Raw genomic sequence first — 54,960 nt, 5'->3', positions numbered from 1 at the left:
ATTGCGCTGGCTTGCCGAAGGGGCGTTGGAATCATAAAGAGAGAATGGCTCGATCGGGCGTTGGAAGCCGAGGCATCAGCACAGGCGGCAAGCGCCCCGATCGACAAGGTGCAAGGCTCAAAGCACATGGCAGCAACACCGATTGTTTTAATCCGGAATCAAAAGCTTTAATCCGCCACCGGTAGCGCTGCATGCCACTGCAAGGCTCAACCTTGCCGATCGAGCTGCCGATTCGGGCCGCCTTCGCGAACCCAGAACAGCGTGGCACCGGCTACCGCCGCCGGCATGATCAACAGGTTCAACACCGGCACCAGCAAGGCCGCATAGGTCACTGCACCAAAACTCAGGCTCTGCCAGCGGCGCTGGCGCAGCCAGCCCATCATGTCCGACCAGCTCAGCTTGTTGTTATCCGCCGGGTAGTCGATGTATTGCACCGCCATCATCCACACGCCGAACAGCAGCCATAGCGGCGCGGCAGCAAGATTAAGCACGGGGATGAACGAGAGCACCAGCAACGCCAGGGCACGCGGCGCGAAGTAGGCCAGTTTGCGTAGTTCGCGACCAATCGTGCGCGGCAGCATCGCCAGCAGCTCGGCCCAGCTGAACGGCGGCGCAGCATCTTCGCCGCGTACCACCACCTCGACCTTCTCCGCCAGAAAGCCGTTGAATGGCGCCGCAATGATGTTGGCCAGCATGGTGAAGGTGAAGAACACCATCAGCACGACCAGCGCGACGAACAATGGCCAGAGAATGTATTCCAGGAAGGCGAGCCAACTCGGCAGGTTGGGCATGAAGGTGTCGACCCAGCCGCTGAATTGGCCGACTGCAAACCAGATCAGGCCGAAGAACAGCAGCACGTTGACCGTCAGCGGAAGGATTACGAACACACGCAGCCCAGGGCTGAGTACCAGCCGCAGGCCTTCGCGCAGATACTGCGGGCCGGAGAGGGCGGATACGGACATTGACGTCTCCTGTAAGCGAGTGAGTGGTCGACGGGATGGCGCGGCGGGATAGTCGATGACTATGGGACGTATGCAGAACCTGAATTATCCGCAGCGGCGGCGGATGGCTAAGGTGGCGCTCAATGGTTTTCGGGTCATCCGCTCCTTTCAGCCTTCCCCAAGTGCTTGGGATGACCCTTTTTATCCCCAGAAGCCGGGCCATGCCCGGCTCTGTCCCGCAGAGCAATAGAGCGCTATTGCTTGCGTGTGATCGGCTGCGAATCGAAATGCACGCCGGGTAGGCCGGTTTCCATCAGCGAGCGGATGTTGCGGTGATCGCTGCCGTTCGGATTGGCCAGTACCGCTTGATAATGCTCGCCGAACGCCAGCAGCGCTTCTTCGGTGGTGAATCCTTCTAGCTGCGATAGACCGAGGGTCTTGCAAGAGCCTTCGTTCTCGCCAGCCGCGTTTTCCAGCGTGCCGTTGACGAAGCGGCTCGGCTGATAGTCGTAAGCGCTCTCGATGAAGGCGAGGGTTTCGCTGAATGCATGGTTGCTATTGCGCAGGCTGGCGCGGAAGTCCTTCAGGTCTTTCATTCTTTCTGTGCCTTGTCGAAAGTGGCCTGCTGCTCGGCAGTCGCTTCCTTTTGATAACGTTTCTTCCATTCGCTGTATGGCATGCCATACACCTCCTCGCGGGCTTGGTCGATGCTGACTTCGACCTCCAGATCATCCGCAGCGGCCTTGTACCACTTCGACAGGCAATTGCGGCAGAAGCCGGCGAGGTTCATCAGGTCGATATTCTGGGCATCGGGGCGGGTGCGCAGGTGCTGGACCAGGCGACGGAAGGCGGCGGCTTCCAGTTCGGTGCGTTCTTGATCGTTCATCTCGTGGGTCTCGGCGTTGGCTGAGGTCGGCCGGATCATAACCTTGGCTCGCCCGGCCGGCCAGCCTTGCGCAGGGTCAATCTCGATGGGCTGCCAGCGTGATCGATACCGACTCGGCAAAGCGCAGCGCATGGGGTTTGTCGACTTCCACCTCGGCGTAGCACACCTGCGGATAGCGCATGACCAAGTCGAGAATCTCCTGGGTCAGCCGCTCGAGCAGGGCGAAGCGATTGTCTTCGACGTGCTGGATGATCGCCTTGGTGATGGTGCGGTAGTTCAATGCCTGTTCAATGTCGTTTTCGCGCACGGCCTCCGCGGCCGGGTAGAGCATCGTCAGGTTGATCAGCACGTCCTGGCGATTGAGGATTTCCTCCTCCTTGATGCCGATATAGGTGCGCAGCCGCAGGTCCTTGACGCGGATGCGCGCCATTGCGGGTTCCAGTCTGGGCATGGGATCTCCTTGCAGTCTTCAGATCAGGTGGCGGCCGCCGTTCACGGTCAGTGTGGTGCCGGTGACGTAGGGGTTATCGAGCAGGTAGCGCAGGCTCTGGTAGATCACTTCGGCGCCGGGTTCGATGCCCAGTGCGGATTTGGCCAGCGCCTTGCTGCGGTATTCGGGGTCGTCGTCCGGGTTGAACTGGATCAGCGCGGGCGCGATGCCGTTGACCTTGATGGCCGGCGCCAAGCTAGCGGCAAAGGACAGTGTGAGGTTATCCAGGCCCGCCTTGCTCGCCGCGTAGGCGATGTGCTTCTTGCTGCCTTTGCGGGTGACATCATCGCCGATGTGCACGATGTCCGCCGGCCCGCCGTGACGCAGCAGATCGGCGCAGTGCAGGTTGATCAGGTAAGGGGCGAGCATGTGCACCTGGAACAGTTGGCGGAACGCCTCTGCCTCCTCCCCGGGCGTATCAGGGCGCCATTCGGAGGCGTTGTGCACGATCGCCCGCAGGCAGTCGGTCCGCTGCTTTAGAGCATTGATGAAGGTCATGATGCCGGCTTCGTCGCTGAAATCCGCCTGCAACGCCTGGGCACCAAGGGCGCGAAGCCGGTCGATGCTGTCGCGTTCGCGGCGGTAGGTGACGATAACCGGGAGGCCGTCTTCCAGCAGCCGTTCGGCACAGTGCAGGCCGATTCGCTGGCTGGCTCCGGTGATGAGAATCGGGGCCTGATGCATGTAAATCCACTGCCTGAAATGGGCGGACGGCCTGCGCTCTGAGGCTGTCGCTACAGGCGTGGCAGCTTACACCAGATCGGCTGGCAGCTCAGGCTGCAAATCGGGATGCAGGCGTTGGTGCTGGCGGTAGAGAAAGGAGCGGATGCGTTCGGCGTCCTTTTCCTGGGTGTATTCCACTTCGTAGGCCGCCAGCCCGCCCTTCAGCTCGCGAACGCGATGGGCGTCGATTTCCAGCGGCGTGTCATCTGGCAGGGCTAGACGCAGGTGGAAATGCTTGGGCGGTTTGTGATGTTTGCCAGCATCAACCAGCAGGCCGTGGGGCGATAGCTCATGCACGCTGAGCGAGCTTTCGCCGCCATCGTTTTCCAACAGGGGAAGCGGCTCGTCCAGATGCAGGCGCCAGGCGCGGGTGGTCGGGCCGCGCTCGTAGATCACCGGTGGCGCCAGTTGCAGATCGAGGCTGTGCAGCTCATCTTCGCGGAGTTGGATCGGAAACGACATGCGGAATTCTTCGAATTCTGCATGTAACGACAGGTTGGCTCTTGCGGCCAGCTGCATCAGCAGCTCATTGGAATGCGCACCGCCATCCACCCGGAAGCCGGCTGCGCGCTCCGGCGCGTTGCCGCCGTTGCGCTGCATCAGCTTGCGTATGAAGGACAGTTCGTCTTTGCTGAGTATCGTATCTTCCGCCATGCGGACACCCTCGGAGGGAAAGTCCCCTCCACTTGGCGCTGCGGCAGAACCGCGTTGCGCTTGCGGCCGGAATGGCAGCGGTGGGGCAATCGGCCCTATGACAAGCCTGCGCGGCCGCAGTTCCGTGCGCGCCTGTTTTTCTGGACGTGCGGCATCGGCCGAAGGGCTGGAAGCCTCGGATGGCGGGATTGCGGCATAATGTGCGGCTTTGATTGCCCTGGAGCGCACATGAAAGTCGCCATTCTTTCCGCAAGCGTCTACGGCACTGCCGAAGATGTCGCCCGTCACGCCGAACACCAGCTGAAGACTGCCGGTTTCGATACCTGGCACGATCCTCGTGCGCAGCTGCAGCAGATTCTCGACTTTGCGCCAGAAGCGTTGCTGGTGGTGAGCTCCACCACCGGCATGGGGGAGCTGCCAGATAGCTTCATGCCGCTGTACTCGACCATTCGCGATCAATTCCCTGCCTGGAGCGGGCTGCCTGGCGGCGTCATCGCGCTGGGCGACGCCAGTTACGGCGACACGTTCTGTGGTGGTGGAGAACTGATTCGCGAGCTCTACGCCGAGCTGGGCGTACGTGAGGTGACTGAGATGCTGCGTCTGGACGCCAGCGAGACGGTCACCCCGGAAACCGATGCGGAGCCATGGCTGGAGGCCTTCGCCGCCGCCTTGCGCGCCTGACAGTGGCTCGCCAGGTCAGCGGCCTGGCTGCAAGGGCAACTGTCGGCGAGGGCAGCTCTGGCTAGAATCCCAGGCATCGTCACGACAATAAGAAGAGGTGCCTGATGACTGCGCTGCATACCTTGCCTTCACTGGAATCCCAGGTCAGCCCTGCCGAATGGCAGGCGCGGGTCGATCTGGCGGCCTGCTACAGGCTGGTCGCTCTGCATGGTTGGGATGATCTGATCTTCACGCATATCTCGGCCAAGATCCCCGACACCGATCATTTTCTGATCAATCCTTACGGGCTGATGTTTCACGAAATCACCGCTTCGAGCTTGGTCAAGGTCGACCTGGCCGGCAACAAGGTGATGGACAGCCCGTACGAGATCAATCCGGCTGGCTACACCATCCACAGTGCGGTGCATGAGGTACGGCACGACGTGGCCTGTGTCATGCACACCCATACCGCGGCTGGGGTGGCGGTCTCGGCGCAGCGGCAGGGCGTGTTGCCGATCAGCCAGCAGTCATTGTTCGTGCTGGCCAGCCTTTCGACTCATGGATATGAAGGTGTCGCGCTGAATCACGACGAGAAGGCGCGGCTACAGGTCGATCTGGGCGAAACCGGCTTCATGCTGTTGCACAACCATGGTCTGCTGACCTGCGGTGGCAGCGTCGCCGACACTTTTCTGATGATGTTCATCTTTCAGCGCGCCTGCGAAATTCAGGTCATGGCCCAGAGTGGCGGCGCCGAACTCATCGCGATTCCTGAGCAGATCCTGGCCGGTGCCAAGGCCATGGCGGCGGGCGTGACCCGCACCCGTTCGGGCATGGGCGGCGCGTTGGCGTGGCCAGGCCTGCTGCGCAAGCTGGATGCACAAAGTCCGGGCTATGCCCAGTAGAACGATGCGCTCGAGCTACATCGCCGACTTGGCGAAGCGTTGAAGCTGCGGATAGAAAAGACGGAAATCCTCAAGCAGCGGGTCGTAAAGCTGCTCCAGCTCTCCCAGCCCGCCGGCCAGGCCGTCCGGTCGGCTGAGGCGGTGGCTCATGTTCGCCAACACCGTGCCCAGTACTTCGAAATCCCGGTAGCTGCCCAACCAGTCGTGAGTTGCCATGTGCGGCGCGATAACGGCGAGCTTGCCAGGCAGCTCGGGTTCTTCGATCAGCGCCCGGTAGGCCCGTTGGGTAAACAGGTCCAGCGGTTCGCCGGAGTAGTCCGACCAGTGTGCCGCCAGGCAATGATCGAAGAACAGGTCGAGCAAGATCCCGGCATAGCGACGCCGTTCACTGGGGAAGCGGGCCTTGGCCTCCAGTACCAGCGGATGGCTGTCGGTGAAGGCGTCGATCTGTCGATGCAGGCGAATGCCGGCCTCGATCTGCGCCGGCCAGCGACCCTGCAGCGGACCTTTGACGAAATCGCCGTAAAGGCTGCCGAGCATGTCCGCCGGGTCAGGGCCGCCAAGATGAAGATGCGCGAGATAGTTCATGGGCGAAGCTTAGCGCAGCGTCGCTACCAGGTCGCTATGCAGCCTCTCTCGTTGGCTCTTGCGACTGGCTAAACAATACCTGCTCAATGGCCTGCTGCGCTTGCTCGGCAAGGGCTTTGCGGCTCAGCGAGGCGACAGGGATCGGGGCCAGCAGGTGGATATCCACTTCCGCCACGTTACTGGCCAGCAGCCTGCGTACGTGCATTGGTAGCTCGTCGTCACCGATGAAGGGGGCCAGGGTGTCGGGCTTGCCGTCACGCAGATAGCGGATCGCAACGGGTTGAATGGCGCAACCGGCTTCTATCGCGCAGGCGAACAGTCGAGGGTGGAAGGTTCGCATGCTGCTGCCATCAGTCGAGGTGCCCTCGGGGAAAATCAGCAGATGGCGGCCCCGCTGCAGGTGTCCGGCCAGTTCCTGGTTGATCAGCGCGGCATTGCCGCCACCGCGACGGATAAACAGTGTGCCAGCCTGTCGCGCGAGCCAGCCCAGTACGGGCCAGGCGCTGACTTCGGATTTGGCTAGAAATGACAGCGGTCGCAGCACGCCCAGCAGGGGGATGTCGCACCAGGAAACATGGTTGGCGACCCAGAGCATCGGTTGTGACGGCAACTCGCCAATCACTCGCACGCGAAAGGGCAACGCGGCGGCAAGGCGCGCCATGAGCCAGCGGGTCAGCCATTGTTTGCGCTCGAAAGACACATGCAGCGCGCAGCGCTCGCCGAGACCCAGTGCGGTTGCCACTAGCAGCCCCGCCAGGACGACCGCGCCCAGGCGCAGCAGGCGCCAGTACAGGCGCAACCGCATCATCTATACCGCAGCCTTGAAGTGACGGGCATAGCGCGGGCAAAGCTCCTCACGCTTGAGCAGGATGAAGACGTCGGCGACCTGGAAGTCGCGGTCCCAGCAGGGTTCGCCGCAGATCTTCGCGCCAAGGCGCATGTACGCCTTGAGCAGGGGCGGCAGTTGAGCCGTGACGTTGTCGGGAAGATCCAGTTCGGGCAGGGGTGTGCGCGGCTCCGCGTGCAGTAGCTCGGTACACAGATGGCTGTCGCGCAGGCGCTGCATGATCGCTCGAGCCTGGATGCCGCCGTCGCGCATGGAGATGCTGGCGCAACCCATCAGGTACCGATAACGGCCCTGGTTGAGCACTTCGGCCAATTCGCTCCATAGCACGGCGATCGTCGCGCCATTGCGATAGGCCGGCGCAACGCAGGTACGTCCTATCTCGAGCACGGGCTCGTCGATGTTCGCCAACCCGTGCAGGGCGAACTCCCCTTCGCTGTAGAAGCGGCCCAGCTGTCGTGCTGTCAGGTGGTCCAGCAGGCGTGTGGTGGCGACCAGCTCGCCGCTGGCCAGGTCGCGTACACCAATGTGCCGGCAGTGAATGTCGAAGTCATCCATGTCCAGTCCGAGCTCTGCACCTTGCAGCTGGGCGTCGAACTCACTGCTAAATACCCGATAGCGCAAAGCCTGGGCTTCGCGCAGGGCCGGTTCGCCTTCCAGGCGTTCGGCTCGTAGTTGACGCGTGCTGCGTGGATCGACGATGGCATTCATGCTCTGTCTCCTTGTCCGCCGTGGCTGTGGCGGGTTGGCGATGCAACACGAGCGTCTGGTTGTTATCGTTGGGCTCGAGTGTTTGGCTGGATCAGGCTAGGAGTAGGGCATGTCGCCGCTGTTACGATCGGATGATGGTTGGATGACGGTGGGCCTGCCGCCTGTGTTCGTGGAGCTCTGCAGATGAACATGCCGTGGAAACGACTGATCGGCCCGTTGCGCCCGGTCGCAGCGGAGTCGGGCCTGGCTGCCTGGTACGCAGGGGTGTGCGAGGGCGCCGGCACGAACGATCCCTTTTGCCTGGCTGTATATGGCGGTCGGCTGGCGGTAACCCCTGGGTTGGCTTTTCTCGGCGGCTATCAGGCCGCGTTGCGCGCCCTCTGGCCGGACGCCCCGCCAGGGCTCGGTGCGCTCTGCACGACCGAGCGGCGCAAATTGCGACCTGCGGACATGGCAACACGCTGGGATGACGGCAATCTGAGCGGCAGCAAGGATTTCGTTACGGCTGGCGAAGCGGTGCAGTGGTTGCTGGTGTCGGCGAGGGAAGAGGGCGCCGGGGAGTCACCGCGGCTCGGGCTGTTCGCCGTCGAGCCGGCCGCAAGGGGCGTTTCACTCACGGCTGGTCCCCAGTTGCCGATCGTGCCGGATATCGCCCATGGACGCTTGTGTCTCGAGCGGGCCTTGGGCGAACGCCTGCCCGGCGACGGTTGGAGCGACTACGTCAAACCCTTCCGCACCCACGAAGATCTTTACGTGCTGGCGGCGCTGACCGCCTGGCTCCATGGCGTAGCCCTGCAGGAACGCGGGCCGCGTAGCCTGATGCTGCGCCTATTGGGCATCCTCAGCGGGGCAGCCGAGGTAGCGCGACTGTCGGCGGACGAGCCCGCTGCTCACCTTTTGCTGGCGGCGTTGCTTGAGCAATTCGCGGCCCTGCAGCCCGACGTCGAAAGTGCATTGGCGGCTGGTGACGGCACCCACGCTGCGCTGTGGCAACGAGATCGTGCTGTGCTGGGGCTTGCCCGCGAAGCCCAGGCGCGGCGTTTGCAGCATGCCATCGCAGCGCTCGGGTTTGGCGATACGGCATGAATGCCGTCGAACCTGGCGCGAGGGCTTGGGAACTCTACCGTGCCGCGCCTGGCCTTATAGGGGCGCTGTTCGCGCGGCGTATAGCCGCTAGCTAAGACGTGCGCCGCTGCCTTGCCTTGCTGACGGGGCTGGGTAAGCTACCGCGGCGTTCGCCGCCGCGGATGGACGTGCCAGCTTGCCGTTGCGCCGCGCATGCCGACCGGAAAAAGGGATTTCATGTCATTTCGCTGTTTCTTTCATTCAACGCTTCATAGGCCTGCAACCGACTTTGCTCAGGGTGATGCGCCATGATGCTGGCCGGGTCGGTTTTCCCCTGGCGCAGCGACAACTGCTTTCGTCTATTGGTCGATGGGCCGCAGTTCTTCCCGGCGATGCTCGAGGCAATCGAGCGCGCCGAGCGCCGTGTCGATCTCGAACTCTATTTGGTGGAGGACGGGAACTGCCTCGACAGCCTGCTGGGGGCGCTGCTGGGTGCGGCGATGCGTGGCGTGCGGGTGCGTTGCCTGTTCGACGGCTTCGGTTGCCTGAAGATGAGCCAGGCCAATCGCGACCGCCTGCACCAGGCAGGTGTCGAGTTGCGCCTGTACAACCCGCTTTCGCTACGCCTGAAACTGCGCAATCTGCATCGTGACCACCGCAAGTTGCTGCTGGTAGATGGCGCCATCGGCTATGTCGGCGGCACTGGTGTCACCGACGAGTTCTGGAATCCGCGCGCGCCGGCCGTGCATTGGCATGAGGTTATGGTCGAGATGACCGGTCCGTTGCTGCAGGACTGGCAGGAGCTGTTCGACAACCAGTGGGAGCATTGCCTGAAGCGGCGAATCTGGCAGCTGCCCCTGCCGAACAGGTTGCCGCGCATACCGTTGCTGCCTGATGGCTCGGGGCTCGGGCGCGTCGCCTATGCAGCGGCTCGTCAGCACCGCGACATCCTCCTCAGCCTGTTGCGCAACCTGCGCCGTGCACAGGCGCGCATCTGGCTGGCCACGCCGTACTTCCTGCCCACTGGCAAGGTGCGGCGGGCGCTGATCCGCGCTGCGCGTCGCGGCGTTGACGTGCGTCTGCTGCTGACCAGCCGCAATACCGATCATCCGCCGGTGCGCTACGCCGGCCAGCGTTTCTACCCGCGCCTGCTGCGTGCCGGCGTGCGAATCCACGAATATCAGCCACACTTCTCGCACCTTAAAATGGTGCTGGTCGATGATTGGGTCAGTGTCGGTTCGTGCAATTTCGATCACTGGAACCTGCGCTGGAATCTGGAGGCCAACCTCGAGGCGATCGACGCCTCGCTGAGCACGCAGGTGCAGGCGTGTTTCGAGCGTGACTTTCAGAACAGCGTCGAAATCGATTTGGCCAGTTGGTATGCCCGGCCTCTGCATCTGCGGCTTTATCAGCGCATGTGGGGTTGGATGGATCGGTTACTGGTGAACATCTTCAATCGAGGCAGCTGAAGCTGTCGCGTATCGGAGCGAAGCTCCAAAACCGCGTAAGGAGGACGATCCAATGGCGGCAAAGAATATTCTGATGCTGGTAGGTGACTACGCCGAGGACTACGAGACCATGGTGCCGTTCCAGGCGCTGCAGATGGTTGGCCATCGCGTGCATGCCGTATGCCCGGACAAGAAGGCGGGCGATAGCGTGCGCACGGCGATTCACGATTTCGAAGGCGATCAGACCTACAGCGAAAAGCCGGGCCACAACTTTGCGTTGAACTTCGACTTCGCCGCAGTGCGCGCCGAGGACTACGACGCCCTGGTGATCCCTGGTGGTCGTGCGCCGGAGTACTTGCGCCTGAACGAGCAAGTGTTGGCGCTGGTACGTGCATTCGACGAAGCCAAGAAGCCGATCGCCGCCGTCTGTCACGGCGCCCAGCTGCTCGCTGCTGCCGGGGTACTCAAGGGGCGTGCCTGCAGTGCGTATCCCGCCTGTGCGCCGGAAGTAAAACTGGCCGGTGGCGACTACGTGGATATTCCGGTGGACCAGGCGCATACAGACGGCAATCTGGTCAGTGCTCCGGCATGGCCAGCGCATCCGGCGTGGCTGGCGGCATTCCTTGAGGTGCTCGGAACCCGCATCAGCCTGTAACATGGCTGCTGCATCAAAGGCCCGCTACGCAGTCTGCGCCGCGGGCCTTTTTCATCTGAGAGGCGCCGTCCTCGAGTGCGTGAGTATCATGACCCAAGCAAAAGATCCTCTTCACGGCGTGACGCTGGAGGCCATCCTTGTCGACCTGCATTCACGCTTTGGCTGGGACGGTCTCGCCGAGCGGGTCGATGTCCGCTGCTTCAGCAATGACCCGAGCATCAAATCGAGCCTGAAGTTCCTGCGCAAAACGCCCTGGGCCAGGGCGAAAGTAGAAGCGCTCTATATTCAGGAGCAACGCTGCGGTCAGTAGCGCGTCTGCATAAGCTCGGTTCCGTTCGGCTGATTATTCCGCCTCCTGCTCAAGTTCGCTCTGCTTTGTCCGACTTCTTGTAACAGAGTGATTCGTCCTGACCGGCGAGTCCCATTTTTTGGCGGATCGCGATCATGGAGATCAGGCGATGAGAAACAACGGGCCGGTAAGCAACATCGAGCGAACCTTTCCGGCAAATCAGCGACTGATTTCTGCGACCGACACCCAGGGCAAAATCCTTTATTGCAACGATGAGTTTGTCGCGATCAGTGGCTACTCCCGAGCGGAGCTGACCGGAAGCGACCACAATGTGGTGCGCCATCCGGACATGCCACCCGCGGTCTTCGAGGCCATGTGGCGCTATTTGAAGGCTGGCAAGAGCTGGATGGGCGTGGTCAAGAACCGTTGCAAGAACGGTGATTTCTACTGGGTAAGCGCCTACGTCACACCCATTTTCGACAACGGCAAGCTGACCGGCTTCGAGTCGGTTCGGGTCAAGCCGACTGCCGAGCAGGTCACCCAGGCTAGTGCGCTGTACGAGCGCTTGCGTGCCGGTCGCCCGGCAGTCTCGTTGAGCCGCAAGGTCCAGGGCTGGGCACGCGTACTGGCTATGCCGATGGGCGCAGCGGCGCTGGCGGCTGGCGGCCTGTTTTGGTTGCCACCGGCTGCGGAAGCGGTGGTCGTGCTCGGTTTGTTCTTTGCCCTGGGGCTCAGCTGCCACTATGCCGCTGAACGGCAGATGCTGCGGATACTGCAGCGGGCGCCCGAGGCGTTTACCGACTCGGTGGTTGCGCTCACCTACACTCAACAGCACGGCAATGCCGCGCGACTGGAAATGGCACTGGTCAGTGAAGATGCACGTTTGCGTACCGCACTGACGCGTCTTTCTGATCTGGCCGGGCAGGTCGCAAGCGCTTCGGCCGAGACATACTCGCTGGCCAGCCAGACCGAGAATGACTTGCGCCATCAGCGCGGCGAAACGGATATGACGGCCACTGCGGTGACTCAGATGACCGCATCCATTACTGAAGTGGCTGGCCACGTTCAACACACGGCCGAGGAAGCCACCACGGCGAATGCACTGGCAGACGACGGCGACCGGGTCGCTGCCAGCTCCCGCAAGGCGATGGAGATGCTGGCCGGGACTGTCACCAACATCGGCAACGCGGTAAACGAACTGGCGGGTGAAACCCAACAGATCATGTCCGCTGCCGGCATGATTCAGAGCATCGCCGAGCAGACCAATTTGCTGGCGCTCAATGCTGCCATCGAGGCGGCGCGAGCCGGCGAGCAGGGCAGGGGTTTCGCAGTGGTTGCCGACGAGGTCCGAGCCCTGGCGAGCAAAACCCGAGACTCGACGCAGCAAATCCAGGCCATCATCCAGTCGTTGACCAGCAAAGCGGACGACGCCGTGGCGATTGCTCAGGTGGGTAACAAGGAGGCCGCGCAAGGTTTGGCCCAGGTCGTCGGCGCGCAGCAGGCGCTGCAGGGCATTCGCGAAGCAGTCAACCGCATCACCGGCATGAGCCAGCAGATGGCGGCTGCGGCCGAGGAGCAGGCTCATGTAGCCGAAGATATCGCTCGCCAGGTCACCAGTATCGCGGTGACCACTGACAGCAACGTCAGCAAGGCGGACCTGACCATGCAGCGTGGCCGCGATCTGGAATGCGCAGCGCATGGCCTTCGGGCATTGGTCGAGCGCTTCAACCGCTGAATTGCACGCAACAAAAAGCCCGGCACTGAGGCCGGGCTTTTGTTTTCGACGTGCCGCTTACTGCACTTCGACCGCCAGGCTTTCGGCGATCTTCTGCTGCCAGATCGCCGGGCCGGTGATGTGTACCGACTCGCCGTTGGTATCGACGGCAACGGTGACCGGCATGTCCTTCACTTCGAACTCATAGATCGCTTCCATGCCCAGTTCGGCGAAGGCCAGCACCTTGGACTTCTTGATCGCCTGGGCGACCAGATAGGCCGCGCCGCCAACCGCCATCAGGTAGACGGCCTTGTTGTCCTTGATCGCCTCGATGGCGATCGGGCCGCGCTCGGACTTGCCGATCATGCCCAGCAGACCAGTGCTTTCCAGGATCTGACGGGTGAACTTGTCCATACGTGTGGCTGTAGTCGGGCCAGCAGGGCCAACCACTTCGTCACCGACCGGATCGACCGGGCCGACGTAGTAAATGAAACGGCCCTTGAGGTCGACCGGCAGCTCTTCGCCCTTGTTCAGCATGTCGACCATGCGCTTGTGCGCAGCGTCGCGGCCGGTGAGCATCTTGCCGTTAAGCAACACGGTTTCGCCCGGCTTCCAGCTCTGCACTTCTTCTGGAGTGATGGTATCGAGATTGACGCGACGCGCGCTCGGGCCGGCTTCCCAGACGATTTCCGGGTAGGCATCCAGCGGCGGCGGGGTCAGCTCGGCCGGGCCGGAACCGTCGAGCACGAAGTGCGCGTGACGGGTGGCGGCGCAGTTGGGGATCATGCACACCGGCAGTGAGGCGGCGTGGGTTGGGTAATCCATGATCTTCACGTCGAGCACGGTGGTCAGACCGCCCAGCCCCTGAGCGCCGATGCCGAGCTGGTTGACCTTCTCGAACAGCTCCAGACGCATTTCTTCGATGCGGTTCTGCGGGCCACGGGCCTTGAGTTCATGGATGTCGATGGACTCCATCAGCACTTCCTTGGCCATCACCGCGGCTTTTTCAGCTGTGCCGCCAATGCCGATACCGAGCATGCCTGGCGGGCACCAGCCAGCACCCATGGTCGGAACGGTCTTCAATACCCAGTCGACGATGGAGTCGGACGGGTTGAGCATGGCCATCTTCGACTTGTTCTCGGAGCCGCCGCCCTTGGCCGCGACGTCCACTTCTACCTTGTCGCCGGGCACGATGGAGTAGTGGATGACTGCTGGCGTATTGTCTTTGGTGTTCTTCCGGGAACCTGCGGGGTCGGCCAGGATCGAAGCACGCAGCACGTTCTCCGGCAGATTGTAGGCGCGGCGTACGCCCTCGTTGATCATGTCGTCCAGGCTCATGGTCGCGCCGTCCCAGCGCACGTCCATGCCTACGCGGACGAAGACGGTGACGATGCCGGTGTCCTGACAGATCGGGCGGTGGCCAGTGGCGCACATGCGCGAGTTGATCAGGATCTGCGCCATGGAGTCGCGGGCAGCCGGGGACTCTTCACGCAGGTAGGCTTCGTGCATCGCCTGGATGAAATCCACGGGATGGTAGTACGAAATGAATTGCAAAGCGTCGGCGACGCTTTGAATCAGGTCGTCTTGCTTGATCACGGTCATGCAGCGCGTCCTCATGGCGGGGCGGTAAGAGGCGCGTCGGGAGTGGCAGTCGACGCGCCGCGAAAAAATGCGGCGCAGTATAACGCGTCAAGCTGCGCGGTACACGGATGGACCAGGAGCGATGGGAATGCCGGCTAGGTTTTTGTTTTCGGTAAGCGTAGAGTGCGGCAAATTGCCACAATGGGAAGGATCCCTATGAGTGCGATGCGAGACGAAACCGATATGCGAGCGTTGCAGCAGTTGGTTACGCGGCGGTTCGCATTGGCCTCGGTGACTTACGGGTTGGCGTTGGTGCTGACCTGGGTAGCCGTGGCGGGTGGCTTCTACCGGGCTTCGGTCACCAGTGCTGTGATGCATTCGGCGCTGATCGTTGTCAGCCAACTGCTGTTCTTCTGGCTGTTTCATCGCGGAATCAACCTGCGCTCGAAGGACCCCAGCCTGACCGAGCCTCAGGTACTGCTGGGGTTGATCTGGCTGACATCCTTTCTGTTCAACCTGGGCAGCGCGCGTGGTTCGCTGCTGGTGCTTTACCTGCTCGTGCTGATGTTTGCTGTGTTCCTCCCACCCAAGGTGTTCATTCGCTACGCCGCGCTGGCTTTCGTCAGTTTCGTTGGCATGGCTGCGCTGGACTACCTCTTGCAGCGCCCGGTGGAAACCGACGTCTTCTTGCTTCAAGCCAGTGTGTTGCTGGTGACGCTGATCTGGATGTGTCTGTTTGCCGGACATGTGTACCGCTTGCGTCAGCGCATGCGCCAGCGGCGCTTCGCCCTGCAGGCGCATCAGGACACGCTGCGTGGGATGATGCGTCAGCTCGAAGATCTGGCTTCCACCGACGAGTTGACTGGCCTGTATAACCGGCGGCGTTTTCTGCGTATCGCCGAGGGCGACCTGAGCCGCTTGCGCAGGGGTCATCAATCGGGCCTTGCTCTGATCGACCTGGACCATTTCAAGCGCATCAACGATATCCATGGGCACGCTATCGGCGACCGGGTGTTGCAGACTTTCGCCAGTGTGGCCAGATCCTGCCTGCGTGATGACGATGTGCTGGCCCGCTACGGCGGTGAGGAATTCGTATTGCTGCTACCCAATACCGACGCCGAGCAATTCTCCGCCTGCTGCGAACGCCTGCGTGAAGCGTTCGCCAACGCCAAACCGGAGGACACAAACATCGCAGCCGGCCATCTCAGCTTGTCGATCGGCCTGACGCTGCTCAATGCCGGGGACGATCTGGATGCTGCATTGCAGCGGGCCGACGAAGCGCTTTACCGCGCCAAGCGTGCCGGGCGTAATCGCTGTGAGCCGGCATGGGTTACCAGCGATGCCTGAGCTGCACTGTGCGGGTCAACGCTGGATGGTTGCGCCCGAAACGAACCTGCTCGATGCCTTGATCGGTGCGGGTTCGCCAGTGCCGTACAGCTGCCGTGCCGGTAGCTGCCATGCCTGTCTGGTGCGCTGTGTAGAGGGTGAGCCGCACGACCTCCAGCCGGATCTGTTGTCGCCCGAACAGCGGGCGGCGGGCTGGCGACTGGCCTGCCAGTGCCGTGTCGATGGCGACCTTGGCGTGCAGGTCTTCGATCCTCGCCGCGATGGGCAGGCAGCGCGTGTCGAGAGCGTGCAGTGGCTGAACAGCAACGTGCTGCGGCTGCGTCTGTTGCCGGAGCGGCCGCTGCGCTATCGCGCTGGGCAGCATCTACTGTTGTGGACCGCAGCCGGTATCGCTCGGCCCTATTCGCTGGCCAGCCTGCCCGGTGATGACCCATGGTTGGAGTTCCACGTCGACTGCAGTCGCCCCGGCGCTTTCTGCGATGCCGCTCGACAGCTGCGCCCAGGCGATGCGTTGCAGCTGGGTGACTTGCATGGCGGTGCACTGCATTACGAACCGGACTGGTCCGAGCGGCCCTTGCTGCTGCTGGCGGCTGGAACCGGATTGGCGCCTTTGTGGGGGCTGCTGCGCGAGAGCTTGCGGCAGGGTCATAGCGGGGCTATCAGGCTGTTGCATGTCTGTAGCGATGGCCACTACCTGCGCGGGCCGCTGCAGGAGCTGGCAAGCAGGCATGCAAACCTGCAGTTGGAATGGATCGATACCGGCGAGCGTGACAACGCTTTGCGCACGCTGAAACCAGCCGCGCGACAGGAGATAGCCCTGCTGTGCGGTGGTCCGGTATTCGTCGAGACGAGTGCTCGGCAGCTGTTTCTCGCAGGGTTGCCGCGCAGGCAGATATTCAGCGATGCGTTCATTGGCGCGAGTCCTTCGCCGCAGTCGCGCTAACCGCAGAAAGCACGAGGCCGGCATAAGCCGGCCTCGTGTCTAGCCCGTCGAGTTTACTGGTCGCCGACGCGCAGGATCTTCATCGTGTTGGTGCCACCGGTGCTGTCGTGATAACTGTCACCCTTGGTGAGCACCACCCAGTCGCCAGGCTGCACGATGTTGCGCTTGAGCAACTCCTCTACCGCCATCTGACTGACCTTGTCTGCCGGCAGCGCAGCAGGATCGAACGGTACGGTCTGGACGCCACGGAACAGCGCGACGCGCGCCTGGGTTGCGCGGTGCGGAGAGAAGGCGAAGATCGGCACCGCAGACCGTATGCGCGACATGATCAGCGGCGTGTAACCGCTTTCGGTCAGGGCGATGATCGCTTTTACGCCCGGGAAATGATTGGCGGTGTACATCGCCGCCAGCGCAGCGCTTTCATCGCAGCGTTCGAACTGCTGGCCGAGGCGGTGGCCCGACTTGGTGCTGGTTGGATGCTTCTCTGCGCCGCAGCACACGCGCGCCATGGCCTTGATCGCTTCGATCGGATATTCGCCAGCGGCGCTTTCGGCCGAAAGCATCACCGCATCGGTGTAGTCGAGTACCGCGTTGGCTACATCGGACACCTCGGCGCGGGTCGGCATCGGGCTGTGGATCATCGACTCCATCATCTGCGTCGCGGTGATCACCACTTTGTTGTGGCGGCGGGCGTGCAAGATGATCTTCTTCTGGATGCCGACCAGTTCGGCGTCACCGATTTCAACGCCCAGATCGCCACGGGCCACCATCACGCCATCGCTGGCGCGGATGAGACCGTCCAGTGCTTCGTCATCGGCTACCGCTTCGGCCCGCTCGATCTTGGCGATCAGCCAGGCGTCGGAGCCGGCTTCGTCGCGCAGGCGGCGCGCCAGTTCCATGTCCGCGGCATCGCGCGGGAAGGAGACTGCAAGGTAGTCCAGCTTCAGTTCAGCGGCCAGCTTGATATCGGCCTTGTCCTTATTGGTCAGCGCCGGTGCAGTCAGGCCGCCGCCGCGGCGATTGATACCCTTGTTGTCCGACAGCGGGCCGCCGATCAACACGGTGCAATGCAGTTCATCAGCCGTGGTGTTGTCGACGCGCATCACCACGCGCCCATCATCGAGCAGCAATTCGTCGCCGACGGTGCAGTCTTTGACCAGATCCGGATAGTCGATACCGACCACTTCCTGGTTGCCGGCATCGCGCGGGTGGGTCACGGAGAAGCGGAACTGGTCGCCTTCCTTGAGCTCGATGCGCTTGGCGGTGAACTTGGCGATGCGGATCTTCGGCCCCTGCAAGTCTCCGAGCAGCGCGACGAAGCGGCCATGGCGCGCGGCGATTTCGCGAACCAGCTCGGCCCGGGCGCGATGCTCGTCGGGATTGCCGTGGGAGAAATTCAGGCGGGCGACGTCCAGCCCGGCGACGATCATCTTTTCCAACACTTCCGGCGAGCTGCTTGCTGGGCCCAGGGTGGCGACGATCTTGGTGCGACGCGGAATCATTCAATTGCTCCTTTTTCTGGCTGGCTGCGAGGCTACTATGCTCGCCGGTTGTAGTCATCGGTCGGCGGGCACTACTCTTTCGGCCTTGTTTGACGGGCTGTCTGCAGGTTTTTCCAATACGGTCGATACAGGAGGCATACGGAGGAACCCATGCGCACCTTGATCATTATTTTTCTGAGTCTTGTGACCGTCGGCTGCAGCAGCCGCCATGCTTCCGATCGCCACCTGGATGCGGCTTACCAGCATTACGAGGCCGACAACTGCGAGCGAGTGATGCAATCGTTGTCGCAGGCGGAACGCCGCAGCAAACCGCGCAGCCAGGTGCAGCCGGAGATTTCCCTGCTGCGGGGGCAATGTCTGGAGCGCCAGGGGCTGTTCGTCGACGCCGGCGAAACCTACCGCTTTATCGTCGACCGCTACCCAGCCAGCGAATACGCCTATCGAGCACGTGCGCGTCTGGAGACGCTTAGGCAGCTGGGCCACTATCATGTCGAGCCGCCTGTTGTGGTTCATCCGGCCAAGCGCTGATGTCGTGAAACCAGGTGAGAGAACATGCGAGCGTTGCTTCTGACTGCCATGCTGCTGCCAGCGCTGGCATCCGCGCAGATCTACCGCTGGACTGACGGTGATGGACGCGTGCATTTTGGCCAGCGCCCACCGGCTGGAGCCGAGCAGGTTGATGTACGGCCGCAAGTGGTCGAGCGAGACGAGCAGACCCGCGAGCGCGAGGCGCGCAGCGAACGTTTCTTCGACGCCCGACGGCAGGAAAAGCAGGCGGCGCGCGAGCAGGCTGGCCAGCTTCATGCCGCCCGGGAGCAGGAATGCCAGGCCCTTCGCAGGCAGTTGTCACAACTGCAGCTTGGCGGACGCTTTTTTCGTAACGATGCGGCGGGCGAGCGCGTCTACTACAGTGAAAGTGAAGTAGAGGCGGCTCGACAGCGCCTGGCAGCGCGTATCGGCCAGGAATGCAACTGAGCCGAAGGGATTCGAATTGCAGGGCTAAGGTTGAAGGCTCCGACGACATGAACATGGCGAACCAGCGTCGTATCCAACGGCATCAGTTGCCGTATTACCTCAATGTATTCAACCGGTTTACCGAAAAGCCGCTTGGTTTTATCGGCAACCTGTCCGAAGGCGGGCTGATGCTGATCAGCCCCTATCCGATGATGCTCGGCGTCAGCTTCGAGATGCGCTTGAAGATTCCGGGCCAGACTGGCCAGCTGCGCCATGTGGACTTCAGTGCGTTCAGCCTGTGGTCAAGCGAGGACGTCACGCCAGGGAGTTACGACACCGGCTTTTCCCTGGTCGAGCCGCCAACCGAAATTCGCGAGATGGTCACCGCGTTGCATCACTACTTCAGCTTTCAGCCGATGCTGCACATGCCGCTGTCGCATCACGCCAGCTCAGCGCCTGATCGATTCACCGACAAGGATTGTTGTCTCGGCCTGTAAGGCCGCTACAGCGTTCTTGTCTTTTTCCATGCCAGATAGCGCCCGACCAGTGCTGGTCCCAGATCGCAAGGTGGGACGTCCAGCACTGGCATGCCATTGGCCATAAGGCGTTTGTGCAGCTGCTGGCGTGCGCTCAGGTAATCCTGCGCGCCGCAGTAGTCGAGCGCATCGTCCAGATTTTGCACCGGCCGCACACGCAGGTGGTCCAGCACTTCTTCGCGCAGGCTCACCAGCAGCACGCGATGCCGTCGCGAAAGTCGCTGCAGAGCGGCATGCAGCTCTGCATCGTCTTCGTCGCGCAGATTGCTTAGGACGATCACCAGCGCCTGGCGCTGTTGCCTGGCCAATAGCTGTTCGGTCGCCGCACCATAATCAGCTGGCTGCTGGGTGGGCTGCAGGTCATAGAGGCTGTTCAGCAATACGCGCAACTGTTGTTGACCCTTGGCGGGCGCGACATATCGTGGCTCGCCGGCGAAGGTGCAGACGCCCACTGCGTCGCCCTGGCGCAGCGCGGCGTAGGCGAGCAGCAGGCCGGCATTGAGCGCGTGATCGAAGTGGGTAAGTTCTGCGTCCTGACTACGCATACGACGGCCACAGTCGAGCATCAGCACGATCTGCTGGTCTTGCTCGTCCTGATATTCGCGGGCAATCGGCATTCGGGTGCGTGCTGTGGCTTTCCAGTCGATCTGCCGCAACGTATCGCCCTCGCGAAATTCGCGTAATTGATGAAACTCCAGCCCCAGGCCGCGCCTGGGCTGCTGGCGCACGCCGAGGCGGTTCAGCCAGACGTCGACGGCTTGCAGGCCGGCACCGTGCAACCGGGCGAAGTCGGGGTAGACCCGGGTGTCATCGGCCAGCGGCAGCTGGCGTTTGCTGCGCCATAGGCCCAAAGGGCTGGTCAGCTGCATGTCGCAGCGCTGGAAGGCAAAGCGTCCGCGGCGAACCGGACGCAGCCGGTAGGTGATTTGGCAATGCTCCCAGGGTTGCAGGCGTATTCGTTGCGGCAGCTGCTCGAAAAGCATGCCTTCCGGCACGTGGTCGAACAGTTCCAGCTCGGCAGGATGGGTGTCCTCGTTGCGAACCAACAGCTGCACGTTGCTCCAGTGACCCAGCGGCAGGTTGCCTGACAGGCTGCGTTGCAATGACGGCGAAGGCCGCCGCTTCAGGTTGCGTGCGTCGAGCACAGCGACCATCCCCAATGCCAGCAAAAGCCCCCACCAGGCAGAGCGCCAACCTTCGGCTTCGATACCCATAGCGGTGAGCGCGCCAAGTGGGACGGCCAGGAGCACCAGCGTTGCCAGCGCAACGAGCAGGCGACGGGATGGAGTCATGCGCGCGGAGCCGCCACCTGGCCGAGCACCTGCTGCAGCACCTGGTCCACCGAAAGCCCTTCGATATCAAGCTCCGCGGAGAGCCGTACGCGATGGCGCAGTACGGCCAATGCGCAGCCCTTGATATCGTCCGGCGTGACGAATTCGCCGCCGCGCAGCAAGGCCCTGGCGCGCCCGCCGCGAACCAGGGCGATCGAAGCGCGCGGGCCGGCACCTAGTGCCAGGCCCGGCCAGCTGCGTGTGCTGCGCGCCAGGCGCACGGCGTAGTCCAGAACCTGATCGTCGAGCGGTAGTTCGCTGGCGATCTTCTGCAAGGCCAGCACATCGCGTGCCTGCACCAACTGACGCAAGGCGCTGACGTCGAGCATGTCGGCCCGTGCCGAGCGGGTGACCTGGCGCACCAGCTCCAGCTCCTCGTCGGCTTGGGGGTAATCCATACGTAGCATCAGCATGAAACGATCGAGCTCGGCTTCGGGCAGCGGATAGGTGCCTTCCTGCTCGATCGGGTTCTGGGTGGCCATGACCAGAAAGGGTTGCGGCACGGCCAAGGCCTTGCCTTCCAGGGTCACTTGTCGCTCCTGCATCACCTCGAGCAGCGCGGCCTGGGTCTTGGCCGGGGCCCGGTTGATTTCATCTGCCAGTAGCAGGTTGGTGAATACCGGGCCTTTGCGCAGCTTGAACTGCTCGGTCTGCATGTCGTAGACCGCATGGCCGGTAACGTCGCTGGGCATCAGATCGGGGGTGAACTGGATTCGCGAGAATTCGCCGCCGAAGCAGCGCGCCAACGCCCGTACCAGCAGTGTTTTGCCCAGTCCGGGTACGCCTTCGATCAGCACGTGGCCGCCAGCGATCAGCGCGGTGAGGACGCCATCAATGACTTCGTCCTGGCCGATCACCGCCTTGTGCAATTCATCGCGCAACGCCTGGGCTAGCTGGCTGGCTCGCAGACGCTGGCTCGCAGGGTTGGCGCTTGGCGCGGCGCTGTTTGATTCGGAGGTGTTTTCGCTCATAGGGCATTCCTGAGGGTTTGCAGGTAGGCGACCTGCCGGGTGAATTCGGTGGCCGACAGGCGTTGCTGCGACACGGGGCGCATGGCCTGTTCGATGCTGGCAGGCGGCAGGCTGGAAAGTTGTGAAAGAAGTATCAGCTGCCCACTGAGTGGTAGCTCGTCGAAGCCGGGATGGCGATGCTTGGCCCGGCGTTGAATGTCGTGCTGAAGGCGTTGCAGGAGGCTTTGCTCGCGGCCATGGCGCAACAGGAAGTCTGCCGATCCGCGCAGATGCTCTTGCAGCTGGCGACGCGCCGGGCTGGCCGGAGACTGCAGCGGGCCGAAGCGCTGCCCGGCATGCCAGAGTGCAAACAGCGTGAGCAGACCCAGCGCGGTGAGCAACTCCGGGAAGTGGCGGCGCAGTTGCGCCAACAGACTGTCATGTTCGCTGCGGTGCACCAGGGTGACTTCGCTGTCCTGAGCCAGGTACCAGAGCAGCCAGGCATGGTCGTATTCGTCGATATTGCGGTTCTGCCAGATCCAGCTGTCGGTCAGCGCGGTGACCAACCCGTCACCGTGCTGCAGTTGCAGCATGTGCGTCGCGCCCGCGCTGTTGGCCCAGGCGTGGGCGCGGTTGTCGGCGTCGTAGAGATGGAAATCCGTATCGAAGGCGAGATAGGCCGGCGCGCTTTCATTCTCCAGATACAGCTTGGTCAACTGCGGATGCTGTTCTGTCTTGGATGGCTGTGGCGTCTGGGTGTCTTCATCCAGATCCTTGGTTGAGTACTGCTGCAGGTTGAGTTGATCGAGCAGCAGGTCGCCGCTTTTGCCTGCTTTCTCATCCCACAGCCGCTCTGCAACGACGACCAGATGCCCGCCGGCGGCGGCCCAATCCAGCAGGCGCCCGGTCTGCCGAGGCGTCATGTTGCGGCGGTCACCGAGCAATAGCAGCGTCTGGCCGCTGGTCGGCAGCGTCTCCAGCCCGGCGATGCCTTCGTGGTGGCTGACCTGCAGGCCAAGGTCGCGCAGAAACAGCTCGGCGGCCAGATAGTCGTTGCTTCGCGCCTGCGGTGCAGCGCCGTGTTCGACGACATCCTCATACGGCTGCAGGTGGCCGCTCAGCCAGATGATCAGCAGGCCGAGCAGCAGGATCGCGACGAAGGCCAGAAGGCGCGTGTGGAGGCGGTTCATGGCTGCCCGCCCTCGACAAACAGTGCGCGCCAATCGGCGCACAGCGCGTCGCGCACTTGCTCGTCGGCAGGGCGATGCCCGTAAGCCTGTTGCTGCCAGTGGCGGGTGAGCTGTTCAGCGAATCGCGACAGCGGGTCGAGCTGCAGATCACGCACCTGCTGCAGAACCTCGCCCTCGGTGTGCGCTGCCTTCAAGGGCAGCTGGAAGTCGCGCAGCAGACGGCAGAGCAAGCCGCGATAGAGCAACGCCAGCGCCGCGCGCGGGTCTAGCTGCCAGAGCCGTTCGGCTTCGCTGGCGATATCGTCTGGCAGGCTGTGCGGGGCGACATCTAGGCCGAACAGTTGCTCGGGCGGCGCCATGCGGCGCCGGTTCGGCAACCGCATACGGCCGCCGAAGGTACGCAGCCAATCGCGGTAGCGCCACAGCACAAGCGCGACCAGCAGCGCCAGAGCGGTCCAGAGCAGAACCTCGAGAACCTGCGCCAGACGGTCCAGACCGTGCCAGAACGAGCCGCCCTGAAGCAGGCGTTCGATCAGGCGTGCCAGCGCACCTGGCTGTTTGGCCTCGTCGCCATCGCCCAGGCGCCAGCGAGTTACCGTTTCGCGGTGTTGAAAGGGTGGCTGGTCCAGCAAGGCCTCGATTCGTTCGCGCGCTGCTTCGCTGGTCACTGGCTGATTGAGCAGGCGCTTACTTTCCGGGCCTGGCTGGATTTCGTCGGCTTGAGCAGCGGGGGCCGCCCAGGCTGCCTGTTGCGCCGGCCATAGCAACAGCCCACAGGCGAGCAGGAGCATCGGCACGGTACCGAGCAGGCGCTGACGCAGTCGGCGGAAGGCCAGTTCGATATCCCAGGCTTCCAGATGTGTGCGCCGGTTGAGATAGAGGCTGAAGCCGCAGGCGACGTAGATCGGCTCCCAGACAATCAGTACCAGGACGTAGAGCAGGTTGGACAGGTGTTCGAGCCAGAGCCATTCGCCGCTTAGTCCGAGTAGGTCTTCCCAGTTCCAGCGCTGCACCAGCTGCGCTGGCAGGAGGAAATACAGCACGCCGAGCAGGCCGAGCCAGAGTGCGCCTTCCAGATGCACGCCGACCACGGTCAGCCAACTCGCTGCGCGCCCGTTGCGCAGACTCAGGGCAACCACGCGCTGCGTTCGCGCTTTGCCGTCGAGCCCCTCGAGTTGTTGCACGGGCAGATCGAAGCTGCGTGTCGTACTCAGCCGGCGCCAGGTCAGGCTGGCGAACCACTGCGACCGCAGCAGGCCGGGAAACGCCTTCAGGCTTTCTCTGAGCCCGGGCGTTTCGCCGAACAACGCTCTGGACAGAATGTGCAGTGGTAGCCGCTCATAAAGCGGCTTCAGCCACCAGAACAACAGCAGCGCGATGCTCGGATGCTGCCAGAGCAGCAGGCTGGTCAGCGCGAAAACCGGCAGCGTGACGGCGGCCCAGGTTGCCATCAGCAGCTTCGCGTGGCGCCTGGCTAGCAGGGTGCCGAGGTCCAGGGCTTCCCATGGGCTGCGAGGACGGATCGAGACGCTGGCATCACTCAGTTGCATGCTGACCTCGCCCGGTCAGGCAGAAATAACCGGCCACGATTAGCCAGAGCAGGGCGCCGACGATGTACTTGATTGCTGGCGTGGCGAGGGTCATGGACGACCAATAGGCCTCGACGAACGCGGCGATCAGCAGAAAAAGCGTGGCACCGCCGACTAGCTGAATACCGCGTTTGGCTGCCTGACGCAGCGCGTCCCCGCGTGTCAGTCGGCCTGGCGCAAGCAGCGCGACGCCAAGCTGCAGGCCAGCAGCACCTGCAAGGGTGATTGCCGTCAGTTCGAAGGCGCCATGACCGATGACGAACGACCAGAACGGCTGGTGGTAGCCGATGCCGCTCAGATGGCCGGCCACGGCGCCAATGGTCAGGCCATTGAACAGCAGGAAAAACAGCGTGCCGAGACCGAACAGCAATCCGCTGGCGAACGTCTGGAAGGCGATGCCGATGTTGTTCATCACGTAGTAGCCGAACATCAGCCAATCGTCGCCAGCGCCTCGCTCGGCGAAACGCCCCAAGCGGCTGGCGTCCGGGTCGTACATCTGTTCCATCTGGGCGACCTGTTCGGGTGGCAGGATGCTGTAGACCAGTTCGGGATATAGGTAAACCAGTACAGCCATGCTGATCAGGCTGCCGTAGAACAGCAGGCTGGCGGCCAGCACGTAGCGCCATTGTTCACGGACCGAGCGGGCGAAACCTCCGCTGATGAAGCCCAGCACGCGGCCGAGCAATGGACTGCGATGGCGGTAGAGCTGCTGATGCCCGCGGAGCGCGAGCTGACGCAATTGCTCGATCAGTTGACTGCTGTAACCGCGTGACTCTGCCAAGGCCAGTTGTTGGCAGAGTTGGCGGTAGGCGCTCGGAAATGTGCTGGCTTGCGTACTGCTCTGTTTGCCGCGCTCAAGCGCGTCCAGCTGTATGGCGAATTCTTGCCACTCGGCCTGGTGCTGGCGCTCGAATAGGGCCTGCTTCATGGCGAGCCCACCAACGAGCGGGCGATGCCATGGATTTTCGCTTCGGCATTCTCGTCACTGGTCCCAAGGGGGGCGGCCAGAATTGACGCCAGCTCCAGGCGGCGTTCGGCAGACAGGCTCCCATGGCGTTCGGCAAAGCTGATCAGTGCGCGCTGCTCGTCCAGGGTCAGCGCGAGGGGCGCTGTGGCCGGCTCGGCATCGGGAAGCGTAGGGCGTGGCTGTGGCTTCTCCTGATAGACAACCAGCGTGCCGGCCGCCAGATCGCCGAGGCGCTTGAAAGTCGGGTGGCCAAGGCAGCTCAGGGCGCCGAGGAAATATCCGAATGGCAGCATGTCGACGAATCGCAGCAGATTACGGGTGAGCGAGGAAGACCAGCCGACTGGCGTGCCGTCGTCATGCACGACGCGCAGTCCCAGCCAGTATTTGCCAGGGGTGCGGCCTTGATTCAGTACTTCGAAAAGCACCATGTACCACCACTGCACAAGGAACAGCAGCAGTGTTCCCAGGCCCATGCCGAACTTGCCTAGAAGTCCAAGGGTGATAAAAAGCGCCAGCAGGACGGCCGCACGAATCGCCAGGTCGATGGAGAAGGCGAGGGCACGTGGCACCAGTCCGGCCGGGCGCAGAAGGAGATCGATGCCCTCGGGTGTCTCGACGCGGAGGTTTGTGTCGAGCAGGGCTTGTCGGTCGAGAATGGAGGGCAAAGGCAAGGTCGTCTGAAATCAGGCAAAGGGCGATGCTATGCGGCAACTGCCGCTGCGGCAATGCGCCTGAGTCTCGTGCATGAGCCCCGGCGAGCCAACGAAGCGCGATTATGGCGAAATGCCTGCCTTATTGCAGGATGCCGTTCGCAGAGCCGCGCGTCGATAGAGCGCGTCAGCGGCGTTGAGCATTGCCGGGCCGGGTCTGCGAGGTGCCGGCCTGGCTGATAGACTGCTGTGCTGATCGAGAAGGACTCTCCCGTGACTCCAAGCATCTTCTGGTACGACTTCGAAACCACAGGGATTTCGCCCAGCCGCGATCGTCCGTTGCAGGTAGCGGGCATCCGCACCAACGAGGCGCTCGAGGAAATTGGCGAGCCGCTGAACATTTACTGTCGGCCCTCCGACGATATTCTTCCGCATCCTGCCGCATGCCTGATTACCGGCATCACGCCTGCAGTCCTGCAGCACAAAGGATTGTGCGAGGCAGAGTTCATTCAGCGGCTGCATCAGCAACTGTCCGTGCCCGGAACCTGCGGTGCCGGTTATAACAGCCTGCGTTTCGACGACGAGGTGACCCGCTACAGCCTGTACCGCAACTTCTACGACCCTTACGCGCGTGAGTGGCAGGGCGGCAATAGTCGGTGGGACCTGATCGACCTGGTGCGAACCGCTTATGCGCTACGTCCGGAAGGCTTGGTCTGGCCTGAGGAGGATGGCCGGGTGACGCTCAAGCTCGAGCGCCTGAGCGTGGCCAACGGGCTGGAGCACTTGAATGCTCACGATGCGCTGTCTGATGTGCGCGCTACCATCGCTCTGGCCAGGCTCGTTCGTGATCGCCAGCCGCGGCTGTATGACTATCTCTACAACCTGCGACGTAAACAGGCGGTGCTGGAACGGATCACCCTGCTCGAACCGCTGGTGCACATATCCGGCCGTTTTTCAGCTGCGAGGCATTTTCTTTCGGTGGTGCTGCCGCTGGGTTGGCATCCGCGCAACCGCAACGCGCTAATCGTCTGTGATCTGCAGGCCGAGCCCCAGCCTCTCCTGCAGGAAAGCGCCGAAACCTTGCGGCAGCGCCTTTATACCCGCCGTGACCAACTCGCCGAAGGCGAACTGCCGGTCCCGTTGAAGCTGGTACACGTCAACAAGTGCCCGGTACTGGCACCGCTCAAGGTGCTGCGCGAAGCAGATACTCAGCGCCTGGGTCTGGATATGTCGCTCTGCCAGGCGCGCGCTGCTGCATTGCGTGAGCAGCGGCAGGTTTGGACCGAAAAGCTGGACGAGATTTACCGCGAGGAGGGTTTCGCCGGAAGCGAAGACCCGGAGCAACAGTTGTATGACGGCTTTCTTGGCGACCGGGACCGGCGACTGTGCGACCAGGTCCGCAACATGGCACCTGCCGATCTGGCAAGACATCCGTGTCGATTTGATGATGCTCGCCTTGAGGCGCTGTTGTTTCGCTACCGCGCGCGCAACTTTCCCGACGCGTTATCTGCAGAGGAACAATCGCAGTGGCGTCAGTTCTGCCAGCAACGACTGAGCGACGATACGTACGGAGCACCTAACACGCTTGCACAGTTCGAGGCGGGTATCCAGCAATCCATGGTTACCGCCACGCCGGCGCAGCAACAACTGTTACAGCAATGGCGCGACTACGGTCTGAGCCTGCGTGCGCGTTACGGGCTGGCTAGCTAGTTGGCTCGAAAAGGCTTTCGAGTAACGTCGCGGTAAATGGCGACTGGCAATGCCGGGTGAAGGCAACAGTCGCGCAAATAAAAACGCCATTTCTCGACATTATGATTATGTCGAGAAATGGCGTTCGGTTTAAACCGTTACGACTTAGCCGAGCAGGGTGGCCCAGCTTTCGACGGTTTCGGAACCCCACTGGGCCTTCCATTCTTTCAGTGTCTTGTGATTGCCGCCTTTGGTTTCAATCACTTCACCGCTGTGCGGGTTCTTGTACTGCTTCACGCGGCGGGCACGCTTGCTGGTTGCCGGCGCTTTGGCAGCGCGCGGGCTCTTGCCGTTGCGGGAGGCTTCTGGGTCGAGCAGGGCGATGATATCGCGCAGCGACTTCTGATATTCACCCATGAGTTCGCGCAGCTTGCCTTCGAACTCCAGTTCCTTTTGCAGTTTGTCGTCTTCGGAAAGGGACTTCAGTCGCTCCTGAAGTTCCTTGATGGCTTCTTCAGTGGCGCGATACTCGTTGATAAGTGACATTTGACTTCCTTGGGATAGGTTTGAACGCAAGTGGCAGCAATCATAGTCCTGCCTATTGCGCAAGTAAATATAGGTTTGGTTAAAAAGCCGGACTACTTTTTGAAGGGATATTTCATCTTCGCTGTGAACCGCTAAGCCGTAAGGCTTCAGCGGTAAATAACCGCAATCCTTGTTTTATCGGACAAGTTTTTTCGATTGGTTTCTATCTATCCCACAATCGCCTTTGGTCTCGGTACTGGCGACGCTCCTGCCTTGGAGTTCGCCGTCGATGACGCGGCGTTAAACTCGATGGCTGGGCTTTTGCCTGCTGGGCTAGAATGCCGCGTTTCCTTAGAGTCGGAGTAACCTTTAATGCGTACTTTCAGGCTGGTCATTGCCTGTCCCGATGGCGTTGGCATTGTCGCCAAGGTCAGTAATTTTCTCGCCACCTACAATGGTTGGATCACTGAAGCCAATCACCATTCTGATCATCAGAGTGGCTGGTTCTTCATGCGTCATGAAATCCGCGCCGACTCGCTACCGTTCGACCTGGAGGGCTTCCGTCAGGCGTTTGCGCCGATTGCGCGCGAGTTCTCCATGGAGTGGCGCATCACCGACTCTGAGCAGCGCAAGCGCGTGGTGCTGATGGCTAGTCGTGAATCGCATTGCCTGGCCGATTTGCTGCACCGCTGGCACAGCAATGAGCTGGATTGCGATATTCCGTGCGTGATTTCCAACCATGACGACCTGCGCAGCATGGTCGAGTGGCACGGCATTCCTTACATCCATGTGCCGGTCGATCCTGCAAACAAGCAAGAAGCCTTCGCCGAAGTAACCCGCCTGGTGCGCGAGCAACGTGCCGATGTAATTGTGCTTGCTCGCTATATGCAGATTCTGCCGTCGGAATTATGCGACGAGTTTGCTCAGCGGGTGATCAATATCCATCACAGCTTTCTGCCTTCGTTCGTCGGCGCCAAGCCCTATCATCAGGCCTCGCTGCGTGGCGTGAAGCTGATCGGGGCGACCTGTCACTACGTTACCGAAGAGCTCGACGCGGGCCCGATCATCGAGCAGGACGTGGTACGAGTCAGCCATCGCGACAGCATCGAGGACATGGTCCGTCTCGGCAAAGACGTGGAGAAGATGGTGCTTTCGCGCGGTCTGCGCTATCACTTGCAAGACCGCGTGCTGGTGCATAGCAACAAGACGATGGTGTTCAACTGACAATCCGGAGTCGCCGTGACCGATCCCCTCGAGCGTGCCGTAGCCAAAGCGCCACCGATCATCGGTAGCGGTTGTACTCAGCGATACGATCCACAGGCGCTGTCGCCCGACCAGGGCGCCGAGTTCGCAGATGCCGCGGCGCTCTGGTCCCGTCTGCAGAATGAGCAGAGCCCAGCCGAATCAATTGAACATGCTCCAGCAGCAAAAGGGAGCGGGCCGTGCGGCTCAGGTGCGCCCGGCAAGGAGGCTGACTGATGACAGCGGTGATGGATCGTTTGGTGCTCGGCGCAGATACCGGTGGCGAGCCGAGTACCCATTTCCTGCGGCTGGCCAATCGACATGGGCTGATTGCCGGCGCTACGGGAACCGGCAAAACCGTTACCTTGCAGCGTCTGGCCGAGCAGTTCAGCGATGCGGGTGTTGCTGTCTTCGCCGCCGACATCAAGGGTGATCTCTGCGGGCTGGGCGCAGCCGGCACGCCACAGGGCAAAATCGCCGAGCGGATCGCCAGCATGCCCTGGCTTGACCATCAGCCACAGGCATATCCGGTCACCCTGTGGGATGTGCATGGACGCAGCGGTCATCCGCTACGCACCACCTTGAGCGAGATGGGACCGCTGCTGCTCGGAAATCTACTGCAGCTGACCGACAGCCAGCAGGCTGCGCTTTATGCCGCGTTCAAAGTGGCTGATCGAGAAGGCTTACTGTTGCTCGATCTCAAAGACCTCAAGGCGCTGTTGGCGCACCTCAAGGCCGAACCGCACGTGCTGGGTGAGGACAGCGCATTATTCACCAGTGCCTCGTCGCAAGCGTTGTTGCGGCGCTTGGCGACCCTTGAGCAGCAGGGTGTCGAAGCACTATTCGGTGAGCCGGCACTACAGCTTGAAGACTTGCTGCATCCCGCTCCTGACGGAAGGGGAGCTATCCATCTGCTTGATGCCAGTGTGCTGGTGCATGAAGCGCCGAAGGTCTATGCAACCTTTCTGCTATGGCTGCTTGCCGAGTTATTCGAGCAGCTTCCAGAGCGTGGCGACGCGGACAAACCGGTGCTTGCCCTGTTCTTCGATGAAGCACATCTGTTGTTTGGGGATACGCCCAAGGCCTTGCAAGAGCGGTTGATCCAAGTGGTGCGGTTGATTCGTTCGAAGGGGGTGGGCGTTTATTTCGTCACCCAGTCTCCTGCGGACCTGCCGGACCAAGTGCTGGCGCAGCTTGGGCTTCGCATCCAGCATGGTTTACGGGCCTATACGGTGAAAGAGCAAAAGGCGCTGCGCTCCGTGGCCGATGGATTCCGCGCCAATCCTGAGTTCGCGACGTTGGATGTGTTGACCCAGTTGGGCATTGGCGAGGCGTTGGTCGGTGGGCTTGAGGAGAAAGGCACACCAGCGGTGGTGCAACGCGTGGCGATCGCACCGCCCCAATCGCGTGTCGGGCCATTGAGCGAAGCCGAGCGTGCGGGGCTCATCGCTCGGTCCGGCCTGCGTGGTCGCTATGACAAGCCCGTCGATCGTGAGTCGGCGTACGAGATCTTGGCTGCGCGCGCTGCGCAGACCGTCGAGCAACAACCTAAAGGCATGCCTGAAAGACCTCGACGCGGTCAGAGTGCTGCCAGCGGGGACCTGGGCGATCTGGCCGGGCGCGTAGTGAAAAGTGCGTTGAGCCAGGCGGCGAGCCAGTTGGGTCGTCAATTAGCCAGAGGGCTGCTCGGATCATTGCTGGGCGGCAAGCGCTGATCCGATCGCTGGGACACGGTCATCATCTGGCTGCAGCTTTTACGTGATGACTGTGATTCCAGCTCTCTACCCGTTGGGGTTCAGGCTTGTCCTGCAGCAGCATTCTCGCAATTGGAGTGTTTCTCCTGCTCGAGTTTCTGCAGCTCTTGCTGAAATACTTGGTCGAGAACAGTGGGTTTTTTTCGCCAAGGTTTGCGCTCGGGTTCGCGTTCAGCGGCATATGTCGTGATTTCGCCACCGTAAACATTGGTAAAGCGCTGAGCCTGGCGCTCGAGTTCTGCGCGCAGTTCGTCTTTCGTCACGTAAGGATCCTATTATTTCAAGTTTGTTGTAAGGCGTGACTGCTTGGAAAGATGCCCCTCGGTTGCAGGGTCTTTCATTGCAGTAGAGGCGAGCTTATGTCGGTGAGACTCAGGGTCAACTGAAAAGGTTTAAGCAATTACATCAAAAACGGCCAATTCGAGCAGTAGTTCAAAAAAAACGTGTTGCCTAATCCACGCTTCATGAGCGCACGCCTTCGGCGTTGTGCGTGCAAGTATGCGCCCAGCGGTGTGCGGAGAGCCAGGATGATAAAAAAGAAAACCCGCCGAAGCGGGTTTCTTTAGGTTTACCAGAAGTTACCGGGCAACTTTTGCTTCGCTGCCCTGTTCTGCGCGTCCGTATACATCGTCGAACCGCTCGATGTCGTCTTCACCCAAGTAGCTGCCTGACTGAACTTCGATGATTTCCAGCGGAATTTTCCCTGGATTGGCCAAGCGGTGGACCGAGGTAATCGGAATATACGTCGATTGATTCTCGGTGAGCAGGAAGGTCTTGTCGTTGCAGGTGACCTGAGCGGTCCCGGAAACGACAATCCAATGCTCGGCACGGTGGTGGTGCATTTGCAGGGAAAGGCTGGCGCCCGGGTTCACGCAGATCCGCTTGACCTGGAAGCGACCGCCCATGTCCACCGAGTCATACCAGCCCCATGGGCGGTAGACGGCGCAGTGGTTCTTGGTTTCGCTGCGGTCCTGGGCGTCGAGCTTGCTAACCAGTTTCTTGACGTCCTGCACCTTGTCCTTGTGGGCAACCATCACGGCGTCCTTGGTTTCCACCACTACGACGTCTTCCAGGCCGAGCACGGTGACCAGCTTGCCATTGCCGTGAACCAGACAGTTACGCGAATCCTCAGCGATTACATCGCCCTTGAGTACATTGCCGTTCTCGTCTTTCTCGTGCACGTCCCAGATCGAGGACCACGAACCGACGTCGCTCCAGCCTGCGGACATTGGAACCACGCATGCCAATTGGGTCTTTTCCATCACTGCATAGTCGATGGAGTTGTCCGGGCAGCAAGCGAAGGTGGCCGGGTCGATGAGTATTTCTTCGCCATGCTTGACGCTGCGCTCGAGTGCGAGCGAGCAGGTGTCATAGATATCCGGATCGTGCTTCTTCAGCTCTTCCAGGAATACGCTGGCGCGGAACAGGAACATGCCGCTGTTCCAGAAGTAGTCGCCGGATTCCAGGTAGCTCTGCGCGCGAACTTCGTCCGGCTTTTCGACGAATTGAGCGACACGCTTGATGCCATCGGGCAAGCCGGCATTGGCGTCCTGGCTAGCTTTGATATAGCCGTAACCGGTCTCGGGACGGGTCGGCGGAACACCGAAAAGCACCATCTCGCCGTTTTCGGCAGCATTGGTTGCCAGCGCCAATGAACGCTGGAATGCTTTCTGATCTTCGATTACGTGGTCAGCTGGCAGTACCAGCAGGAGCTCGTCACGGCCTTCTTCGACCAGTTTCATCGCGGCGATGCCGATGGCTGGAGCGGTGTTGCGGCCGAACGGCTCTAGCAGAAGGCCCTGAACGCCGAGTTTGCGTGCGCCAAGCTGTTCCTTGACGATGAAACGGTGGTCCTTGTTGCACACCAGCAGCGGTTGCTGCATGCCATCAAAGGCCAGGCGCTCGACGGTTTGCTGGAACAGGGTCTGTTCCCCGGTAAGCGCAAGGAATTGCTTAGGGAACGACTTGCGGGAAAGGGGCCAAAGTCGAGAGCCGCTACCGCCTGAAAGAATAACCGGGATCATATTGCTTCTCCTGAATCGTTTCGAAGGTCGTTCTACTTGTTCGGTGACGCCAGCCAGTGGCTGCGCCTGGGTTGTTCACTGTTCTTGCTTGAGAGAGCCGCGGGTTGGCCCGAACGAACTCCGCTCTGTCCCGAAACGCGCTCGGGATTGAAATCTGTTGTAGGGGCTATCGATGAGCTGCTGCGTCATGGCCAGTCAGGCCAGACGTATCTCTGGCGAGCTGATGGTCATGGCCACCTGCGCGGGGCGTTTTTGGCCGGCCGACGGCGAAGTGAGGAGCACCATCGTCGCGAGCGGTGCGTAGCATCCGCGGCTGGTCGAAATGGGGTGGTGCATTTGCATGGCCGTAACCCTCTGTTCGTGCCTTGCTCGGCTGTTGTCGTGCCAGATGCCGCGTTGGCAGTGGTCGACGCCGTGGCCGCCGGCGGTTGTTTCAGCCGCGTGGCCACCTGAGAGTGCGCTACCGCCAAGGTCAGGTTGCGACCCGGTGCGGAGCGATTTGTGAGATTGCTTACCCAATGCACGTTCATGTGCGACGTCCCTTTCCACCTGGAATTGTCGGTACGCGCTTATGATTGCGAGCTGTGCTGGATAGTTCCCGTCTCAATAACCGTTGATCGGCGAGTTTTTGCGAACCGACTCAAGGAGCGGGAAGTGCGGCGGCGATAATCGGCTGAATCGCCTGATCAGCGATATGACACGCGCTGGACCGGGTTCAAGTAGCCGTTTTCGTAAGGAGGGTGTGGGTGGTGATGGAAGCGGCTAGTTCCATCACGTCATTGCGGATTACTGTTCGGCGGCGTCGCGCAGAAATACCAGTCGGTCGGCGTTAGAGTCGTCCGGACTGTAGCGATATCCCTCGTAATTGAACGCGGACAGCTGGTCGGGGCTGCCGATGCGTTCCTTGATTACCCAGCGCGCCATCAGGCCTCTTGCCTTCTTCGCGTAAAAAGAAATGATCTTGTACTGGCCATTCTTCATGTCTTTGAAGTCGACGTTGATTACCCGTGCGTTCAGCGCCTTGCGTTTGACGGCACTGAAGTACTCATTCGAAGCCAAGTTGAGAAGAACCTCATCGCCTTGCTCGGCAAGTGTCTCGTTCAGCCATTCGCTGATTCGCTCGCCCCAGAATGCGTACAGGTCCTTGCCGCGCAGATTTGCCAGCTTGGTGCCCATCTCCAGGCGATACGGCTGCATCAGGTCCAGTGGCCGCAACAGGCCGTAGAGCCCTGACAGCATGCGCAAGTGCTTCTGCGCAAACAGCAGGTCGCTTTCGGTGAAGTCCTCAACGCTGAGCCCGGTATAAACGTCGCCTTTGAACGCTAGTAGTGCCTGCTTGGCATTCTCCGGGGTGAACTCTTCGGCCCAGCTCCCGTAGCGTGCGACGTTGAGGGCGGCCAGCTTGTCAGATAGATGCATCAGCTCGCTGATCTGCGCTGGCGAGTAATCGCGCAACTGCTCGATGAGTAATCGCGAGTGATCGAGGTATTGGGGCTGCGTGAAACGTTCGGTTATTGGGGGCGTTTCGTAGTCGAGCGTCTTGGCTGGGGATAGCACCATCAGCATATTGGGTCTCCTTCCTGATGGCGCGATTGTAGGGATAGCGGCGGCTGGGCTCCAGCTATAGGGTTGATAGATGCTGGTTGGCCTTTTTCCATGTGGCGAGGCGCCAAACTACGCCGAGTCCAAGTAGGAGTTCGTATGTCTGGCTGTGATCATGCGCAATGGCAACCGCCCCACGACTACCGTCCGCTGGAGCGCACTTCCGAGCGGCAGACCTGGGCGGTGGTGGTCCTGACTGGCTTGACCATGCTGGCAGAGATCGTCGCGGGCTACTGGTTCAACTCCATGGCTTTGCTGGCGGACGGCTGGCATATGGCCTCGCATATGGTCGCGATAGGGCTGGCTGCGCTGGCTTATCTTTTGGCTCGGCGCTATGCAGCGGACCAGCGCTTCGCATTCGGAACCTGGAAGATCGAGGTGCTCGCCGGGTTTACCAGTGCGTTGCTATTGGTCATCGTCGCGCTGTTCATGATTGGCGAGTCGTTGTTGCGATTCTGGTCACCGGTAGCGATCAGTTTCGATGCTGCTTTGATGGTCGCCGTGATTGGCTTGCTGGTGAATCTGCTATCCGCGTGGCTACTGCGCGACCAGCACCATCATCACGGCGAGCACTCGCATGACCATCGACACCAGCACGCTTCGGGCGGCAAAGACCTGAATCGGCACGCGGCCTTCATTCATGTGCTGACTGACGCGCTGACTTCGGTGGCCGCGATCATCGCCTTGCTGGGCGGCAAATACCTTGGCTGGGGCTGGTTGGACCCGGCAATGGGCATTGTCGGGGCTCTGGTGATACTGGTCTGGGCGCGTGGTCTGCTGCGCGATACGAGCAAGGCGCTATTGGACCGGGAAATGGATGATCCGCTGGTAGATGAGGTGCGGCAGGCACTGCAACGCGTACCGGATACCGAGGTAATGGACCTGCATCTATGGAGGGTCGGGCGCGCTCAATACAGCTGCGTCTTGAGCGTGGTGACGCATCAGACGCATACGGCCGACCACTACAAAACGGTACTCGAGGCGTTCCCGCAGCTGGTGCACGTAACCGCTGAAGTGAATCGCTGCGACGAAAGCGCGCACCTTGATCTACGACAATAGCGCGCACGAAAGGCACGAGCCAAGGCCGTCTGGTCGATTTGAGAAAAAAATTAGCATTCAACGGAAAAGACTTTTGTCTGTCATAACTTTTACGGTATTACCGAGTTCAGACCGCCGAATCCTGCGACACAGGTGGCGGCTCCTGGGCAGCCCCGAATCCCCTGGCTTCCCTCGTCCGCTCTCCTGAATCGCAATGGCGGTCACTCTGCAGCGAAGCGCTTTCGGCTCTTCGTTTCTGGCCCCAGAAGAAGGTGATCGGTATGGATGACTACGGCAGACCCCGCGCAACCCAGCCCACGCTCTACGTCCTCGACACGAATGTACTGATCCACGATCCCAACGCACTGCTGAACTTCCAGGAGCATCAGGTCGCTATTCCCATGACCGTACTGGAGGAACTCGATCAGCTTAAGACCGGCAAGCACAGCGTGGCGGCCGAGTGCCGTCAGGCGATCCGACTGATAGACAGGCTGCTAGGCGACGCTACGCCGGAAGAGGTCGAACTCGGTGTGCCGATTCAGCGCGGCAAGAGCGGGCCGTCCGGCAGTCTGTCGATACTGATGAGCAAGCGCGGCGAGTCAAGTGCGTTGCCGGAAGATCTGAACGACAACAAGATCATCAATCAGGTAGTCGAGCTCAGCAAACAGCGGCCTGGGGTGCCGGTGGTGCTGGTGACCAAGGACATCAACATGCGCCTGAAGGCGCGGGCCTGCGGCGTAGCTGCAGAGGACTACCATACCGATCAGCTGATCGACGATGTGGGGCAGTTGTCGCGTGGTTATCACAGCGTTACCGGTTCCTTCTGGGATCGTGTGAGCAAAGTGGAAACCCACCAGGGTCATGGGCGCACCTGGCACCGGGTGCAGCTGACCGACAACCTGCCAGCCGTGCACATCAACGAGTTCATCATCGATGAGCAGGGGTTCGTGGGCTGGATCAAGGGCATCAAGGCCGACGAACTGCTGCTGCTAGACCTGCACCAGGAGCCGCTGCTGCATCAGGAAGCCTGGGGGCTGAGGCCGCGGGACATTCATCAGGCATTGGCGCTGTTCGCCTTGCTCGACCCGGACATCCATCTGGTCAATCTTTCCGGCGCGGCCGGCTCGGGCAAGACTATCCTGGCGCTGGCCGCTGCCATCGAACAGACGGTGGTCAGCAAGCGCTACCGGCGCATCATTGCTACCCGCAGCGTGCAGGGACTCGACGAAGACATCGGCTTCCTGCCAGGCACGGAGGCAGAAAAGATGGAGCCCTGGCTGGGTGCCATCACCGACAATCTCGAAGCGCTGCACATGGAAGACGAAAACACCCACGGCAGCATCGATTACATCCTGCAAAAGGTGCCGTTGCAGTTCAAATCGCTGAACTACATTCGTGGTCGCAGCTTCCAGCAGAGCCTGATCCTCATCGACGAATGTCAGAACCTTACGCCGCACCAGATGAAGACCATCATTACCCGTGCGGGGAATGGCTCGAAGGTGGTCTGTCTGGGCAACCTTGCACAGATCGATACGCCGTACCTGTCGGCGACCAGCTCCGGCCTTACCTACCTTACCGAGCGCTTCAAGGACTTCCCGCACGGTGTGCATATCACCCTGCAAGGCGTTCCTCGGTCGGTGCTGGCTGAATACGCAGAGGCGCACATGTAGCGGCAACCGCATGCTGGCGATGCCCGGTTGTACCTCTTACGGGGGCGGGTTCATCGCCAGCGGCTGGGGTAGACTCTTGATTTTCTAATCAGGAGCGCCAGATGCTCACTCATCTCGATTCCCAAGGCCGGGCCAGCATGGTCGATGTCACCGACAAGGCCGTCACGGCCCGTGAGGCGGTAGCCGAAGCGCGTGTTCGTATGCTGCCGCAGACCCTGCAGATGATTCAGCAGGGCGGCCATCCCAAGGGCGATGTCTTCGCAGTGGCCCGTATCGCCGGCATACAGGCGGCGAAGAAGACTTACGAACTCATCCCGCTGTGTCATCCATTGCTGCTCACCAGCATCAAGGTCGAGCTGGAAGCGGACGGCGACGACAATGTGCTGATTCGCGCAACCTGCAAGCTGGCTGGGCAGACTGGCGTAGAGATGGAGGCGTTGACCGCTGCCAGCGTCGCCGCGCTGACGATCTACGACATGTGCAAGGCGGTGGATCGCGGCATGGTCATCGAAGGCGTACGCCTGCTGGAAAAACTCGGCGGCAAGAGCGGTCATTGGCAGGTGCAAGCATGATCACTATCCAGTTTTTCGCCCGCTATCGAGAAGCGCTAGGCAGCGATAGCGAGCGCTTGCAGTGGGCTGCCTCGTTCGCGAGCGTGAATGATGTGCGCCAGCATCTTCTGGCCCGCGGCGGCGCCTGGGAAGTACTCGCCGAACAGAACCTGATGTGCGCCCGCAATCAGGAGCTTTGTGCGCTCGACGAGCCGGTATCCGATGGTGACGAAGTGGCTTTCTTTCCAACCGTGACTGGAGGCTGAGCATGGCAGTTCGTGTACAGACGGCAGCGTTCGATCCAGGCGCTGAGCTCAACGCATTGCACGCCGCCAACCTTGGTATCGGCGCGGTGGCCGGTTTCGTCGGTTACGTGCGGGATTTCAATGACGGAGAGGATGTCGCCGGGATGTTTCTCGAGCATGCGCCGGGCATGACCGAAAAGGCGCTGGAGAAGATCATCGTTGAGGCCGAGCAGCGCTGGCCGTTGTTGCGGCTCGATGTGTTACATCGCGTTGGCTCGCTGGAACCGGGCGAACCCATCGTGTTCGTCGGTGCGGCAAGTGCACACCGTGATGCAGCCTTCGATGCCTGTCGTTTCGTAATGGATTATCTCAAGACCCGGGCGCCGTTCTGGAAGAAGGAAGCAACCGCCTCTGGCCCACGTTGGGTCGAGGGCCGCACCAGCGATCAGGTAGCGGCCGAGCGTTGGAGTGGAAAAAGCTGAGCCTTCAATAGAAGGTGATGTACATCTTGAAAGCCAGCGTCGAAAACATGGTCAGTACACCCAGGCCCAGCAGGCCGACACCCCAGTCACTGTCTCGGTAGTTGAAACCTACGCAGAGCAGAATGAAGCCAATGACGATGAGCGATAGTAGCCAGTGCATGCTATCCACCGGTATCTCCTTGCGTTCGGAATCCAGCTACAACTCTAGCCGCTTTGCCTCGATTACCGGCTGATTCAGGTCATTGATGGGGAATCGAGCAGATAGTGGAGAGGATGCGGCGAATGCCGCATCCGGTGGGCTCAGCGCGATTGTGGAACCGGAGCGAGCAGTTCCGCAGGTGGCATCTCGCACTGGATCTTGCGGCCGATCAGCGTTTCGATGGGCGGCAGCGCGAAGGCATCGTCCTCGCCGGCGAAACTGATTGATGTTCCGCTGGTGCCGGCACGGCCGGTACGACCGATGCGGTGCACGTAATCGTCCGGGTCTTCCGGCAGGGTGAAGTTGATCACGTGGCTGATGGCATCGACGTGAATACCTCGACCGGCGACATCAGTCGCGACCAATACGCGGATCTTGCCTTCGCGGAAGCCTTCCAGTGTGCGGATGCGCTTGTGTTGCGGCACGTCGCCGGACATCTGTGCAGCGCTGATGCCGTCTCGGGTCAGGCGCTCTTCGATACGCCGCACTTCGTCCTTGCGGTTGGCAAAGACCATTACCCGGGTCCAGTCGTTCTGGCTGATCAGGTTGTACAGCAGCTTGTATTTGTCGCTGCCGGCCACGGCATAAACGTGCTGTTCGACGGTTTCGCTGGCCACGTTCTCCGGCTCGATCTCTACCACGGCGGGGCTGGTCGTCCACTGCTGCGCCAAGTTCATCACGTCTTCGGTGAAGGTGGCGGAGAACAGCAGCGTCTGGCGCTCGCTCTTGGGTGGCGTCTGCCGAATGATCTGGCGAACCTGCGGGATGAAGCCCATGTCGAGCATGCGGTCGGCTTCGTCCAGGACCATCACCTCGACCATGTCCAGATGCACCTCGCCGCGCTGGTTGAAGTCCAGCAGGCGGCCGGGTGTGGCAACCAGAATGTCGCAATAGCGGGACTCCAGCTGTTTGAGCTGTTTGTCGAAATCCATGCCGCCAACGAAGCTCATCACGTTCAGGTTGGTGTACTTGGTCAGATCCAGTGCGTCATTGGCGATCTGAACCACCAGTTCCCGGGTCGGAGCGATGATCAGCGCACGCGGCTCGCCCATGTAGCGGTCCTTCGGTGGCGGCGTGTCGAGCAGCTGTGTGATGGTGGAAATAAGGAAGGCTGCAGTCTTGCCGGTGCCGGTCTGCGCGCGGCCGATGGCGTCCCTGCCGGCGAGGGTGTAACCCAGCACCTGCGCCTGGATCGGGGTGCAATAGGGAAAGCCCAGATCATGGATCGCATGCATCAGCTCGGGGGCGAGTTTGAAGTCATGGAAGCGGGTCTTGCCTTCGGACGGTTCTACCGCGAAATCTTCCAGTTTCCAGGTCGGAGCAGCAGGCTTCGCTGGTTTGCTGCGCTGGCGACGCGGTTTCTCAGCTGTACGCTCAGCGGGTTGCGGCTTGGGTGGCGCAACAGGTGTCGCGGCTTGTTGCGCTGCAGGGACGCTGTGTTGTCCTTCGTGAGCTGCAGCGAGTCCGCCATCAACTATGTCTGCCCGCTCGTCCGGGGCCTTGCCAAAGATTTTCTTGAGTGCTTTGAGCACGGTCTTCTCGTCGTCGAATTAGGAAAGTGTCGCGCGCCAGTGTAATGCAAGACGCAGGTGTGGCGAAGTCTCGTCCTTGTACGGCCGTGGCGGCCACCGGCTCGGCGGCTCCTGCATGAACTGCCGGGTCCCGCGCGTTTGCTGTCTCGCCGCGAGCCGCTAGCAAACGGCCGTCAAGGGCCTGCACGCGTTTTCCATGATCAGCCCAGAAGTCCGGCTAACCACTCGCCGATGTCGCGGATTTCCTCCGGAAGTACTTCATGCCCCATCGGGTATTCGCGCCAGGTCACATCGACGCCAACGTCATGCAGCCTTTGATAGGCCGCGCGGCCCATTGCGGGTGGCACCACATCGTCGCGACTGCCATGCAGGGACAGCGTGGGATAGCGCAGAGCCGTCTCGGGCAGATCGAGATGATCGCCGAATGTCGGTGCATAGGTGGATAGCGCGATGACCCCGCCCAGCGGGCCCTGCCAGCGAAGAAATGCGGTGTGCAGCACCACTGCGCCGCCTTGCGAGAAACCGGCGAGAAATATGCGGGTTGGGTCGATGCCGCCGTCTCGCTGCGTTTCGATCAGCGTGATCACCTGCTGCGCCGAAGCCTCGAGTTGTTCACGGTCGATCGCACGGGCAGGGCTCATGGCAAGGATGTCGTACCAACTCGGCATGCTCCAGCCGCCGTTGATAGTCACTGGGCGCGTTGGCGCCTGTGGCAGAACGAAGCGCGTGCTGTGCAGGCGCTGTTGCAATGCTTCGGCGACCGGCAGGAAGTCATAGCGGTCAGCGCCCAGGCCGTGCAGCCAGATGATGCAGGCGTCTGCGGCGCCGTTGGGTTCGAGAATCAGGGGTTCGCTCATGGAGTGGCTCCAGTTGTGGGCATCTCGCCTCGAATTGGGGCGTTTAAGCACCCTGGACGAGTAAATAGCGCGAGGTTACCTGCTCCGGCCCGCTGATAGAACCCGCCAGTTAGGCCATGGATGGCGTTGCCCGGATGAGCTGGTACGCCGCTTGCTTTGGACTGTTCGGACTGAACGGAACGGCTTGCATGAGCGGGTCGAGGTAATGGCACAAACAACATTGCCGATCATCCACGGACGACTAGACTCAGGTCAGGCCGGGACCGCTTCGCTGTTGCCACATGGCATCGAACGGCCAAAGGCCCGAACCCGAGAATAAGAAAGCAAACTGGAGGTTTCGATGATTAGGGTGAAATCCACACTGGCTGTACTGGGTGCTGCGTCACTGCTGGGCATCAGCGGGCTGGCGCAGGCGGGGGCGACCCTCGATGCAGTGCAGAAGAAAGGATTCGTGCAGTGCGGCATCAGTGATGGCCTTCCGGGCTTTTCATACGCCGATGCCAAGGGGAAATACCTGGGCATCGATGTGGACGTTTGCCGCGCGGTAGCCGCGGCGGTGTTCGGTGACGCCAGCAAGGTCAAGTACAGTCCGTTGACCGCTAAGGAGCGCTTTACCGCTCTGCAATCGGGTGAAGTGGACGTGCTGTCGCGTAACACCACCTGGACCAGCTCACGCGACGCGGCCATGGGGCTGAACTTCACCGGCGTGACCTATTACGATGGGCAAGGCTTTCTGGTGAACAAGGAGCTTGGAGTCAGCAGCGCCAAGGAGCTGGACGGGGCTACCGTCTGTATCCAGGCCGGGACCACCACCGAGCTGAACCTGTCCGATTACTTCCGTGCCAACAGCCTGAAATACACGCCGATCACTTACGACACATCGGATGAAAGCGCCAAGTCTCTCGAGTCCGGTCGCTGCGATGTGCTCACCTCGGATCAGTCGCAGCTGTATGCGCAACGCATCAAATTGGCCAATCCCGAGCAGTACGTCGTACTGCCCGAAGTCATCTCCAAAGAACCCCTTGGGCCAGCAGTGCGCCAGGGTGACGAGGAGTGGTTCGATATCGTGCGCTGGAGTCTTTTCGCCATGATCAATGCCGAGGAGCTGGGCATCACCGCGGCCAACGTCGAAGAAATGGCCAAGAGCACCAAGAATCCCGACGTGGCACGCCTGCTGGGGGCCGAAGGCGAGTATGGCAAGGACCTGAAGCTGCCGAAGGACTGGGCGGTGCAAATCGTCAAGCAAGTGGGTAACTACGGGGAGATCTTCGATCGCAACGTAGGTGCTGGCAGCGAACTGAAGATCGAGCGCGGCCTCAATGCCTTGTGGAACAACGGTGGCCTGCAATACGCACCCCCAGTGCGCTGAGCCCGCGTAGCCGGCCTGGTGCCGGCTCGTTTCATGGATGAGCATGGCCGGTCCTGGTGATCGGCCATGCGGCATGAGGATTTTCGATGCGTTCGATCGCCAGAGGCACTGTGCCCCGACGTTCGCCCTTCACCGATCCACGAATACGCGCCTGGGTCTTCCAGGTGCTTGCGGTGTTGGCGGTGGTGGCGTTCGGCTGGTACCTGTTTCATAACACACAGACCAATCTTGCCCATCGCGGCATCACTTCCGGATTCGGCTTCCTTAATAATGCCGCCGGCTTCGGCATCTCTCAGCACCTGATCGACTACAGCGAGAGCGACACCTACGGTCGTGTCTTCTGGGTTGGCTTGCTCAACACACTGCTGGTCAGCGTGATCGGGATTTTTCTCGCGACCGTCATGGGTTTCATCCTTGGTGTGGGGCGACTCTCGAGCAACTGGCTGATCCGCCAGCTGGCCACGCTCTATATCGAGATATTCCGCAACATCCCGCCGTTGCTGCTGATCTTCTTCGTCTATTTCGCGGTCATCAGTCCCTTGCCGGGGCCGCGTAACAGCCTGAGCCTGTGGGATGCGGTTTTCATCAACAACCGCGGCGTGCAAATGCCGGCGCCCAGCGCGGCCGATGGTTTTTGGGCGTTCTGGCTAGCGCTGTTCGTGGCGCTGGTGGCGGTGGTCATGCTCAACCGTTGGGCGCGTGCCCGGCGACATGCCACCGGGCGGATGTTTCCGGTGTTCTGGACCAGCCTTGGGCTGTTTCTCGCCATTCCCTGGCTGATCACCTTCGTTGCAGGTGCGCCTTTCACCTGGGAAGTGCCAGAGCTGCAGCGCTTCAACATTCGTGGTGGTTGGGTGGTGATCCCCGAACTGGTATCGATCGTGGTGGCGCTGTCGGTGTACACCGCGGCGTTCATCGGCGAGACCGTTCGCTCGGGCATCCAGTCGGTCAGCCATGGCCAGACTGAAGCCGCGGCCTCACTTGGTTTGCGCCCGACACAGGTGTTACGGCTGGTGATCGTGCCGCAAGCATTGCGGGTGATCGTGCCTCCGCTGACCAGCCAGTACCTCAATCTGGCAAAAAACTCGTCTCTCGCAGCCGCCATCGGCTATCCGGATATGGTGTCGCTGTTCGCCGGCACTGTGCTCAATCAGACCGGGCAGGCCATCGAAACCATGGCCATCACCATGAGTGTCTACCTGGCCATCAGCATCAGCATTTCGCTGCTGATGAACTGGTACAACAAGCGCATTGCGCTAATCGAGCGGTGAGCGCATGACCATTCATACTTTCAAGCCCGACCTGCCACCACCGACGATCAGCATCGGTGCGCTCGGCTGGCTGCGGGCCAATCTGTTTTCCAGTTTGAGCAATACGCTGCTGACCCTGGTGGGGTTATACCTGCTCTGGCTGATCGTGCCGCCGGTCCTCGAGTGGGCGATTTTCAAGGCGGACTGGACCGGTGAAACCCGTGCAGACTGCAGTCGTGAAGGGGCCTGCTGGGTATTCGTGCAGACCCGTTTCGGCCAGTTCATGTACGGCTTCTACCCCACGGAGTTGCGCTGGCGCGTCGATGCGGCAGCCTGGCTAGCGATCATCGGCGCGGCGCCGCTGTTTCTGCGGCAGATGCCGCACAAGTTGCGCTATGGCCTGGGCTATCTGCTGGCCTACCCGCTGCTGGCCTATTGGTTGCTGCATGGCGGGTTCCTTGGGTTGCAAACGGTGCCGACCAGTCAGTGGGGCGGGCTGATGCTGACGGTGGTCATCGCTGCCGTCGGCATCGCCGGAGCATTGCCGCTAGGCATTTTGCTGGCGCTGGGACGGCGCTCGGACATGCCGGCGATTCGGGTGCTGTGCGTGACCTTCATCGAGTTCTGGCGCGGCGTTCCGTTGATTACCGTGCTGTTCATGTCCTCGGTGATGTTGCCGTTGTTCCTGCCCGAGGGCATGAACCTCGACAAACTGCTACGGGCGATGTTGATGGTTGTCTTCTTCGAGGCTGCCTACATCGCCGAAGTGGTACGTGGCGGTCTGCAGGCTATTCCCAAGGGTCAATATGAGGCTGCGGCAGCGATGGGACTTGGCTACTGGCGCAGCACGCTGCTGGTGATTTTGCCGCAGGCGCTGAAGCTGGTAATCCCTGGCATCGTCAATACCTTCATTGCGCTGTTCAAGGACACCAGCCTGGTGATCATCATCGGCCTGTTCGACTTCCTCAACAGCATCAAGCGCGCCACCTCGGACCCCGCCTGGTTGGGCATGTCCACCGAGGGTTATGTGTTCGCTGCGCTGGTGTACTGGATGTTCTGTTTCGGCATGTCCCGCTACTCGATGCGCCTGGAGCGCAAGCTGGACACAGGCCACAAGCATTAGGAGTGATATATGAGCAATTCGAACGTGCAGGCCGAACAGAGCACCGAGCCGGTCATCCGCATGCAGGGCGTGCACAAGTGGTTCGGCCAGTTTCATGTGCTCAAGGACATCAACCTGAGCGTGCGTCAGGGCGAGCGCATCGTGTTGTGCGGGCCTTCCGGCTCCGGCAAGTCGACCACCATTCGCTGCCTGAATCGCCTGGAGGAGCATCAGCAAGGGCGCATCGTCATCAACGGCGTGGAGTTGACCAGCGACCTCAAGCAGATCGAAGCGATCCGCAGCGAGGTTGGCATGGTGTTTCAGCACTTCAACCTGTTTCCGCATCTGACCGTGCTGCAGAACTGCACGCTCGCGCCCATGTGGGTGCGCAAGTTGCCACGCCGGCAGGCCGAGGAAATCGCCATGCATTATCTGGAGCGCGTGCGTATTCCGGAGCAGGCCAACAAGTTTCCCGGCCAGCTCTCCGGCGGTCAGCAGCAGCGCGTGGCAATCGCCCGTGCGCTGTGCATGAAGCCGAAGATCATGTTGTTCGACGAGCCGACCTCGGCACTCGATCCGGAGATGGTCAAGGAAGTGCTGGATACCATGGTCGGCCTCGCCGAAAGCGGCATGACCATGCTCTGCGTGACTCATGAGATGGGCTTCGCCCGCACCGTGGCAGATCGGGTGATTTTCATGGACAAGGGCGAGATCGTCGAGCAGGCCGAGCCAGAGGTGTTCTTCACCAGTCCGGTCAACGACAGGACCAAGCTGTTCCTCAGCCAGATCCTGCACTGACGCACCCGGCAGGCACGCCGTCGGAGTCGACGGCGTCTGGCTGTGTTCAGCCCTTAGCCTCGGCCGCCGTCATGGGCTAGAATACGCGCCCCGACTGCTCCCCCCTCCGAGGCTGTTCCGACGATGTTGATCCTGCGCGGTGCTCCCGCTCTTTCCGCCTTCCGTCACGGTAAGCTCCTGGCACAACTGACCGAAAAGGTCCCCGCGGTCAGCGGGTTGTATGCCGAGTTTGCCCATTTCGCCGAGGTTTCCGGCACGCTTGGCGCGGATGAGCAGAACGTACTGACCCGCCTGCTGAAGTACGGCCCCAGTGTGCCGGTGCAGGAACCTGCCGGTCGGCTGTTCCTGGTGGTGCCTCGCTTCGGCACCATTTCGCCGTGGTCGAGCAAGGCCAGCGATATTGCCCACAACTGCGGCCTGGAAAAGGTCCAGCGACTGGAGCGGGGCATCGCCTACTACGTGCAGGGCGAGCTATCCGATAGCGATGCGCAGCTGATCGCCGTTGCGCTGCACGATCGCATGACCCAGCTGGTGCTGGCTCGCTTCGAGGAAGCGGCCAATCTGTTCAGTCACGCCGAGCCCAAGCCGCTGACTGCGGTGGACATCCTCGGTGGCGGCCGCGCCGCGCTGGAAAAGGCCAATACCGAGCTGGGCCTGGCCTTGGCCGAAGACGAAATTGATTATCTGGTCAGCGCCTTCCAGGGTCTCGAGCGCAATCCGCACGACATCGAACTGATGATGTTCGCTCAGGCCAACTCTGAGCACTGCCGTCACAAGATTTTCAATGCCAGCTGGGACATCGACGGCGAAAGCCAGGAAAAGTCGCTGTTCGGCATGATCAAGAATACCTACCAGCTGCACAGCGAAAATGTGCTGTCTGCTTATAAGGACAATGCGTCGGTCATCGTCGGCCACACCGCAGGGCGTTTCTTCCCCCATCCTGAAACCCGCCAGTACGGCGCGGTGCAGGAGCCGGTGCATATCCTGATGAAGGTTGAAACGCATAACCACCCGACCGCAATTTCGCCGTTCTCGGGTGCTTCCACCGGTTCCGGTGGCGAGATTCGCGACGAGGGCGCCACCGGTCGTGGCGCCAAGCCAAAGGCCGGTCTGACCGGCTTCACCGTTTCCAACCTGAACATTCCGGGCTTCGAACAGCCGTGGGAGCAGGCTTACGGCAAGCCGGAGCGCATCGTCACGCCGCTGGATATCATGATTGAAGGCCCGCTGGGCGGCGCCGCGTTCAACAACGAATTCGGCCGTCCGGCGCTGACCGGCTACTTCCGTACCTTCGAGCAGTCGATCAGCACGCCGCACGGCGACGAAGTGCGCGGCTACCACAAACCGATCATGCTCGCCGGTGGTTTGGGCAATATCCGTGAAGACCATGTGCAGAAAGCCGAGATCACCGTCGGCGCCAAGCTGATCGTGCTCGGCGGCCCGGCCATGCTGATCGGTCTGGGCGGCGGCGCCGCGTCGTCGGTCGCTACCGGTGCCAGCTCGGCGGACCTGGATTTCGCCTCGGTACAGCGCGAAAACCCGGAAATGGAGCGCCGCTGCCAGGAAGTCATCGACCGCTGCTGGCAGTTGGGCGACCAGAACCCCATCGCCTTCATCCATGACGTCGGCGCCGGTGGCATCTCCAATGCCTTCCCGGAACTGGTCAACGACGGTGGTCGCGGTGGCCGTTTCGAACTGCGCAACGTGCCCAACGACGAGCCGGGTATGGCCCCGCACGAGATCTGGAGCAACGAGTCTCAGGAGCGTTACGTACTGGCCGTCAGCGCCGTCGATTTCGAGCGTTTCCAGGCCATCTGCGAACGTGAGCGCTGCCCGTTCGCGGTCGTCGGCGAGGCCACTGAAGAGCCGCAACTGACCGTCACCGATAGCCATTTCGGCAACACTCCGGTCGATATGCCGCTGGAGGTGTTGCTCGGCAAGCCACCGCGCATGCACCGCAGCGCCAACCGTGAAGCGGAGCTGGGCGATGACTTCGATGCGGCCGCGGTCGACCTAACCGAAGCAGCCACCCGCGTGTTGCGTCATCCTGCCGTCGCCAGCAAGAGCTTCCTGATCACCATCGGCGACCGCAGCATCACCGGCCAGGTGGCGCGCGATCAGATGGTCGGTCCGTGGCAGGTGCCGGTAGCTGACTGCGCCGTCACGGCTACCAGCTACGACGTTTACACCGGCGAAGCCATGGCGATGGGCGAGCGTACGCCGCTGGCGCTGCTCGATGCCCCGGCATCGGGCCGCATGGCTATTGGCGAAACGCTGACCAACCTGGCAGCGGCGCGTATCGAGAAGATCTCCGACATCAAGCTGTCCGCCAACTGGATGGCTGCTGCTGGGCATCCAGGCGAAGATGCGCGGTTGTATGACACGGTCCGCGCCGTCGGCATGGAGCTATGTCCACAGCTGGGCCTGACCATTCCGGTGGGCAAGGACTCGATGTCGATGAAGACTCGCTGGGACGAGGAGGGTGCTGAGAAAAGCGTTACCTCGCCCATGTCGCTGGTCGTCTCCGGCTTTGCCCCGGTTACCGATATCCGCCAGACCCTGACGCCCCAGCTGCGCCTGGACAAGGGTGCAACTGATCTGATCCTGATTGATCTCGGCCGTGGTCAGAACCGCATGGGCGCTTCGATCCTCGCTCAGGTATACGGCCAGCTCGGTCGCCAGGCACCTGACGTCGACGATGCCGAAGACCTGCAGGCGTTCTTCGCCGTGGTCCAGGGGCTCAATGCCGATGGCTTGCTACTGGCCTACCACGACCGTTCCGACGGAGGCCTGCTGACCACCGTGCTGGAAATGGCGTTTGCCGGTCACTGTGGTCTGAATCTGAATCTCGATGGCCTGCTGGAAAGTGCTGCAGACGTCGCGCCGATGCTCTTCAACGAAGAGCTGGGCGCGGTGATCCAGGTGCGTCAGGACGACACCGAGATCGTTTTGGCACAGTTCAGCGCGGCCGGGCTCGGTGACTGCGTCGCTGTCATCGGTCAGCCGGTCAACAACGGTCATGTGTCGATCAAACATGGCGAAGCCGAAGTGTTCAGTGGTGATCGCCGTCTGCTGCAGCGGCAATGGGCCGAAACCAGCTATCAGATCCAGCGCCTGCGTGATAACGCCGAGTGTGCCGATCAGGAGTTCGATGCGCTGCTGGAAGAGGACAACCCGGGCCTCAGCGCCAAGCTCAGCTTCGATGTGAACGAAGACATCGCAGCGCCTTACATCAAGCGTGGCGCTCGTCCGCAGATCGCGGTGCTGCGCGAGCAGGGCGTCAACGGTCAGGTGGAGATGGCGGCGGCGTTCGATCGTGCCGGTTTCGCTGCGGTCGACGTGCATATGAGCGACATTCTGTCCGGTCGTATCAGTCTCGATGAGTTCAAAGGACTGGTCGCCTGTGGCGGGTTCTCCTACGGTGACGTGCTCGGCGCCGGTGAAGGCTGGGCCAAGTCGATTCTGTTCAACGCACGTGCGCGGGATGGCTTCCAAGCTTTCTTCGAGCGCAAGGACAGCTTCGCTCTAGGTGTGTGCAACGGCTGCCAGATGATGAGCAACCTGCACGAGCTGATCCCCGGCACCGAGAACTGGCCGCACTTCGTGCGCAATCGCTCGGAGCAGTTCGAAGCGCGGGTGGCGATGGTTCAGGTGCAGGATTCCCCGTCGATCCTCCTGCAGGGCATGGCCGGCTCACGCCTGCCGATCGCCATCGCCCATGGCGAAGGGCATGCGGAGTTCGAGAGCGAGGAGGCCCTGCTGCAGTCGGACCTTTCCGGCACCATAGCGCTGCGTTTCGTGGATAACCACGGCAAGGTCACCGAGCGTTACCCGGCCAACCCGAACGGCTCGCCACGCGGTATCACCGGTCTTAGCAGTCGCGACGGCCGCGTGACCATCATGATGCCGCACCCGGAGCGGGTGTTCCGCGCTGTGACCAACTCTTGGCGCCCTGACGAGTGGCAGGAAGACGGTGGCTGGATGCGTATGTTCCGCAACGCGCGAGTCTGGGTAGACTGACCCGTTCGCTGATGCCACCCAAAAGCCCGCCGATAGCACATCGGCGGGCTTTTTCATTTGTGACGAAGGTCTATGAACCGGCAGCGTAAAGCGTCGTCTGAGCTATGACGCGACGCACCATTCGGTGCTTGCTGGGGTGGCAGAATGCCACTTCGTCCGACCAGTTCAGGTCGGGTTCATTTGGGTGGAGAGGTCGATGTACAAGCTGTGTTTCTATGTTCCAGACAGTCATCTGGAAGCGGTCAAGAAAGCAGTGTTTGCGGCTGGCGCAGGGCGCATTGGCGCTTACGACAGTTGCTGCTGGCAGGTGCTGGGCCAGGGGCAGTATCGCCCGCTGGAAGGCAGTCAGCCTTTTATAGGCCAGGCTGGTCAGCTGCAGCACGTGCCTGAGTGGAAGGTTGAAATGGTGGTTGCTGACGAGCTTATCCATGACAGTGTCAAGGCAATGAAAACGGCTCACCCTTACGAGACGCCCGCCTTCGATGTCTGGCGCTTGTCGGACATGCAGTTCTGACGGCTGAATGGAGCGCCCCGCTGCCGATTCAGTGAAGGCGCTTCGAACGTATCGCTACTACGGGCGAATCTCGATCAGCGTACCGTCTTTCACCAGCGCCCAGATCTCTCGCATGTCGTGGTTGCTTAGCGCGATACAACCTTCTGTCCAGTCGAGCGTGTGAAAGAACCACTCCGGATACTCCTCATCCAATGGCGTGCCGTGGAGCATGATCATGCCTCCGGGCGGCACGCCCTCCTGTTGTGCCTGGGCCAGGTCTCGGGCGTTGGGATAGGAGATGTGCATGGATAGGTTGTATTTGTCGCTGGTTTTGCGCCAGTCGATCCAATAGAAGCCTTCGGGGGTGCGCTTGTCGCCTTCGCGCAACTTCGCGCCGTTGGGTTGTTTGCCCAGCGAAACGCGATAGCTTTTGAGCGTCTGTCCCGCGCTGACCAGATGGAGCTTTCGCTCGGACTTGACCACCAGAACCTTGTCGATGGTTGGGCTGCCCAGGCTGGGCGTCGCATTGGCGTGGGACAACGCGGTAAACGTGAGGCAGAGCAGAGCGAACAGCCAACGCATCGAGGCATTCCTGGCAGACTTCATCAGACCTGTTTGTGCCAGCGGACCGACAGACGAATCAGTCTGTTCCGGCCTTGTACTGCTGACGGTTTCGATAGCCGGTCACGGCTTCATTGCGCACCGGGAAGGTCTGCTGCACCCGGTCGGCGAAGAAGCATTCTAGGGTACGGCCGATGGTGGGAAAAGCCAGCTCGGACCAAGGGATGTCCTGCTGCTCAAAGAGCTTCACTTCCAGGCTCTCATCCCCGGCACAGAAGTCCAGATCGACCAGCTGGGCGCGGAAAAACATGTAGACCTGATTGATGTGCGGCAGATCGAAAAGAGTATAGAGCTGCAAGTCGCGAACCCTGGCGCAGGCTTCCTCGTACGTCTCGCGCTCGGCGGCCTGTTGCAGGGTCTCGCCGTTCTCCATGAAGCCCGCCGGCAATGTCCAGTAGCCCCGGCGAGGTTCGATCGCGCGCCGGCAGAGCAATACCCGGTCATCCCAGACGGGAACGCATCCGGCGACGATTCTCGGATTCTGATAATGCACGGTGTGGCAGTTGTCGCAGACGAAGCGTGGACGATTGTCACCGTCCGGAATGCGGACCAGCACTGGGTCGCCGCACTGGTTGCAATATTTCATAGCGCCTTCCTAGTTGATTCAGGCAGATATTGGTGCGTCCACGCCTACTTCGGCAAGGATGGTGCAGGTTCGCTCCGGCGCTCGGTTCTCTGTGACAGCAATTGACATCGAGCCGAGCCGTTTGAGCGGCCTGATTGGTCTTTTCGAGGCCTTGGGCCGTTACGCCTTTCATGCCATGATGCCGATCAAAGACGAAACGAGAATATTCATGCTGGACACAATACTCCACCGGGTGCGCGCGTATTCCCCGCACCTCCTGGAGCCGGAAGACCGTCTGCCCGAGGCGGCGGTGCTGATGCCGATTACCCGCAATGAGTCGCCGGAGCTGGTGCTGACGCTTCGCGCCGCTGGTCTGTCCACCCATGGTGGAGAGGTGGCATTCCCAGGCGGTCGCCGCGATCCAGAAGACCGCGACCTGCTGCACACGGCGCTACGTGAGGCCGAGGAGGAGGTCGGGCTGGCGCCTGGCATGGTCGAGGTCGTCGGCCCGCTCAGCAGCCTGGTATCGGTGCATGGCATCCATGTCACGCCCTATGTTGGGCTGGTTCCGGACTATGTCGAGTACCGCGCCAACGATGCCGAAATCGCCTCGGTCTTCTCGGTGCCGCTGGAGTTCTTCTGTGAGGACCCGCGTGAAGTCACACACCGCATCGATTACCAAGGGCAGAGCTGGTATATCCCGTCCTACCGGTATGGCGAATATCAGATATGGGGCCTGACGGCGATCATGGTCGTCGAGCTGGTCAACGTCATATACGACGCCGGTATTGAAATGCGCCGAGCGCCGGCCACATTCATCGATCTGTCCGGGCGCAGTAAGCCCTGAGTGGCTGCCGAGACGATCGGCATCATCCCTACTGACAAGATGAGGTTTGTCGTGAAATACCGTCTGGGAGAGTCGCGGGTCCAAGCGCATCCGCAGAGCTGGGTTGCGCCCAGTGCCACGCTGGTTGGCAAGATCCGACTGGATGCAGGCGCCAGCGTGTGGTTCGGTGCTGTGCTGCGTGGTGACAACGAGCTGATCCATATTGGTGAGAACAGCAACGTGCAGGATGGCAGCGTGATGCATACCGATATGGGGCACCCGCTGACGCTGGGCACCGGCGTTACAGTTGGCCACAACGCCATGCTGCACGGTTGTACGGTCGGTGATTACAGCCTGATCGGGATCAACGCCGTGGTCCTCAATGGGGCGAAGATCGGCAAACACTGCATCATCGGCGCCAACACGCTGATCGCGGAAGGCAAGGAGATTCCCGATGGCTCCTTGGTGGTTGGCTCGCCTGGCAAGGTAGTGCGAGAGCTGACCTATGAGCAGAAGAAGATGCTCGAAGCCAGCGCAGCCCATTACGTGCATAACGCTCAGCGCTATGCACGTGATCTGGAGCTGGATGAGTGAGCGCACAGGAGAAACCGGTGGCTTCGCCGTGCGTCAGCCTTTGCGCCTTGGACGAAGACGACCTGTGCGTCGGTTGTCAGCGCACTGCGGATGAGATCCGCCGCTGGGGGTTGATGGATAACGACGAGCGCCGCCAGGTGTTGCTGCGTTGTGGCGAAAGAGCTCGTCTCAGCGGTCAGCTGATGTAGCAGGGCGCCTGTCGCGCTCGTTTGTTTCGATGCTTGAGGGAATCCCATGCCACGAATAGGCACTCCGTTGTCTCCCAGCGCTACGCGCGTCCTGCTTTGCGGCTGCGGCGAGCTGGGCAAGGAACTGGTCATCGAGCTGCAGCGTCTCGGTGTCGAGGTGATCGCGGTAGACCGTTATGCCAACGCGCCGGCGATGCAGGTTGCCCATCGCAGTTATGTGATCGACATGCTCGACGGGGATGCATTGCGCGCCGTGATCGAGCAGGAGCGTCCGCATTACATCGTTCCAGAAATCGAAGCTATCGCCACGGCCACGCTGGTTGAGCTGGAGCGCGAAGGCTACAGCGTCATCCCTACAGCCCGGGCCGCGCAGCTGACAATGAATCGCGAGGGCATTCGCCGCCTCGCCGCAGAAGAACTCGGTCTGCCGACCTCGCCCTATCGCTTTGCCGACTCGCTGGACGAATGTCGCGCCGCGGCTCTCGCGCTGGGGTTCCCTTGTTTAGTCAAGCCGGTGATGAGTTCATCTGGCAAGGGGCAGTCATTACTGCGTAGCGAGGCTGATATCGATGCTGCCTGGGGCTACGCACAGGCAGGCGGCCGAGCAGGTCGCGGCAGGGTCATCGTCGAAGGCTTCATCGATTTCGATTACGAAATCACTTTGCTGACGGTTCGTCACGCGGGTGGGACGAGCTTCTGCGAGCCGGTGGGGCATCGGCAGGAGAAGGGTGATTACCAGGAGTCCTGGCAACCCCAGCCGATGGAACCTGTGGCGATGGCCGAGGCGCGACGGATTGCGTTGGCGGTCACCGACGCATTGGGTGGTCGTGGCATCTTCGGCGTCGAGCTGTTCGTCAAGGGCGATCAGGTGTGGTTCTGCGAGATCTCACCGCGGCCACACGATACCGGCCTGGTTACTCTGGTATCGCAGGACCTGTCCGAATTCGCCCTGCATGCGCGGGCCATCCTGGGACTGCCGATCCCGGTTATCCGTCAGCTCGGGCCAGCGGCGTCGGCGGTAATTCTGGTGGAGGGAGAGTCCTCCGATGTGAGCTTTGGCAATCTCGCCAGCGCGCTGGAAGAGCCGGACACGGCGCTGCGTCTGTTCGGCAAGCCGGGCGTCAGTGGGCAGCGACGCATGGGCGTGGCGCTGGCGCGAGACGTATCCATTGCTAGTGCAAGGGAGAAAGCACTGCGCGCTGCCGCTGCGGTGAAGGTCGAGCTATGAAAACGTCGTGGAGTCGGCGTCTGCCGGCTTCATTCCGCTTGCTGGCCATTCGCCGGTGCGTCGGCTATGGTCCAGGCGCGTACGCTTTTCACTCGATTGTCGGCGGCCTGGAGAATTTCCAGCCGGTAGTTGCCGATCTGCAGGCAGATGCCGCTATCGGGCATGTGCTCCAGGGCTTCGGTGATCAGGCCGTTGAGCGTCTTCGGGCCGTCACACGGCAGCTGCCAGTCTAGGGCGCGGTTCACCTCGCGAATGTAGGCTGCGCCGTCGATGACCAATGTGCCGTCGTCCTGCGGGTGGATATCGGGGCTGCGCAGGGCGTCCTGATTGCTGAACTCGCCAACGATTTCCTCGAGGATGTCCTCGAGCGTGACGACGCCGCGCAC

General features: G+C 61.4%; 58 protein-coding genes (1 of these 58 only partly in view). 31 read left to right on the top strand and 27 right to left on the bottom strand.

Annotated features, from left to right (window positions below; genetic code table 11):
* Positions 1 to 206 precede the first annotated feature (206 nt).
* From cysZ to SM130_RS16525, 6 genes are all read right to left on the bottom strand, one after another.
* Entirely contained in the window at positions 207 to 962 is a 756-nt protein-coding gene (cysZ, locus tag SM130_RS16550) for a sulfate transporter CysZ (protein WP_102824972.1), read from the bottom strand.
* A 233-nt stretch (positions 963 to 1,195) separates the two neighbouring features.
* Positions 1,196 to 1,537, bottom strand: a complete 342-nt coding sequence (locus tag SM130_RS16545) for a HopJ type III effector protein (RefSeq protein WP_102824973.1) — start codon at positions 1,535 to 1,537, stop codon at positions 1,196 to 1,198.
* Positions 1,534 to 1,827, bottom strand: a complete 294-nt coding sequence (locus SM130_RS16540) for a DUF1244 domain-containing protein (RefSeq protein ID WP_102825413.1) — start codon at positions 1,825 to 1,827, stop codon at positions 1,534 to 1,536. The genes SM130_RS16545 and SM130_RS16540 overlap by 4 nt, the downstream gene beginning before the upstream one ends.
* 76 nt (positions 1,828 to 1,903) lie before the next feature.
* Complete coding sequence (gene folX, locus SM130_RS16535; protein ID WP_102824974.1) at positions 1,904 to 2,278, bottom strand: dihydroneopterin triphosphate 2'-epimerase; 375 nt, start codon at positions 2,276 to 2,278, stop codon at positions 1,904 to 1,906.
* An 18-nt stretch (positions 2,279 to 2,296) separates the two neighbouring features.
* Positions 2,297 to 3,001, bottom strand: coding sequence for a dihydromonapterin reductase (folM, locus tag SM130_RS16530; RefSeq protein WP_102824975.1), 705 nt, complete (start codon positions 2,999 to 3,001; stop codon positions 2,297 to 2,299).
* Positions 3,002 to 3,067: 66 nt separating this feature from the next.
* On the bottom strand, positions 3,068 to 3,694 hold the full coding sequence (locus SM130_RS16525) for a PilZ domain-containing protein (protein ID WP_102824976.1): 627 nt from the start codon (positions 3,692 to 3,694) through the stop codon (positions 3,068 to 3,070).
* A gap of 228 nt (positions 3,695 to 3,922) precedes the next feature.
* On the opposite strand from SM130_RS16525, the gene SM130_RS16520 reads away from it, so the two are divergent.
* Positions 3,923 to 4,375: a flavodoxin gene (locus tag SM130_RS16520; protein ID WP_102824977.1), complete on the top strand. Its 453-nt coding sequence runs from the start codon at positions 3,923 to 3,925 to the stop codon at positions 4,373 to 4,375.
* Positions 4,376 to 4,479: 104 nt separating this feature from the next.
* Positions 4,480 to 5,256: a class II aldolase/adducin family protein gene (locus tag SM130_RS16515; RefSeq protein ID WP_102824978.1), complete on the top strand. Its 777-nt coding sequence runs from the start codon at positions 4,480 to 4,482 to the stop codon at positions 5,254 to 5,256.
* Positions 5,257 to 5,271: 15 nt separating this feature from the next.
* On the opposite strand, the gene SM130_RS16510 is transcribed toward SM130_RS16515, so the two are convergent.
* Genes SM130_RS16510 through olsB form a run of 3 tightly spaced genes read right to left on the bottom strand, consistent with a single transcriptional unit; the run spans position 5,272 to position 7,399 of the window.
* Positions 5,272 to 5,844 (bottom strand): ACP phosphodiesterase, encoded by a 573-nt coding sequence (locus SM130_RS16510; protein ID WP_102824979.1) that lies wholly within the window; start codon positions 5,842 to 5,844, stop codon positions 5,272 to 5,274.
* Between the two features lie 34 nt (positions 5,845 to 5,878).
* A complete protein-coding gene (locus SM130_RS16505; protein ID WP_102824980.1) occupies positions 5,879 to 6,652 on the bottom strand; it encodes a lysophospholipid acyltransferase family protein in 774 nt (257 codons plus the stop codon).
* Entirely contained in the window at positions 6,653 to 7,399 is a 747-nt protein-coding gene (gene olsB, locus SM130_RS16500; protein ID WP_102824981.1) for an L-ornithine N(alpha)-acyltransferase, read from the bottom strand. It abuts the gene before it with no gap.
* Between the two features lie 183 nt (positions 7,400 to 7,582).
* Here olsB and SM130_RS16495 point away from each other — a divergent pair, with 183 nt between their 5' ends.
* From SM130_RS16495 to SM130_RS16475, 5 genes are all read left to right on the top strand, one after another.
* Positions 7,583 to 8,485: an acyl-CoA dehydrogenase gene (locus SM130_RS16495; RefSeq protein WP_181019252.1), complete on the top strand. Its 903-nt coding sequence runs from the start codon at positions 7,583 to 7,585 to the stop codon at positions 8,483 to 8,485.
* 290 nt (positions 8,486 to 8,775) lie between these two features.
* A complete protein-coding gene (locus tag SM130_RS16490) occupies positions 8,776 to 9,933 on the top strand; it encodes a phospholipase D-like domain-containing protein (protein WP_181019260.1) in 1,158 nt (385 codons plus the stop codon).
* Positions 9,934 to 9,985: 52 nt separating this feature from the next.
* Positions 9,986 to 10,567: a DJ-1/PfpI family protein gene (locus SM130_RS16485; protein ID WP_102824983.1), complete on the top strand. Its 582-nt coding sequence runs from the start codon at positions 9,986 to 9,988 to the stop codon at positions 10,565 to 10,567.
* A gap of 88 nt (positions 10,568 to 10,655) precedes the next feature.
* Positions 10,656 to 10,877 (top strand): VF530 family DNA-binding protein, encoded by a 222-nt coding sequence (locus SM130_RS16480; RefSeq protein ID WP_102825415.1) that lies wholly within the window; start codon positions 10,656 to 10,658, stop codon positions 10,875 to 10,877.
* A gap of 148 nt (positions 10,878 to 11,025) precedes the next feature.
* A complete protein-coding gene (locus SM130_RS16475) occupies positions 11,026 to 12,591 on the top strand; it encodes a methyl-accepting chemotaxis protein (protein WP_102824984.1) in 1,566 nt (521 codons plus the stop codon).
* 57 nt (positions 12,592 to 12,648) lie between these two features.
* Here the strand turns inward: SM130_RS16475 and SM130_RS16470 are convergent, their stop codons facing one another.
* On the bottom strand, positions 12,649 to 14,172 hold the full coding sequence (locus tag SM130_RS16470) for a fumarate hydratase (protein WP_102824985.1): 1,524 nt from the start codon (positions 14,170 to 14,172) through the stop codon (positions 12,649 to 12,651).
* Positions 14,173 to 14,367: 195 nt separating this feature from the next.
* Here SM130_RS16470 and SM130_RS16465 point away from each other — a divergent pair, with 195 nt between their 5' ends.
* Both SM130_RS16465 and SM130_RS16460 read left to right on the top strand, forming a co-directional pair.
* Positions 14,368 to 15,498: a GGDEF domain-containing protein gene (locus tag SM130_RS16465; protein ID WP_102824986.1), complete on the top strand. Its 1,131-nt coding sequence runs from the start codon at positions 14,368 to 14,370 to the stop codon at positions 15,496 to 15,498.
* On the top strand, positions 15,491 to 16,441 hold the full coding sequence (locus SM130_RS16460; RefSeq protein ID WP_102824987.1) for an iron-sulfur-binding ferredoxin reductase: 951 nt from the start codon (positions 15,491 to 15,493) through the stop codon (positions 16,439 to 16,441). Before SM130_RS16465 ends, SM130_RS16460 begins: the two co-directional genes overlap by 8 nt.
* 53 nt (positions 16,442 to 16,494) lie before the next feature.
* Here the strand turns inward: SM130_RS16460 and pyk are convergent, their stop codons facing one another.
* Positions 16,495 to 17,943 carry a pyruvate kinase gene (gene pyk / locus SM130_RS16455; protein WP_102824988.1) on the bottom strand — a complete coding sequence of 483 codons (1,449 nt, stop codon included), beginning with the start codon at positions 17,941 to 17,943 and terminating at the stop codon, positions 16,495 to 16,497.
* A gap of 150 nt (positions 17,944 to 18,093) precedes the next feature.
* Here pyk and SM130_RS16450 point away from each other — a divergent pair, with 150 nt between their 5' ends.
* Genes SM130_RS16450 through SM130_RS16440 form a run of 3 tightly spaced genes read left to right on the top strand, consistent with a single transcriptional unit; the run spans position 18,094 to position 19,394 of the window.
* Complete coding sequence (locus tag SM130_RS16450; RefSeq protein WP_102824989.1) at positions 18,094 to 18,471, top strand: tetratricopeptide repeat protein; 378 nt, start codon at positions 18,094 to 18,096, stop codon at positions 18,469 to 18,471.
* A gap of 24 nt (positions 18,472 to 18,495) precedes the next feature.
* Positions 18,496 to 18,918, top strand: a complete 423-nt coding sequence (locus tag SM130_RS16445; protein WP_102824990.1) for a DUF4124 domain-containing protein — start codon at positions 18,496 to 18,498, stop codon at positions 18,916 to 18,918.
* A gap of 47 nt (positions 18,919 to 18,965) precedes the next feature.
* Positions 18,966 to 19,394, top strand: a complete 429-nt coding sequence (locus SM130_RS16440; protein WP_102824991.1) for a PilZ domain-containing protein — start codon at positions 18,966 to 18,968, stop codon at positions 19,392 to 19,394.
* 5 nt (positions 19,395 to 19,399) lie between these two features.
* Here SM130_RS16440 and SM130_RS16435 read toward each other — a convergent pair whose 3' ends face one another.
* From SM130_RS16435 to SM130_RS16410, 6 genes are read right to left on the bottom strand one after another with little or no spacing between them, the layout of a single operon-like run.
* A complete protein-coding gene (locus SM130_RS16435) occupies positions 19,400 to 20,725 on the bottom strand; it encodes a DUF58 domain-containing protein (RefSeq protein ID WP_102824992.1) in 1,326 nt (441 codons plus the stop codon).
* Positions 20,722 to 21,735, bottom strand: coding sequence for an AAA family ATPase (locus SM130_RS16430; RefSeq protein WP_102824993.1), 1,014 nt, complete (start codon positions 21,733 to 21,735; stop codon positions 20,722 to 20,724). Before SM130_RS16430 ends, SM130_RS16435 begins: the two co-directional genes overlap by 4 nt.
* The gene (locus tag SM130_RS16425; protein ID WP_102824994.1) at positions 21,732 to 22,904 is read right to left on the bottom strand and encodes a DUF4350 domain-containing protein; all 1,173 of its coding nucleotides are present in this window, start codon (positions 22,902 to 22,904) and stop codon (positions 21,732 to 21,734) included. The genes SM130_RS16430 and SM130_RS16425 overlap by 4 nt, the downstream gene beginning before the upstream one ends.
* Positions 22,901 to 24,454, bottom strand: a complete 1,554-nt coding sequence (locus SM130_RS16420; RefSeq protein WP_102824995.1) for a DUF4129 domain-containing protein — start codon at positions 24,452 to 24,454, stop codon at positions 22,901 to 22,903. Before SM130_RS16420 ends, SM130_RS16425 begins: the two co-directional genes overlap by 4 nt.
* Complete coding sequence (locus SM130_RS16415; protein ID WP_102824996.1) at positions 24,441 to 25,421, bottom strand: stage II sporulation protein M; 981 nt, start codon at positions 25,419 to 25,421, stop codon at positions 24,441 to 24,443. The genes SM130_RS16420 and SM130_RS16415 overlap by 14 nt, the downstream gene beginning before the upstream one ends.
* Positions 25,418 to 26,125 (bottom strand): RDD family protein, encoded by a 708-nt coding sequence (locus SM130_RS16410; protein ID WP_102824997.1) that lies wholly within the window; start codon positions 26,123 to 26,125, stop codon positions 25,418 to 25,420. Before SM130_RS16410 ends, SM130_RS16415 begins: the two co-directional genes overlap by 4 nt.
* 258 nt (positions 26,126 to 26,383) lie before the next feature.
* On the opposite strand from SM130_RS16410, the gene sbcB reads away from it, so the two are divergent.
* Positions 26,384 to 27,820: an exodeoxyribonuclease I gene (sbcB, locus tag SM130_RS16405; RefSeq protein WP_102824998.1), complete on the top strand. Its 1,437-nt coding sequence runs from the start codon at positions 26,384 to 26,386 to the stop codon at positions 27,818 to 27,820.
* Positions 27,821 to 27,964: 144 nt separating this feature from the next.
* Here the strand turns inward: sbcB and mvaT are convergent, their stop codons facing one another.
* Positions 27,965 to 28,345, bottom strand: a complete 381-nt coding sequence (mvaT, locus tag SM130_RS16400; RefSeq protein ID WP_102824999.1) for a histone-like nucleoid-structuring protein MvaT — start codon at positions 28,343 to 28,345, stop codon at positions 27,965 to 27,967.
* A gap of 351 nt (positions 28,346 to 28,696) precedes the next feature.
* Here mvaT and purU point away from each other — a divergent pair, with 351 nt between their 5' ends.
* Genes purU through SM130_RS16385 form a run of 3 tightly spaced genes read left to right on the top strand, consistent with a single transcriptional unit; the run spans position 28,697 to position 31,281 of the window.
* Complete coding sequence (gene purU, locus SM130_RS16395) at positions 28,697 to 29,548, top strand: formyltetrahydrofolate deformylase (RefSeq protein WP_102825000.1); 852 nt, start codon at positions 28,697 to 28,699, stop codon at positions 29,546 to 29,548.
* Positions 29,549 to 29,563: 15 nt separating this feature from the next.
* Positions 29,564 to 29,803, top strand: a complete 240-nt coding sequence (locus SM130_RS16390) for a hypothetical protein (protein ID WP_102825001.1) — start codon at positions 29,564 to 29,566, stop codon at positions 29,801 to 29,803.
* A complete protein-coding gene (locus SM130_RS16385; protein ID WP_102825002.1) occupies positions 29,803 to 31,281 on the top strand; it encodes a helicase HerA-like domain-containing protein in 1,479 nt (492 codons plus the stop codon). The genes SM130_RS16390 and SM130_RS16385 overlap by 1 nt, the downstream gene beginning before the upstream one ends.
* Before the next feature lie 80 nt (positions 31,282 to 31,361).
* On the opposite strand, the gene SM130_RS16380 is transcribed toward SM130_RS16385, so the two are convergent.
* The 3 genes from SM130_RS16380 to yaaA all read right to left on the bottom strand — a co-directional run bounded on the left by SM130_RS16380 (position 31,362) and on the right by yaaA (position 34,910).
* Positions 31,362 to 31,583 (bottom strand): hypothetical protein, encoded by a 222-nt coding sequence (locus SM130_RS16380; protein ID WP_102825003.1) that lies wholly within the window; start codon positions 31,581 to 31,583, stop codon positions 31,362 to 31,364.
* Between the two features lie 315 nt (positions 31,584 to 31,898).
* Positions 31,899 to 33,344 (bottom strand): mannose-1-phosphate guanylyltransferase/mannose-6-phosphate isomerase, encoded by a 1,446-nt coding sequence (locus tag SM130_RS16375; RefSeq protein WP_102825004.1) that lies wholly within the window; start codon positions 33,342 to 33,344, stop codon positions 31,899 to 31,901.
* 786 nt (positions 33,345 to 34,130) lie between these two features.
* Complete coding sequence (yaaA, locus tag SM130_RS16370) at positions 34,131 to 34,910, bottom strand: peroxide stress protein YaaA (RefSeq protein ID WP_102825005.1); 780 nt, start codon at positions 34,908 to 34,910, stop codon at positions 34,131 to 34,133.
* Positions 34,911 to 35,045: 135 nt separating this feature from the next.
* Between yaaA and dmeF the strand changes: the two genes are divergently transcribed.
* From dmeF to moaE, 5 genes are all read left to right on the top strand, one after another.
* The gene (gene dmeF, locus SM130_RS16365) at positions 35,046 to 36,005 is read left to right on the top strand and encodes a CDF family Co(II)/Ni(II) efflux transporter DmeF (protein WP_102825006.1); all 960 of its coding nucleotides are present in this window, start codon (positions 35,046 to 35,048) and stop codon (positions 36,003 to 36,005) included.
* A 260-nt stretch (positions 36,006 to 36,265) separates the two neighbouring features.
* Positions 36,266 to 37,654, top strand: a complete 1,389-nt coding sequence (locus tag SM130_RS16360) for a PhoH family protein (protein ID WP_102825007.1) — start codon at positions 36,266 to 36,268, stop codon at positions 37,652 to 37,654.
* 101 nt (positions 37,655 to 37,755) lie between these two features.
* On the top strand, positions 37,756 to 38,226 hold the full coding sequence (gene moaC / locus SM130_RS16355; RefSeq protein WP_102825008.1) for a cyclic pyranopterin monophosphate synthase MoaC: 471 nt from the start codon (positions 37,756 to 37,758) through the stop codon (positions 38,224 to 38,226).
* Complete coding sequence (locus SM130_RS16350) at positions 38,223 to 38,471, top strand: MoaD/ThiS family protein (protein WP_102825009.1); 249 nt, start codon at positions 38,223 to 38,225, stop codon at positions 38,469 to 38,471. The genes moaC and SM130_RS16350 overlap by 4 nt, the downstream gene beginning before the upstream one ends.
* 2 nt (positions 38,472 to 38,473) lie before the next feature.
* Complete coding sequence (gene moaE, locus SM130_RS16345) at positions 38,474 to 38,932, top strand: molybdopterin synthase catalytic subunit MoaE (RefSeq protein WP_102825010.1); 459 nt, start codon at positions 38,474 to 38,476, stop codon at positions 38,930 to 38,932.
* A gap of 4 nt (positions 38,933 to 38,936) precedes the next feature.
* On the opposite strand, the gene SM130_RS16340 is transcribed toward moaE, so the two are convergent.
* The 3 genes from SM130_RS16340 to SM130_RS16330 form a co-directional block, all read right to left on the bottom strand.
* Positions 38,937 to 39,092, bottom strand: coding sequence for a hypothetical protein (locus tag SM130_RS16340; protein WP_256044931.1), 156 nt, complete (start codon positions 39,090 to 39,092; stop codon positions 38,937 to 38,939).
* Positions 39,093 to 39,232: 140 nt separating this feature from the next.
* Positions 39,233 to 40,663: an ATP-dependent RNA helicase RhlB gene (rhlB, locus tag SM130_RS16335; protein ID WP_102825011.1), complete on the bottom strand. Its 1,431-nt coding sequence runs from the start codon at positions 40,661 to 40,663 to the stop codon at positions 39,233 to 39,235.
* A gap of 200 nt (positions 40,664 to 40,863) precedes the next feature.
* Positions 40,864 to 41,520 carry an alpha/beta hydrolase gene (locus SM130_RS16330; protein ID WP_102825012.1) on the bottom strand — a complete coding sequence of 219 codons (657 nt, stop codon included), beginning with the start codon at positions 41,518 to 41,520 and terminating at the stop codon, positions 40,864 to 40,866.
* A 340-nt stretch (positions 41,521 to 41,860) separates the two neighbouring features.
* Between SM130_RS16330 and SM130_RS16325 the strand changes: the two genes are divergently transcribed.
* From SM130_RS16325 to SM130_RS16300, 6 genes are all read left to right on the top strand, one after another.
* Positions 41,861 to 42,889, top strand: a complete 1,029-nt coding sequence (locus SM130_RS16325; RefSeq protein WP_102825013.1) for an amino acid ABC transporter substrate-binding protein — start codon at positions 41,861 to 41,863, stop codon at positions 42,887 to 42,889.
* 86 nt (positions 42,890 to 42,975) lie between these two features.
* Complete coding sequence (locus SM130_RS16320; protein ID WP_102825014.1) at positions 42,976 to 44,160, top strand: amino acid ABC transporter permease; 1,185 nt, start codon at positions 42,976 to 42,978, stop codon at positions 44,158 to 44,160.
* Positions 44,161 to 44,164: 4 nt separating this feature from the next.
* Positions 44,165 to 45,262: an amino acid ABC transporter permease gene (locus tag SM130_RS16315; protein ID WP_102825015.1), complete on the top strand. Its 1,098-nt coding sequence runs from the start codon at positions 44,165 to 44,167 to the stop codon at positions 45,260 to 45,262.
* A gap of 9 nt (positions 45,263 to 45,271) precedes the next feature.
* Positions 45,272 to 46,039 carry an amino acid ABC transporter ATP-binding protein gene (locus tag SM130_RS16310; RefSeq protein WP_102825016.1) on the top strand — a complete coding sequence of 256 codons (768 nt, stop codon included), beginning with the start codon at positions 45,272 to 45,274 and terminating at the stop codon, positions 46,037 to 46,039.
* Between the two features lie 123 nt (positions 46,040 to 46,162).
* Positions 46,163 to 50,059, top strand: a complete 3,897-nt coding sequence (gene purL, locus SM130_RS16305) for a phosphoribosylformylglycinamidine synthase (protein WP_102825017.1) — start codon at positions 46,163 to 46,165, stop codon at positions 50,057 to 50,059.
* Between the two features lie 196 nt (positions 50,060 to 50,255).
* The gene (locus SM130_RS16300) at positions 50,256 to 50,573 is read left to right on the top strand and encodes a YqfO family protein (protein ID WP_102825018.1); all 318 of its coding nucleotides are present in this window, start codon (positions 50,256 to 50,258) and stop codon (positions 50,571 to 50,573) included.
* Positions 50,574 to 50,630: 57 nt separating this feature from the next.
* Here the strand turns inward: SM130_RS16300 and SM130_RS16295 are convergent, their stop codons facing one another.
* Positions 50,631 to 51,134, bottom strand: coding sequence for a L,D-transpeptidase family protein (locus tag SM130_RS16295; protein ID WP_102825019.1), 504 nt, complete (start codon positions 51,132 to 51,134; stop codon positions 50,631 to 50,633).
* Positions 51,135 to 51,192: 58 nt separating this feature from the next.
* The gene (locus SM130_RS16290) at positions 51,193 to 51,759 is read right to left on the bottom strand and encodes an NUDIX hydrolase (protein WP_102825020.1); all 567 of its coding nucleotides are present in this window, start codon (positions 51,757 to 51,759) and stop codon (positions 51,193 to 51,195) included.
* 208 nt (positions 51,760 to 51,967) lie between these two features.
* Here SM130_RS16290 and SM130_RS16285 point away from each other — a divergent pair, with 208 nt between their 5' ends.
* From SM130_RS16285 to purT, 4 genes are read left to right on the top strand one after another with little or no spacing between them, the layout of a single operon-like run.
* A complete protein-coding gene (locus SM130_RS16285; RefSeq protein WP_102825416.1) occupies positions 51,968 to 52,585 on the top strand; it encodes a CoA pyrophosphatase in 618 nt (205 codons plus the stop codon).
* 51 nt (positions 52,586 to 52,636) lie between these two features.
* Complete coding sequence (locus SM130_RS16280) at positions 52,637 to 53,158, top strand: gamma carbonic anhydrase family protein (protein WP_102825417.1); 522 nt, start codon at positions 52,637 to 52,639, stop codon at positions 53,156 to 53,158.
* Complete coding sequence (locus tag SM130_RS16275; protein WP_102825021.1) at positions 53,155 to 53,346, top strand: DUF1289 domain-containing protein; 192 nt, start codon at positions 53,155 to 53,157, stop codon at positions 53,344 to 53,346. The genes SM130_RS16280 and SM130_RS16275 overlap by 4 nt, the downstream gene beginning before the upstream one ends.
* Positions 53,347 to 53,392: 46 nt before the next feature.
* Positions 53,393 to 54,574, top strand: coding sequence for a formate-dependent phosphoribosylglycinamide formyltransferase (gene purT, locus SM130_RS16270; RefSeq protein WP_102825022.1), 1,182 nt, complete (start codon positions 53,393 to 53,395; stop codon positions 54,572 to 54,574).
* A gap of 29 nt (positions 54,575 to 54,603) precedes the next feature.
* Here the strand turns inward: purT and SM130_RS16265 are convergent, their stop codons facing one another.
* A protein-coding gene (locus SM130_RS16265; RefSeq protein ID WP_102825023.1) for an HlyC/CorC family transporter crosses the window boundary here: on the bottom strand, positions 54,604 to 54,960 show its 3' end. It continues 930 nt past the right edge of the window; the window shows 357 of its 1,287 coding nt (coding positions 931-1,287); its start codon lies off the right edge, out of view; its stop codon occupies positions 54,604 to 54,606.

The sequence above is a fragment of the Stutzerimonas stutzeri genome (genome assembly GCF_038561965.1).
Lineage (GTDB): Bacteria > Pseudomonadota > Gammaproteobacteria > Pseudomonadales > Pseudomonadaceae > Stutzerimonas > Stutzerimonas stutzeri_AA.
The sequence above is the reverse complement of the archived record's forward strand: the minus strand, read 5'-3'. Positions and strand labels throughout refer to the sequence as shown.

Coding starts and splice junctions, on each gene's coding strand:
- cysZ (WP_102824972.1), bottom strand. CDS start 962: ATGTCCGTATCCGCCCTCTCCGGCCCGCAGTATCTGCGCGAAGGCCTG.
- SM130_RS16545 (WP_102824973.1), bottom strand. CDS start 1,537: ATGAAAGACCTGAAGGACTTCCGCGCCAGCCTGCGCAATAGCAACCAT.
- SM130_RS16540 (WP_102825413.1), bottom strand. CDS start 1,827: ATGAACGATCAAGAACGCACCGAACTGGAAGCCGCCGCCTTCCGTCGC.
- folX (WP_102824974.1), bottom strand. CDS start 2,278: ATGCCCAGACTGGAACCCGCAATGGCGCGCATCCGCGTCAAGGACCTG.
- folM (WP_102824975.1), bottom strand. CDS start 3,001: ATGCATCAGGCCCCGATTCTCATCACCGGAGCCAGCCAGCGAATCGGC.
- SM130_RS16525 (WP_102824976.1), bottom strand. CDS start 3,694: ATGGCGGAAGATACGATACTCAGCAAAGACGAACTGTCCTTCATACGC.
- SM130_RS16520 (WP_102824977.1), top strand. CDS start 3,923: ATGAAAGTCGCCATTCTTTCCGCAAGCGTCTACGGCACTGCCGAAGAT.
- SM130_RS16515 (WP_102824978.1), top strand. CDS start 4,480: ATGACTGCGCTGCATACCTTGCCTTCACTGGAATCCCAGGTCAGCCCT.
- SM130_RS16510 (WP_102824979.1), bottom strand. CDS start 5,844: ATGAACTATCTCGCGCATCTTCATCTTGGCGGCCCTGACCCGGCGGAC.
- SM130_RS16505 (WP_102824980.1), bottom strand. CDS start 6,652: ATGATGCGGTTGCGCCTGTACTGGCGCCTGCTGCGCCTGGGCGCGGTC.
- olsB (WP_102824981.1), bottom strand. CDS start 7,399: ATGAATGCCATCGTCGATCCACGCAGCACGCGTCAACTACGAGCCGAA.
- SM130_RS16495 (WP_181019252.1), top strand. CDS start 7,583: ATGAACATGCCGTGGAAACGACTGATCGGCCCGTTGCGCCCGGTCGCA.
- SM130_RS16490 (WP_181019260.1), top strand. CDS start 8,776: ATGCTGGCCGGGTCGGTTTTCCCCTGGCGCAGCGACAACTGCTTTCGT.
- SM130_RS16485 (WP_102824983.1), top strand. CDS start 9,986: ATGGCGGCAAAGAATATTCTGATGCTGGTAGGTGACTACGCCGAGGAC.
- SM130_RS16480 (WP_102825415.1), top strand. CDS start 10,656: ATGACCCAAGCAAAAGATCCTCTTCACGGCGTGACGCTGGAGGCCATC.
- SM130_RS16475 (WP_102824984.1), top strand. CDS start 11,026: ATGAGAAACAACGGGCCGGTAAGCAACATCGAGCGAACCTTTCCGGCA.
- SM130_RS16470 (WP_102824985.1), bottom strand. CDS start 14,172: ATGACCGTGATCAAGCAAGACGACCTGATTCAAAGCGTCGCCGACGCT.
- SM130_RS16465 (WP_102824986.1), top strand. CDS start 14,368: ATGAGTGCGATGCGAGACGAAACCGATATGCGAGCGTTGCAGCAGTTG.
- SM130_RS16460 (WP_102824987.1), top strand. CDS start 15,491: ATGCCTGAGCTGCACTGTGCGGGTCAACGCTGGATGGTTGCGCCCGAA.
- pyk (WP_102824988.1), bottom strand. CDS start 17,943: ATGATTCCGCGTCGCACCAAGATCGTCGCCACCCTGGGCCCAGCAAGC.
- SM130_RS16450 (WP_102824989.1), top strand. CDS start 18,094: ATGCGCACCTTGATCATTATTTTTCTGAGTCTTGTGACCGTCGGCTGC.
- SM130_RS16445 (WP_102824990.1), top strand. CDS start 18,496: ATGCGAGCGTTGCTTCTGACTGCCATGCTGCTGCCAGCGCTGGCATCC.
- SM130_RS16440 (WP_102824991.1), top strand. CDS start 18,966: ATGAACATGGCGAACCAGCGTCGTATCCAACGGCATCAGTTGCCGTAT.
- SM130_RS16435 (WP_102824992.1), bottom strand. CDS start 20,725: ATGACTCCATCCCGTCGCCTGCTCGTTGCGCTGGCAACGCTGGTGCTC.
- SM130_RS16430 (WP_102824993.1), bottom strand. CDS start 21,735: ATGAGCGAAAACACCTCCGAATCAAACAGCGCCGCGCCAAGCGCCAAC.
- SM130_RS16425 (WP_102824994.1), bottom strand. CDS start 22,904: ATGAACCGCCTCCACACGCGCCTTCTGGCCTTCGTCGCGATCCTGCTG.
- SM130_RS16420 (WP_102824995.1), bottom strand. CDS start 24,454: ATGCAACTGAGTGATGCCAGCGTCTCGATCCGTCCTCGCAGCCCATGG.
- SM130_RS16415 (WP_102824996.1), bottom strand. CDS start 25,421: ATGAAGCAGGCCCTATTCGAGCGCCAGCACCAGGCCGAGTGGCAAGAA.
- mvaT (WP_102824999.1), bottom strand. CDS start 28,345: ATGTCACTTATCAACGAGTATCGCGCCACTGAAGAAGCCATCAAGGAA.
- purU (WP_102825000.1), top strand. CDS start 28,697: ATGCGTACTTTCAGGCTGGTCATTGCCTGTCCCGATGGCGTTGGCATT.
- SM130_RS16385 (WP_102825002.1), top strand. CDS start 29,803: ATGACAGCGGTGATGGATCGTTTGGTGCTCGGCGCAGATACCGGTGGC.
- SM130_RS16375 (WP_102825004.1), bottom strand. CDS start 33,344: ATGATCCCGGTTATTCTTTCAGGCGGTAGCGGCTCTCGACTTTGGCCC.
- yaaA (WP_102825005.1), bottom strand. CDS start 34,910: ATGCTGATGGTGCTATCCCCAGCCAAGACGCTCGACTACGAAACGCCC.
- dmeF (WP_102825006.1), top strand. CDS start 35,046: ATGTCTGGCTGTGATCATGCGCAATGGCAACCGCCCCACGACTACCGT.
- SM130_RS16360 (WP_102825007.1), top strand. CDS start 36,266: ATGGATGACTACGGCAGACCCCGCGCAACCCAGCCCACGCTCTACGTC.
- moaC (WP_102825008.1), top strand. CDS start 37,756: ATGCTCACTCATCTCGATTCCCAAGGCCGGGCCAGCATGGTCGATGTC.
- SM130_RS16350 (WP_102825009.1), top strand. CDS start 38,223: ATGATCACTATCCAGTTTTTCGCCCGCTATCGAGAAGCGCTAGGCAGC.
- moaE (WP_102825010.1), top strand. CDS start 38,474: ATGGCAGTTCGTGTACAGACGGCAGCGTTCGATCCAGGCGCTGAGCTC.
- SM130_RS16340 (WP_256044931.1), bottom strand. CDS start 39,092: ATGCACTGGCTACTATCGCTCATCGTCATTGGCTTCATTCTGCTCTGC.
- SM130_RS16330 (WP_102825012.1), bottom strand. CDS start 41,520: ATGAGCGAACCCCTGATTCTCGAACCCAACGGCGCCGCAGACGCCTGC.
- SM130_RS16325 (WP_102825013.1), top strand. CDS start 41,861: ATGATTAGGGTGAAATCCACACTGGCTGTACTGGGTGCTGCGTCACTG.
- SM130_RS16320 (WP_102825014.1), top strand. CDS start 42,976: ATGCGTTCGATCGCCAGAGGCACTGTGCCCCGACGTTCGCCCTTCACC.
- SM130_RS16315 (WP_102825015.1), top strand. CDS start 44,165: ATGACCATTCATACTTTCAAGCCCGACCTGCCACCACCGACGATCAGC.
- SM130_RS16310 (WP_102825016.1), top strand. CDS start 45,272: ATGAGCAATTCGAACGTGCAGGCCGAACAGAGCACCGAGCCGGTCATC.
- purL (WP_102825017.1), top strand. CDS start 46,163: ATGTTGATCCTGCGCGGTGCTCCCGCTCTTTCCGCCTTCCGTCACGGT.
- SM130_RS16300 (WP_102825018.1), top strand. CDS start 50,256: ATGTACAAGCTGTGTTTCTATGTTCCAGACAGTCATCTGGAAGCGGTC.
- SM130_RS16295 (WP_102825019.1), bottom strand. CDS start 51,134: ATGCGTTGGCTGTTCGCTCTGCTCTGCCTCACGTTTACCGCGTTGTCC.
- SM130_RS16290 (WP_102825020.1), bottom strand. CDS start 51,759: ATGAAATATTGCAACCAGTGCGGCGACCCAGTGCTGGTCCGCATTCCG.
- SM130_RS16285 (WP_102825416.1), top strand. CDS start 51,968: ATGCTGGACACAATACTCCACCGGGTGCGCGCGTATTCCCCGCACCTC.
- purT (WP_102825022.1), top strand. CDS start 53,393: ATGCCACGAATAGGCACTCCGTTGTCTCCCAGCGCTACGCGCGTCCTG.